The organism is Acinetobacter sp. D009 (genome assembly GCF_038562025.1).
Taxonomy (GTDB): Bacteria; Pseudomonadota; Gammaproteobacteria; order Pseudomonadales; family Moraxellaceae; genus Acinetobacter; species Acinetobacter pittii.
In genome coordinates this window covers 459971-517641 of sequence record NZ_CP151886.1, presented here as the reverse complement: position 1 = coordinate 517641, position 57671 = coordinate 459971, and the positions used below count along the sequence as shown (strand labels likewise).

The 57671-nt window shown below is 39.6% G+C and carries 52 protein-coding genes, 6 tRNA genes, 3 rRNA genes and 1 pseudogene (1 of these 62 cut by a window edge); 27 read left to right on the top strand and 35 right to left on the bottom strand.

Going from position 1 to position 57671, the window contains the following annotated elements:
- The first annotated feature begins 100 nt into the window (after positions 1–100).
- Positions 101–1726, top strand: coding sequence for a phospholipase D family protein (locus AAC388_RS02570; RefSeq protein WP_342371148.1), 1626 nt, complete (start codon positions 101–103; stop codon positions 1724–1726).
- Here AAC388_RS02570 and AAC388_RS02565 read toward each other — a convergent pair whose 3' ends face one another.
- Positions 1727–2536 (bottom strand): lysophospholipid acyltransferase family protein, encoded by an 810-nt coding sequence (locus AAC388_RS02565; protein WP_032006019.1) that lies wholly within the window; start codon positions 2534–2536, stop codon positions 1727–1729.
- A 218-nt stretch (positions 2537–2754) separates the two neighbouring features.
- Between AAC388_RS02565 and hflX the strand changes: the two genes are divergently transcribed.
- The 4 genes from hflX to AAC388_RS02545 all read left to right on the top strand — a co-directional run bounded on the left by hflX (position 2755) and on the right by AAC388_RS02545 (position 5714).
- Positions 2755–4098, top strand: coding sequence for a ribosome rescue GTPase HflX (hflX, locus tag AAC388_RS02560; RefSeq protein ID WP_202745597.1), 1344 nt, complete (start codon positions 2755–2757; stop codon positions 4096–4098).
- 33 nt (positions 4099–4131) lie between these two features.
- Positions 4132–4503: a hypothetical protein gene (locus AAC388_RS02555; RefSeq protein WP_075384180.1), complete on the top strand. Its 372-nt coding sequence runs from the start codon at positions 4132–4134 to the stop codon at positions 4501–4503.
- A gap of 10 nt (positions 4504–4513) precedes the next feature.
- The gene (locus AAC388_RS02550; RefSeq protein WP_199114312.1) at positions 4514–5188 is read left to right on the top strand and encodes an LrgB family protein; all 675 of its coding nucleotides are present in this window, start codon (positions 4514–4516) and stop codon (positions 5186–5188) included.
- A gap of 82 nt (positions 5189–5270) precedes the next feature.
- Complete coding sequence (locus AAC388_RS02545; RefSeq protein WP_057068146.1) at positions 5271–5714, top strand: DUF2147 domain-containing protein; 444 nt, start codon at positions 5271–5273, stop codon at positions 5712–5714.
- Positions 5715–5806: 92 nt separating this feature from the next.
- Here the strand turns inward: AAC388_RS02545 and AAC388_RS02540 are convergent, their stop codons facing one another.
- From AAC388_RS02540 to pdxA, 3 genes are read right to left on the bottom strand one after another with little or no spacing between them, the layout of a single operon-like run.
- Positions 5807–6649 (bottom strand): symmetrical bis(5'-nucleosyl)-tetraphosphatase, encoded by an 843-nt coding sequence (locus AAC388_RS02540; protein ID WP_087400129.1) that lies wholly within the window; start codon positions 6647–6649, stop codon positions 5807–5809.
- Positions 6650–7462 (bottom strand): 16S rRNA (adenine(1518)-N(6)/adenine(1519)-N(6))-dimethyltransferase RsmA, encoded by an 813-nt coding sequence (gene rsmA / locus AAC388_RS02535; RefSeq protein ID WP_342371147.1) that lies wholly within the window; start codon positions 7460–7462, stop codon positions 6650–6652.
- A gap of 23 nt (positions 7463–7485) precedes the next feature.
- Complete coding sequence (gene pdxA / locus AAC388_RS02530; RefSeq protein ID WP_342371146.1) at positions 7486–8469, bottom strand: 4-hydroxythreonine-4-phosphate dehydrogenase PdxA; 984 nt, start codon at positions 8467–8469, stop codon at positions 7486–7488.
- Between the two features lie 173 nt (positions 8470–8642).
- Between pdxA and rplM the strand changes: the two genes are divergently transcribed.
- The 9 genes from rplM to AAC388_RS02485 all read left to right on the top strand — a co-directional run bounded on the left by rplM (position 8643) and on the right by AAC388_RS02485 (position 14143).
- Positions 8643–9071: a 50S ribosomal protein L13 gene (rplM, locus tag AAC388_RS02525; RefSeq protein WP_002117832.1), complete on the top strand. Its 429-nt coding sequence runs from the start codon at positions 8643–8645 to the stop codon at positions 9069–9071.
- A 12-nt stretch (positions 9072–9083) separates the two neighbouring features.
- Complete coding sequence (rpsI, locus tag AAC388_RS02520) at positions 9084–9470, top strand: 30S ribosomal protein S9 (protein WP_002048725.1); 387 nt, start codon at positions 9084–9086, stop codon at positions 9468–9470.
- Positions 9471–9644: 174 nt separating this feature from the next.
- On the top strand, positions 9645–10298 hold the full coding sequence (locus AAC388_RS02515; protein WP_005065247.1) for a glutathione S-transferase N-terminal domain-containing protein: 654 nt from the start codon (positions 9645–9647) through the stop codon (positions 10296–10298).
- Positions 10299–10304: 6 nt separating this feature from the next.
- Positions 10305–10739 carry a ClpXP protease specificity-enhancing factor gene (locus AAC388_RS02510; protein WP_087400133.1) on the top strand — a complete coding sequence of 145 codons (435 nt, stop codon included), beginning with the start codon at positions 10305–10307 and terminating at the stop codon, positions 10737–10739.
- Positions 10740–10756: 17 nt separating this feature from the next.
- Positions 10757–11413: a hypothetical protein gene (locus AAC388_RS02505; RefSeq protein WP_005065252.1), complete on the top strand. Its 657-nt coding sequence runs from the start codon at positions 10757–10759 to the stop codon at positions 11411–11413.
- Between the two features lie 340 nt (positions 11414–11753).
- A complete protein-coding gene (locus AAC388_RS02500) occupies positions 11754–12113 on the top strand; it encodes a hypothetical protein (RefSeq protein ID WP_003656109.1) in 360 nt (119 codons plus the stop codon).
- Between the two features lie 83 nt (positions 12114–12196).
- On the top strand, positions 12197–13162 hold the full coding sequence (locus tag AAC388_RS02495; RefSeq protein WP_342371145.1) for a hypothetical protein: 966 nt from the start codon (positions 12197–12199) through the stop codon (positions 13160–13162).
- An 8-nt stretch (positions 13163–13170) separates the two neighbouring features.
- Positions 13171–13731 (top strand): ATP/GTP-binding protein, encoded by a 561-nt coding sequence (locus AAC388_RS02490; protein ID WP_342371144.1) that lies wholly within the window; start codon positions 13171–13173, stop codon positions 13729–13731.
- Entirely contained in the window at positions 13724–14143 is a 420-nt protein-coding gene (locus AAC388_RS02485; RefSeq protein ID WP_002117819.1) for a roadblock/LC7 domain-containing protein, read from the top strand. Before AAC388_RS02490 ends, AAC388_RS02485 begins: the two co-directional genes overlap by 8 nt.
- Before the next feature lie 54 nt (positions 14144–14197).
- Here AAC388_RS02485 and AAC388_RS02480 read toward each other — a convergent pair whose 3' ends face one another.
- From AAC388_RS02480 to AAC388_RS02455, 6 genes are read right to left on the bottom strand one after another with little or no spacing between them, the layout of a single operon-like run.
- Positions 14198–16138, bottom strand: coding sequence for an acetyl/propionyl/methylcrotonyl-CoA carboxylase subunit alpha (locus AAC388_RS02480; protein ID WP_342371143.1), 1941 nt, complete (start codon positions 16136–16138; stop codon positions 14198–14200).
- An 18-nt stretch (positions 16139–16156) separates the two neighbouring features.
- Positions 16157–16993 carry an enoyl-CoA hydratase-related protein gene (locus AAC388_RS02475; RefSeq protein WP_342371142.1) on the bottom strand — a complete coding sequence of 279 codons (837 nt, stop codon included), beginning with the start codon at positions 16991–16993 and terminating at the stop codon, positions 16157–16159.
- Positions 16994–17009: 16 nt separating this feature from the next.
- On the bottom strand, positions 17010–18167 hold the full coding sequence (locus tag AAC388_RS02470; protein ID WP_304396944.1) for an acyl-CoA dehydrogenase family protein: 1158 nt from the start codon (positions 18165–18167) through the stop codon (positions 17010–17012).
- Positions 18168–18209: 42 nt separating this feature from the next.
- On the bottom strand, positions 18210–19823 hold the full coding sequence (locus AAC388_RS02465; protein ID WP_304396945.1) for a carboxyl transferase domain-containing protein: 1614 nt from the start codon (positions 19821–19823) through the stop codon (positions 18210–18212).
- Between the two features lie 2 nt (positions 19824–19825).
- On the bottom strand, positions 19826–20713 hold the full coding sequence (locus AAC388_RS02460) for an SDR family oxidoreductase (RefSeq protein WP_262463147.1): 888 nt from the start codon (positions 20711–20713) through the stop codon (positions 19826–19828).
- A gap of 20 nt (positions 20714–20733) precedes the next feature.
- Positions 20734–22539: an acyclic terpene utilization AtuA family protein gene (locus AAC388_RS02455; RefSeq protein WP_342371141.1), complete on the bottom strand. Its 1806-nt coding sequence runs from the start codon at positions 22537–22539 to the stop codon at positions 20734–20736.
- Between the two features lie 186 nt (positions 22540–22725).
- On the opposite strand from AAC388_RS02455, the gene AAC388_RS02450 reads away from it, so the two are divergent.
- Positions 22726–23325 carry a TetR/AcrR family transcriptional regulator gene (locus AAC388_RS02450; RefSeq protein ID WP_262463145.1) on the top strand — a complete coding sequence of 200 codons (600 nt, stop codon included), beginning with the start codon at positions 22726–22728 and terminating at the stop codon, positions 23323–23325.
- A gap of 30 nt (positions 23326–23355) precedes the next feature.
- Here the strand turns inward: AAC388_RS02450 and AAC388_RS02445 are convergent, their stop codons facing one another.
- The 11 genes and pseudogenes from AAC388_RS02445 to rlmJ all read right to left on the bottom strand — a co-directional run bounded on the left by AAC388_RS02445 (position 23356) and on the right by rlmJ (position 34561).
- Positions 23356–24519 (bottom strand): acyl-CoA dehydrogenase family protein, encoded by a 1164-nt coding sequence (locus AAC388_RS02445; protein ID WP_075384171.1) that lies wholly within the window; start codon positions 24517–24519, stop codon positions 23356–23358.
- Between the two features lie 141 nt (positions 24520–24660).
- Positions 24661–25224: a DUF4256 domain-containing protein gene (locus tag AAC388_RS02440; protein ID WP_060466657.1), complete on the bottom strand. Its 564-nt coding sequence runs from the start codon at positions 25222–25224 to the stop codon at positions 24661–24663.
- Between the two features lie 167 nt (positions 25225–25391).
- Positions 25392–25787, bottom strand: coding sequence for a DUF2007 domain-containing protein (locus tag AAC388_RS02435; protein ID WP_262463144.1), 396 nt, complete (start codon positions 25785–25787; stop codon positions 25392–25394).
- A 145-nt stretch (positions 25788–25932) separates the two neighbouring features.
- Positions 25933–26047: ribosomal RNA gene (rrf, locus tag AAC388_RS02430) — 5S ribosomal RNA — on the bottom strand.
- Positions 26048–26233: 186 nt separating this feature from the next.
- Positions 26234–29124, bottom strand: a 23S ribosomal RNA gene (locus AAC388_RS02425).
- A 352-nt stretch (positions 29125–29476) separates the two neighbouring features.
- Positions 29477–29552, bottom strand: a tRNA-Ala gene (locus AAC388_RS02420).
- Positions 29553–29607: 55 nt separating this feature from the next.
- Positions 29608–29684, bottom strand: a tRNA-Ile gene (locus AAC388_RS02415).
- Positions 29685–29743: 59 nt separating this feature from the next.
- Positions 29744–31281 (bottom strand): 16S ribosomal RNA (locus AAC388_RS02410).
- The 16S, 23S and 5S rRNA genes sit together here with 2 tRNA genes alongside, the layout of an rRNA operon.
- 443 nt (positions 31282–31724) lie before the next feature.
- Positions 31725–32811 (bottom strand): annotated as a pseudogene (locus AAC388_RS02405) (DUF6670 family protein).
- Positions 32812–32828: 17 nt separating this feature from the next.
- Complete coding sequence (gene pssA / locus AAC388_RS02400) at positions 32829–33662, bottom strand: CDP-diacylglycerol--serine O-phosphatidyltransferase (RefSeq protein ID WP_002119541.1); 834 nt, start codon at positions 33660–33662, stop codon at positions 32829–32831.
- 41 nt (positions 33663–33703) lie between these two features.
- Entirely contained in the window at positions 33704–34561 is an 858-nt protein-coding gene (gene rlmJ / locus AAC388_RS02395; RefSeq protein ID WP_032064011.1) for a 23S rRNA (adenine(2030)-N(6))-methyltransferase RlmJ, read from the bottom strand.
- A gap of 117 nt (positions 34562–34678) precedes the next feature.
- On the opposite strand from rlmJ, the gene AAC388_RS02390 reads away from it, so the two are divergent.
- Both AAC388_RS02390 and AAC388_RS02385 read left to right on the top strand, forming a co-directional pair.
- On the top strand, positions 34679–35284 hold the full coding sequence (locus tag AAC388_RS02390; RefSeq protein WP_017386964.1) for a 2OG-Fe(II) oxygenase: 606 nt from the start codon (positions 34679–34681) through the stop codon (positions 35282–35284).
- 67 nt (positions 35285–35351) lie between these two features.
- A complete protein-coding gene (locus AAC388_RS02385) occupies positions 35352–35879 on the top strand; it encodes a hypothetical protein (protein ID WP_005804635.1) in 528 nt (175 codons plus the stop codon).
- Positions 35880–35942: 63 nt separating this feature from the next.
- Here AAC388_RS02385 and AAC388_RS02380 read toward each other — a convergent pair whose 3' ends face one another.
- The 4 genes from AAC388_RS02380 to AAC388_RS02365 all read right to left on the bottom strand — a co-directional run bounded on the left by AAC388_RS02380 (position 35943) and on the right by AAC388_RS02365 (position 40222).
- Positions 35943–36188, bottom strand: coding sequence for a DUF2789 family protein (locus AAC388_RS02380; protein ID WP_013196798.1), 246 nt, complete (start codon positions 36186–36188; stop codon positions 35943–35945).
- A gap of 172 nt (positions 36189–36360) precedes the next feature.
- Positions 36361–37347 carry a malate dehydrogenase gene (locus AAC388_RS02375; RefSeq protein WP_002119517.1) on the bottom strand — a complete coding sequence of 329 codons (987 nt, stop codon included), beginning with the start codon at positions 37345–37347 and terminating at the stop codon, positions 36361–36363.
- Positions 37348–37558: 211 nt separating this feature from the next.
- Positions 37559–38221, bottom strand: a complete 663-nt coding sequence (locus tag AAC388_RS02370; RefSeq protein ID WP_005804634.1) for a hypothetical protein — start codon at positions 38219–38221, stop codon at positions 37559–37561.
- 57 nt (positions 38222–38278) lie between these two features.
- A complete protein-coding gene (locus tag AAC388_RS02365; protein ID WP_005067327.1) occupies positions 38279–40222 on the bottom strand; it encodes a lytic transglycosylase domain-containing protein in 1944 nt (647 codons plus the stop codon).
- 287 nt (positions 40223–40509) lie between these two features.
- On the opposite strand from AAC388_RS02365, the gene miaB reads away from it, so the two are divergent.
- From miaB to ybeY, 3 genes are read left to right on the top strand one after another with little or no spacing between them, the layout of a single operon-like run.
- Positions 40510–41961, top strand: a complete 1452-nt coding sequence (gene miaB / locus AAC388_RS02360; RefSeq protein ID WP_199113583.1) for a tRNA (N6-isopentenyl adenosine(37)-C2)-methylthiotransferase MiaB — start codon at positions 40510–40512, stop codon at positions 41959–41961.
- A gap of 37 nt (positions 41962–41998) precedes the next feature.
- The gene (locus AAC388_RS02355) at positions 41999–43087 is read left to right on the top strand and encodes a PhoH family protein (protein ID WP_002119513.1); all 1089 of its coding nucleotides are present in this window, start codon (positions 41999–42001) and stop codon (positions 43085–43087) included.
- A gap of 9 nt (positions 43088–43096) precedes the next feature.
- Entirely contained in the window at positions 43097–43573 is a 477-nt protein-coding gene (ybeY, locus tag AAC388_RS02350; protein WP_002119528.1) for an rRNA maturation RNase YbeY, read from the top strand.
- A 52-nt stretch (positions 43574–43625) separates the two neighbouring features.
- On the opposite strand, the gene AAC388_RS02345 is transcribed toward ybeY, so the two are convergent.
- Positions 43626–44510 carry an energy transducer TonB gene (locus tag AAC388_RS02345; RefSeq protein WP_199113581.1) on the bottom strand — a complete coding sequence of 295 codons (885 nt, stop codon included), beginning with the start codon at positions 44508–44510 and terminating at the stop codon, positions 43626–43628.
- 232 nt (positions 44511–44742) lie between these two features.
- On the opposite strand from AAC388_RS02345, the gene AAC388_RS02340 reads away from it, so the two are divergent.
- The 3 genes from AAC388_RS02340 (at position 44743) to AAC388_RS02330 (ending at position 46933) form a co-directional block, all read left to right on the top strand.
- Complete coding sequence (locus AAC388_RS02340; protein WP_002119526.1) at positions 44743–45414, top strand: hypothetical protein; 672 nt, start codon at positions 44743–44745, stop codon at positions 45412–45414.
- A 158-nt stretch (positions 45415–45572) separates the two neighbouring features.
- Entirely contained in the window at positions 45573–46286 is a 714-nt protein-coding gene (locus tag AAC388_RS02335) for a DUF3108 domain-containing protein (protein ID WP_002119525.1), read from the top strand.
- Positions 46287–46357: 71 nt separating this feature from the next.
- Positions 46358–46933, top strand: coding sequence for a xanthine phosphoribosyltransferase (locus tag AAC388_RS02330; protein WP_002119547.1), 576 nt, complete (start codon positions 46358–46360; stop codon positions 46931–46933).
- 51 nt (positions 46934–46984) lie between these two features.
- On the opposite strand, the gene wrbA is transcribed toward AAC388_RS02330, so the two are convergent.
- Positions 46985–47587, bottom strand: coding sequence for an NAD(P)H:quinone oxidoreductase (gene wrbA / locus AAC388_RS02325; RefSeq protein ID WP_342371140.1), 603 nt, complete (start codon positions 47585–47587; stop codon positions 46985–46987).
- Positions 47588–47948: 361 nt separating this feature from the next.
- On the opposite strand from wrbA, the gene AAC388_RS02320 reads away from it, so the two are divergent.
- The gene (locus AAC388_RS02320) at positions 47949–49196 is read left to right on the top strand and encodes a YihY family inner membrane protein (protein WP_002119535.1); all 1248 of its coding nucleotides are present in this window, start codon (positions 47949–47951) and stop codon (positions 49194–49196) included.
- Between the two features lie 103 nt (positions 49197–49299).
- On the opposite strand, the gene AAC388_RS02315 is transcribed toward AAC388_RS02320, so the two are convergent.
- Positions 49300–49941, bottom strand: a complete 642-nt coding sequence (locus AAC388_RS02315) for a fumarylacetoacetate hydrolase family protein (protein WP_342371139.1) — start codon at positions 49939–49941, stop codon at positions 49300–49302.
- 39 nt (positions 49942–49980) lie between these two features.
- A complete protein-coding gene (locus AAC388_RS02310; RefSeq protein ID WP_017400426.1) occupies positions 49981–50478 on the bottom strand; it encodes a YcxB family protein in 498 nt (165 codons plus the stop codon).
- A 223-nt stretch (positions 50479–50701) separates the two neighbouring features.
- Between AAC388_RS02310 and AAC388_RS02305 the strand changes: the two genes are divergently transcribed.
- Positions 50702–51394, top strand: coding sequence for a nitroreductase family protein (locus AAC388_RS02305; protein WP_342371138.1), 693 nt, complete (start codon positions 50702–50704; stop codon positions 51392–51394).
- 115 nt (positions 51395–51509) lie between these two features.
- Here the strand turns inward: AAC388_RS02305 and AAC388_RS02300 are convergent.
- Positions 51510–51586: transfer RNA gene (locus AAC388_RS02300), tRNA-Arg, on the bottom strand.
- Positions 51587–51674: 88 nt separating this feature from the next.
- Positions 51675–51794 carry a hypothetical protein gene (locus AAC388_RS02295; RefSeq protein WP_228130857.1) on the bottom strand — a complete coding sequence of 40 codons (120 nt, stop codon included), beginning with the start codon at positions 51792–51794 and terminating at the stop codon, positions 51675–51677.
- Between the two features lie 372 nt (positions 51795–52166).
- Here AAC388_RS02295 and AAC388_RS02290 point away from each other — a divergent pair, with 372 nt between their 5' ends.
- Complete coding sequence (locus AAC388_RS02290) at positions 52167–54284, top strand: hypothetical protein (RefSeq protein WP_342371137.1); 2118 nt, start codon at positions 52167–52169, stop codon at positions 54282–54284.
- A 64-nt stretch (positions 54285–54348) separates the two neighbouring features.
- On the opposite strand, the gene AAC388_RS02285 is transcribed toward AAC388_RS02290, so the two are convergent.
- From AAC388_RS02285 to AAC388_RS02270, 4 genes are all read right to left on the bottom strand, one after another.
- Positions 54349–54942: an HAD-IB family hydrolase gene (locus AAC388_RS02285; RefSeq protein WP_342371136.1), complete on the bottom strand. Its 594-nt coding sequence runs from the start codon at positions 54940–54942 to the stop codon at positions 54349–54351.
- A gap of 105 nt (positions 54943–55047) precedes the next feature.
- A tRNA-Arg gene (locus AAC388_RS02280) sits at positions 55048–55124 on the bottom strand.
- Positions 55125–55163: 39 nt separating this feature from the next.
- Positions 55164–55240: transfer RNA gene (locus tag AAC388_RS02275), tRNA-Arg, on the bottom strand.
- Positions 55241–55250: 10 nt separating this feature from the next.
- Positions 55251–55341, bottom strand: a tRNA-Ser gene (locus AAC388_RS02270).
- A gap of 261 nt (positions 55342–55602) precedes the next feature.
- On the opposite strand from AAC388_RS02270, the gene rnr reads away from it, so the two are divergent.
- Positions 55603–57671, top strand: the 5' portion of a protein-coding gene (rnr, locus tag AAC388_RS02265; protein ID WP_005078314.1) for a ribonuclease R. It continues 349 nt past the right edge of the window; the window shows 2069 of its 2418 coding nt (coding positions 1–2069); the start codon lies at positions 55603–55605; the stop codon falls past the right edge of the window.

Genomic DNA, 57671 nt, shown 5'->3' with positions numbered 1-57671 from the left:
TCTCGACTTATCTTATATTGATTGCTAGTAATCAAATTCAATATTTATCTTTCAATATGCACGAATTATACTCTAGCTCACCTTATCGTATGTACTGATTATGGCACAATCCTTTCCTTCCAAACAGCTTCAAACGGATCAACAAGCTAAAGGCTTTTTGATAAAAGCCTCTATAGTCCTATGTTCAAGTTTTGCTGTGGGTTTGACAGGATGTAGTACTCTGCCAAAACATGGTGTTGAGCCAGTACAATATGCAAAAGATATTGATACCTCTGAGACTTCACTTGCCAAAATTATTACACCTTTACGCCAGCAAAATCCAAAGTTAACGGGCTTCCATGTTCTAAATGATCCGCTGGAGGCTCTAGCGGCTCGACTTAGATTGATTGATAAAGCCGAAAAGACTTTAGATTTACAATATTACATTTGGGATAATGACAAAGTTGGTGCTTTAGCCTTACACGCGATTATTCGTGCAGCTGATCGAGGTGTAAAAGTCCGACTTCTTATTGATGACAATAATGCAAAAAAAATGGAAGGGATTTTACTGGCCCTTTCTCAGCATAAAAATATTGAAGTTAAGCTTTTTAATCCCTACCGTTTCCGCAAATATCGTGCGATGGATATGGTGCTTGATTTAAAACGTATCAATCGTCGTATGCACAATAAAAGTTTTATTGCCGACAATGAGGTTGCTCTTATTGGCGGGCGTAACATGACCAATCAATATTACAATGTAAGCGATAGCTATCAGTTTTCTGATGTCGATGTAATGTTGGTAGGCGCTGCTGTTGATGATATCGTAAATTCGTTTGATGATTACTGGAATCATGAATATGCATATTCGGTTCAAAGTATCGTAAGTCCTGAGCAGCACCGTTTACGCTATGAAGGCTTAAAAGAACAACTCGAAGCACACTATCAACAAGCTACCGTCCAAAACTTTTTAAACTTAACTTCAAAATCTCATGCATTTGATCAATGGCTAAATCACAATATTCAATTTGATTGGGTCAAGGCAGAAGTCGTAAAAGACTCACCTGATAAAATCAAATCGAAAGCTAAGAAAGAAGAACACCTCAATTTCCAGTTAATTAATCATTTGGAAAAACCAGAAAGTAACGTTGACTTAATCTCTGCTTATTTTATTCCTGAAAAACAAGGTGCCAAGATTTTAAGCACGCTTGCCAAAGAAGGTGTTGAGGTTCGAGTTTTAACGAATTCTTTTAAAGCAAATGACGTTGCTGTTGTACATGCATTTTATGGAAAGTACCGTAAAGAACTGCTTAAAAACGGCGTACAACTTTATGAATTTTTACCAACACCCGATAAAAGAGATTTAAATAAAAATACAGATGAGCTTGCTACTAAAGCTAAAGTAAATATGAAAGGGCTAAGCCGATCAAGTTTGCATACTAAACTTATGGCATTAGATGAACAGGTTTTTATTGGCTCATTTAATTTTGATCCGCGCTCAGCTTACTTAAATACTGAAATTGGTGTGATTTTAGATAGCCCATCACTGGCTAAGACGATTCACCATACAATGGATGAAAATTTAAATAAGTATGCTTATAAATTAAAGCTCGACACTAACAACCATATTTATTGGCAGCAAGAAACTTCAAATGGTCCTGTAATTTATAGACAGGAACCTGAGATGAAATGGTGGCAAAAAGCAGGCATGAAGTTTCTTTCATGGCTGCCACTTGAAGGATTTATGTAATTAGTTTCTTGGCTTAAGTACTTTCTGATGTAGTTGGGCCAAACCTTCCACCATTTTTTCTTGAACTTCGCGCGTTAAACTTTTGACGTCATGCCCTTCCACTGAAATAGGAGGCAAAGTTAACAGATGAGCTGTTACTTTAGGCATTTCAAGTACGCGTTGAATATGTTCGGCAAATGTCATGTCACCAATGAATGGCGCAACTGTATCTAATTGTCCATCGCGATTTACATAACAAATCAAACAAACCTGTACTGGACGCTGTGCTTCAATCGCTGCTCCTAGTAATCGTCCATGTACTTTTTTAACAGAATGCCCATCTGTAGTTGTGGCTTCAGGGAAAAATAATACTGGAATATTCTGTTTTAAAAATTCAGCAATTTGCTCACGAATTCTGACGGAATCGCCAGATCCACGCTTAATAAATAACGTTCCACCACTTTTGGCTAAATTTCCAAGAATAGGCCAATTTTCAATTTCAGCTTTAGCCAGAAAGAAAACTCGCGCACCTGAACCTAGAACTGCAACATCTAACCAAGAAATATGATTACTTACCCATAAAGCTGGTTCTCTAGGAATTGTGCCATGCACTTCTATATCTAAATTGAAAACCTGACATAAACGGCGGCAAAAGTATTGGACATAACGTGTATTAACAGGATTATTAGGATCTTTATAAAGCCCATGTCGATAAACTAGATAAAAACCTTCACTAATTGCGGCCGTGGCAGAAGTGACCTTTTTTCCGTATAAACCTATTTTTGATAATTTCTTTAACGTTGAATTAACTATACTTTGCGTTTGAGCCATAAAATTTCACTAACGATTAATCATTGTTATACCCATCTCAAGTCATTCTATACGTTTCGTAATAAACTTGCATTGACGTTAGAGAACGGCAAATAAAATAAATCTAAACACTAGACTAATCTCATATAACTAATCTAAAGGATAAGAACAAACGCTTTCCCCTTTTGCTTAAGTTTCCTCTAGAATAAAGTTTTCCCATTTTCAGGATTTATAGCCACGTGGAATATGTTGATCGGCATCAAGGCGGTGAACGCACAATCTTAGTGAGTGTTTCTGTACAATTATTAGATGATCTGGATGCCGAAGAGTTTGCTCTACTTGCACAGTCTGCTGGTGCAAATATCCTTGAACATATTAAGGTTCAGCGTAATAAGCCTAATCCTAAATTTTTTATTGGCTCCGGAAAAGTCGAAGAAATTGCAGAGCAAGTTCAGGAGCTAGAAGCGAGTCTGGTTATCTTTGACCATGCCTTATCACCTGCTCAAGAACGAAATTTAGAAAGAATATTAAAATGCCGAGTTATTGACCGCACAGGCTTAATTTTAGATATTTTTGCGCTGCGTGCCCGTACGCATGAAGGTAAGTTACAAGTCGAACTTGCCCAGCTTAAACATTTATCTACTCGTCTTATTCGTGGTTGGTCTGCCGACTTTGAACAACAAAAAGGTGGTATCGGCTTACGCGGTCCCGGTGAAACACAACTAGAGACAGATCGCCGTCTCATTCGTGTTCGTATTACCCAATTAAAAGATAAATTAGACAAAGTACAACAGACTCGTATGCAAGGGCGTGCTGCAAGACAAAAAGCAGCTATTCCAACGGTTTCATTAGTAGGTTATACCAACGCTGGTAAATCGACTTTATTTAATATTTTAGCTAATAGTGATGTCTACGCAGCTGATCAACTGTTTGCAACACTCGATCCAACCCTACGCCGTTTAGACTGGGATGGTATCGGTACTGTTGTGCTAGCAGACACAGTAGGTTTTGTACGAAACTTACAGCATGATTTGGTTGAATCATTTAAAGCAACACTTGAAGAAACACTAGAAGCGACCCTTTTACTGCATGTTATTGATAGTAGTAGCCACGACATGCTTGACCAAATTGAAGCGGTTGAAGGCGTATTAAAAGACATTGGTGCTGATGCTCCCGTACTTCGGGTATACAACAAAATTGATCTAAGTCGTGAAGAGGCCAAAATTATTTATGCTGAGCCACACGTCCCAGATCGAGTTTATGTTTCAGCTCATTCTGGTCAAGGTCTAGAGTTGCTCCAAAAAGCAGTACAAGAATGCTTAATGGGCCAAATTCAAAAGTTTTCACTCGTGCTTAAGCCTGCTTATGGCAAATTACGTACTCAACTTTATGCCTTAAATGTTATTGAGTCTGAACATTATGATGATGCAGGCTTATTACATATTGACGTGAAGATTGCACCACATAAGTTAGAAAAGCTGATTCGCCAAGCAAAACTTCCATTGGATGAAATCTTGGGAGAACACGCGAGTCAATTTAAGCGCCCCTTGGAAGAGTTTGAAATCAAGGGCGATATCAGTTAAAACTTGATAAGTAAACTTTTAGAGATAAAAAATATGGATAAGATCAAAAGTATAGACTGGACAGCATGGGTAATTACATTACTACTCATTATTGGTTTTCGTGAAGGCTCTGTCGTTGTCATGCGTGCTTTTGATCATCCAGAATTAGGTAATCTGGTCGGTTTAATCAGCTTACTTATTATTTTACTGATTTGGAGAAAGTTTAAAAAAATTCCACTTCGAATAGTAGATACCAATAATAAAATTATGAAAGAAAGTGGATTCGCGTTTTTACCTATCTGTGCAGGTTCATTAATTATGCTCGTACATATGGGTAAAGAAATTCCATTATTTCTTTTTGTTTTAGTGGTCAGTACCCTTATACCTTTGTGGGTCTATGCAAAAATGGCAAAACGTTGGTTATAAGGAGAATAAAATGTTTACGATTTTCTACGGATTTTTGATCACACTCATTGGTTATCTGTGTGCAAAGCCTTTAAACCGACATTTCCCGCAAGTTCCACTTTTAGTTTTCGGCATGTTCATTGTGATTGGCTTACTTTCAGTTCTACATGTGCCATATGAACAGTATCGTCTTTATGTGAATGACTTATTTGGCCATCTATTAGGTTATGTCACCGTAGCATTAGCCATCCCTTTAGCTGCAATGCGTTACGATGATCTTCCAATTAAATCGGTCATTGGTATTTTACTTTTTGCAAGTATTAGCGCAGTTGCCCTACCTATGGGGCTGGCTTATTTGTTACATATGTCTGAACCCACCATTCTTGCATTTGCTACCCGTGCAGTAACTACTCCAATTGCTCTGAACATCGCAACTTTATTACATGCTCCTGAAACACTCGTAACTCTTATTGTTATTTTGTCTGGGGTAATTGGCGCAGCATTCTCACCATTCTTACTTAAACATATTCATGATGAGAGAGCATCAGGTTTAGCCTTAGGTTTAGCTGCACACGCCATCGGAACAGCTCAAGCTTGGCAACGTGGGCCTGTTGCAGGTCGTTACGCTGCATTTGGTATGGCATTGAACGGTGTATTTACTGCAATTTGGCTACCAACATTAATGTTATCTTTTGGAACACCATAATTAAGAAGTTGATTAAATAAACATTGAACGGTCTATCAATTCCAAATAAGATGACCTTTCAAAGTTAAAAGGATTTTTAATTATGGGGAAAATTTTTATTGGAGCTCTGCTCTTATTGGGGATTAATACTGCTACATTCGCAGCAGATATTACAGGTCTCTGGCAAACAATTGATGATAAGACAGGTGCTCCTAAAGCACAGGTAGAAATACGAAAAGAATCGAACGGGACATATGCTGGGAAAATTATCAAAGTAACGCCACGCCCAGGTTATACGCCTAAAGAAATTTGTGATAATTGCCCTGCGCCATATACCAATAAACCGATTTTAGGTCTGGATATCGCCACTGGTTTAAAACAGGTAGATGGACTGAACTATACTGGCGGTAAAATTTTAGATCCAAATACTGGCAAAGTTTACGGACTTAAAGCAAAACTTAGTTCAACTGGCAAACGCTTACATATGCGCGGTTATCTCGGAGTTTCAGCTTTAGGGCGTAATCAAATCTGGATTCGAGTAGAATAATAGTTCCTAATAAAAAAGCCGCTTCTGCGGCTTTTTTATTTTTAGCTCAGCTACAAGCTTCATCTTGCACTCATAGAGAAACATTGCTTTTCTTATATTTGCACAGGATTTTCAACAGAAAAAATTTCTTTGTCTTCAAGTCGATAAGCCATTAATTTTCTGCCCCAAACACAGCCACCATCAACATTCTGGATCTGCTCATTAATAGTTCGGCCCTCGAGCGCAGCCCAATGACCAAAAATAATCTGATGAGTTTGTGCGGCTTTGCTCGGAAATTCAAACCAAGGTAAATAACCATCCGGCATTGGTGCATCCAAAGAATCTTTAAAACTAAACTCTAAAGCCCCTTCGGCATTCGTTAAACGCATGCGAGTCAAATAATTGGTAATACAACGTAAACGCGCAGAACCAGTTAGGTTATCTTCCCACAAATCTGGTTTAGAACCATACATGTCTGCTAAAAAAGCATCCAATACAGATAAATCTTCGTTTGCGAGTACAGCCTCAACCTCTTTTGCCAACGTTACAGTTTTTTGCGCATCCCAAATACAAGGTATGCCAGCATGAGTAAGGATCGTATGCTCGTTTGGCAATAAACATAATGGCTGTTTACGTAACCAATCGATTAACTCATCACCATCAATAGCATCAATAACATCTTGGGTACGATCTTTTGCTTTAATCTCTTTTAAACCACGCGCACCCGCAATTAAAGTCAGGTCATGATTTCCAAGTACAGTTGCAGCAGCTCCACGATCAGCAAGCTTTTTAATAAAACGTAATGCCCCTACCGAGTTTTCACCACGTGCGACTAAATCACCAGCAAACCATAAAAAGTCTTGATCTGGATCAAAACGTATTTCTTTAAGCAAGGCTTTTAGAGCTTCAAAACACCCCTGCACATCGCCAATAACATAGTTAAAACGCTTAGTCATTTACGCCACCATTTGATCGGCCAAAGCAACAAATTGGGCAAGTGTTAAGGTCTCTGGACGAGCCATCGGATCAACACCAGCTTTTTCAAAGCCATCTTCTGCAATCGTACCTTTAAGACTGTTTCTTAATGTTTTGCGGCGCTGAGTAAATACATGGGCAACCAGTCGAGCTAAAGCTTTTTCATCTTTTGCTGTAATTGGCTTTTGATCATAAGGAACAAGGCGGAAAACCGCACTCGTTACTTTAGGGGGTGGGTTAAATGCACCAGCCGGCACTTCAAATAAAAATGTTGGTTGACAGTAATATTGAATCATTACCGACAAGCGTCCATATTCTTTTGTATTCGGTTCAGCAGTAATACGGTCAACCACCTCTTTTTGCAGCATAAAGTGCATATCTTTAACTTTGCTGCCAAATTCCAAGAGATGAAAGAGTAATGGGGTTGAAATGTTATAAGGTAAGTTACCGACTACACGTAATGGTCGGCCATCTTTTACCAGTTCGCTAAAGTCATATTTTAATGCGTCAGCTTCTATAATCGTCAAACGTTCAGGATGTGGAACACGTTCTGGTAACCCAGCAGCTAAGTCACGATCTAGCTCCACTACTGTTAATGCATCACATTCCCCAATTAAAGGAGATGTTAAGGCAGCTAACCCAGGTCCAATCTCGACAATATTGTCGCCTGTACGCGGACTTACAGAGCGCACAATTTTGGCAATGACTCGTTGATCATGTAAGAAGTTTTGACCAAAACGTTTACGAGCTTTATGCCCTTCATCTTTCGGGTTTAGGGCATTAATTTGATACATAGAACATTTCCAACATGAAAAATTTAGCTCGCTGCTAAAGATAAAGCTAAATCAACAGCGACATTTAAACTTGAGCTTTTTGCCAAACCAGTCCCAGCCAAAGACAACGCTGTGCCATGGTCAACCGAAGTTCGAATGAAAGGCAAACCCAATGTAATATTGATGGCTTCACCAAACCCTTGTGATTTTAACACAGGTAAACCTTGATCATGGTACATGGCAAGTACAGCATCTGCATTTTTAAGATGTTCTGGAGTAAACAAGGTATCTGCCGGCAAACTTAAACTCATTTTAAGCCCTTGCGCTCGATAACTTTCGAGTACCGGATTAATGGTCTCAATCTCTTCACGACCCAAATAACCATCTTCACCTGCATGAGGATTTAAACCACACACCAATACACGTGGATCTATTATCTTAAATTTAGTTTTTAAATCATGCAGTAAAATATCAATAACCTGATGCAATCGTTCTTTAGTAATTGCATCTGCTACATCTCTTAAGGGTAAATGTGTAGTTGCTAAGGCGACACGCAAGGTTTTAGTTGCAAGCATCATTACGACACGCTCTACACCTGCAAACTCTTGATAGTATTCAGTGTGACCACTAAACAAAATTCCAGCATCATTAATAACCGATTTTTGCACGGGTGCCGTGGCTACTCCCACACTTTTACCAGACATTGCATAATCTGCTGAACGACGCAGTTGTTCTAATACGTAGGCTGCATTAGCTGGGTTTAATTGACCATCAATGACAGTTGCTTCTAAAGGCACATGTTCTATATAGAGTTCATTCAGAGATGATGACTCAGGCTGTCCGGTATATTCTATAAATTGAATATCGACCCCAATTTTTTGGGCACGTTGCTCTAATAAGTCTCGGTCACCCAAGATAACAACAGGGCGTTCATCAACCCGCTTAGCCAAGCTCAAACAGATATCTGGACCAATACCAGCCGGCTCACCGGAAGTGACATATAATGGCAGCACAATCACTCCAGACACATAACAAGAATTTGTTTGATTTTAACATATCTGACATTCATCAGTTTATGGATTAAATTATATGGCTTAAACTGGATTTTTCTTGTGAGTTTGGACAAACTCGTTTAGAATGCTCGCTCCTTTTGTTTGGACAGATTCCATAGTCCAAACCAACTATAATAGGTAGTGGTTTAATGAAAACTCTCAGCGCTAAGCCAGCTGAAGTTCAACATGACTGGTATGTTGTTGATGCTTCTGGCAAAACTTTAGGTCGCCTTGCGACTGAAATCGCTCGTCGTTTACGCGGTAAGCACAAAACTTCTTATACTCCTCACGTTGACACTGGCGATTACATCGTTGTGATTAATGCTGAACAAGTTCAAGTGACTGGTAAAAAATCACTTGATAAGAAATATTATCGCCATACTGGTTTCCCTGGTGGTATCCGTGAGACTAACTTCGAGAAGTTAATTGCTCACAAACCTGAAGCTGTTCTTGAAAAAGCGGTTAAAGGCATGTTACCAAAAGGTCCTCTTGGTTATGCAATGATCAAAAAAATGAAAGTGTACGCTGGTACTGAGCATCCGCATGCTGCTCAACAGCCACAAGTTTTGGACATCTAAGGGATACAGCACATGGCTACTAATTATGGTACAGGTCGCCGTAAGACCGCAACTGCACGTGTTTTCTTGTCAGCTGGTACAGGTAAACTCGTTATTAACAACCGTACTTTAGAGCAATATTTCGGTCGTGAAACTGCTCGTATGGTTGTTCGTCAACCTTTAGAACTTTTAGAAGTTACTGAAAAGTTTGACCTTTACATCACTGTTAAAGGTGGTGGTATCGGTGGTCAAGCTGGCGCGATCCGTCACGGTATTACTCGTGCGCTTATCGCTGCTGACGAAACTTTAAAACCTGTTCTACGTCAAGCTGGTTTCGTTACTCGTGATGCTCGTGAAGTTGAACGTAAGAAACTTGGTTTACGTAAAGCTCGTAAACGTCCTCAATTCTCTAAACGTTAATTCGTTTATCGAGTTGGACAAAAAGCCTTGGATTTTTCCAAGGCTTTTTTATTATGAAAATAGAGCCACAAAATGCAAACTTATAAATATAAACAAACTATCTCTTTAGAACCGTGATTTCCTACAGCATTTTTAGTATCCTAATCGATTCACTCAACCACGTCGTCTTGTGATATGTCGGTCGAAAACACCTCTATTCAGGGGATTACCCTTTACAGTCATGCTGATGATTTCCGTTCTCATTGGATTCGTTTCTTATTAGCAGAAAAACAAATCAAATATCAATTAATCATAACTGACCATGAAGACGAAGATTTAGCCAGCTTAAATCCTTACAACCAATTACCGATGCTGGTCGAACAAAATCTTAAATTATTTTCAGCACCTATCATCGCTGAATATTTAGATGATCGTTATCGTCAAAGTAAGCTTTATGCCGATGCACCTATGATGCGTGCAGAACAGCGTCAGTATATCTGGAGACTTGAAAACGACTGGTTTAAGTTAGCAGATCACATGTTAAAACATGCGGACTCTCTAAATGTCGAACAAAAGCAAAAAGCTCAAAAAGAACTACGTGAAACATTAATTTCACTTACTCCCCTATTTCAGCATTTTCCGTATTTCATGTCTGAGAATTTTACAATCTTAGACTGCATGCTTGCGCCTATCTTTTTAAGATTAAATAGCATGGGAATTGATTTACCCAAACAGCACTGTCGACCTATATTTTTGTACTGTAAACGTATCTTTGAACGGCCTTCTTTTGCTAAATCAATGACGCCTCAAGAGAAAAACCGTTACAATGAACTATTAAATATGGAATAGCGTGATATGTCTGAGCAAACTATTGATTTAACCCCTACACGTCCTTATCTTGCTCGTGCAATCTATGAATGGATTTGTGATAACCAACTTACTCCTTATCTATTAGTTGATGCGACACAACCGCATACCGACGTTCCGCAACAATTTGTTAAAGATGGGCAAATTGTTCTAAATATTGTGCCCCATGCAGTTCATCAATTGCTTATTACCAATGAAGCTATTACTTTTTCAGCTCGTTTTGGCGGAGTATCAAAAGACATTTATGTTCCTATTCAAGCGGTTTTAGGGATTTACGCACGAGAAAATGGACAAGGTTTATTCTTTGATCCTGAAGAATATGCCAATGTAACACCTGTAGAAAATACAGTAGAGTCAGAAGTACAAGAAGCAACTGAAACAACATCGACTAAGAAAAAACCATCGTTAAGAATTTTAGATTAAATTTAGAGGAAGAAAGCATGGCATTTGATTTAGTCCAATACTTTGCTGAGCAGATAAAAATTCAAAAGCCTCAGCTTTTAAATCAATATCCAGTTAATGAAAAAAATAAACTGATTGATGAGGTGAATATTCTTACGCTTGGAAAACTGATTAGTTTATGGCGTCAGAATGACAATAAGATTTATCAAGAAATCAAAACCTCAGATCCACTTTATATTCAAGAAGTTGCTCGTCATTTAACGACTTCTAAACATAATCAGTCGACTTTAAAAAATTCAGAACTAGAACAGAGTATTTCTGAAATTTTAACTTTGCAGTTAGCAGAACTTAATCAGCTCGATGAAACAGGTGGTTTTGGGCATAATGGCTTAAAAGAATTAATTTTAGGTCAGATTGAACACTTATCAGGTCAAGCTGAAGATTGGGTTTGGTCAACAAACCACCTAAATGAATTAATTGGTTCTAAACCTGTGGAACAAGAAGAGCTATCATTGGATACAACAATGAAGGAGTTCAACCAAATGGTTCACCAAGCCCAACCTCATCATGATGACGTGCATATTGAAGAACAAGCTGCCGAAATTTCTGTACCTACATGGTCAAAGATTGTTGCCCCTGTAGTTGCTTTAGCAATTTTGGGCTATCTCTACTGTATTTATACACAGCTCGTTTAATTTGATTTTTATATAAAAAAAGGGGAATTCATTATTCCCCTTTTTATGATTAAAATTAGAATATTTTATTTTTCAATATTTTATTAACATTCTATTACAATTGTTTTATTCAGATTTTAAAATATATAATGTAAAACTCAGCACAATATTAAAAGTATAATGTAAAAATAATCTTATAATATTTTTTATAATCTGACATTTTCTGTCACTTATTTCCCAAAACAACAATTTCTCTATTTCTTTGATTTATTGACTTCAAATTGAGCAGAAATATAATTAATTTCAACTACTTTTAGGAAAAAGTAGTAAATATAATTTTAGAATCCTGAGAGATAAAAACATGGCTAAACTTTCTTTAGATAGCTTAACTGAAATTGATGGTTTTATTGCATCTGCACTTGTTGATTCAGAAAGTGGTTTATCACTTGCAACTCAAGGTGGTGGGGAAATTGATTTAGAATTGGCAGCTGCCGGCAATACAGAAGTAATCCGCGCAAAACGAAACATCGCCAATGCTTTGAAATTAAATGACAATATTGAAGACATTTTAATTACATTAGGTAAGGCTTACCATTTAATTAGACCTCTAGAAAGTAATAATAATTTATTCCTTTACTTAGTCCTTGACCGGAGTAAGTCAAATTTAGCAATGGCTCGCCACGAGTTAAAGTCATTTGAAAAAGAGTTAGACTTTAGCTAATTAATCTGAAATGTGCTTTTTATACCTATTATAAAGAGCACATTAAAACCCCTCTCTTATTCAATAAAATTTAATGTGATACTATGGATAGGCATTGCATAAATATTGCAACCTCTGGTTTAAGCTTAAAAGTTTCGGATGAATTAAAAACTTTAATCAGAAATTTAATATCTAATCAGTATGATATTAATTGGATTAATATTTCTAATATTCATATTGATCTATTATTAATTAACGAAAACTTTTTTGATTCAGATAATATTCAAAATATTCTTCAAAAGAAAAAATGTCCTTATTTAAAAATTAGTAAGACTCCTTCAAAAAGTGGATATCAAATTGATGAACACACCCTGCATCTGCCACTAGAAAAAGTAGAATCTCTACTAAGCTGGATAGAAATAAACTTATTATCGTATCTAAACGAAAAAAATACTGCTGTAGTTTCAGATTTATCAAATGAGCCACTGGTGATTGATGATAAGTTTATAAGGAATTTACACAGTCCAGAAAATGCTAGACTACATATTTTTGATGATAAAGGCACTTTAGCCATTATTGATAATAGAACTCAAATTGCTTGGTTAGAGCCATCACGCCAACATACGCAAACTAATCAAAGCTTTGATTTTACTTTTGCTAGTACTTCAGACTTCACTAAGGTTTCGCGTAAAAAAGATTATTATTTACAGGACTGGCTATGGAATCTGATTTGGAATTCAAATAGTTTTGAAAATCTAGCCTCGCAGGATAGCTATTTTAAAATTGATCATTGGCCACAGCCCTATCAAAAAGAATATAGAAAAGTGAGCCTACAACTCTCTGCATGCTTTATACAGGGAGCAAAAATTACTGATGTGGCTAACCAGCTTAACTTATCAATTGATGATGTCTTACGGTTCGTTACAGCTTGCTTAATGGCAAATAATGGAAAATTTGTTTCTGCAAGCAAATGCACTTACACGCCAAATTTGTACTTAGAGAATTCAAATACAGAGAATCATTTTTTTAAAAATTTTATAGGGAAAATTAGACGGCGATTTGGTCTTTAAGGGAAGTTATGATTATACAGCAATATAAAATTGTCTTTGCAGGTAGCATGGGGGCAGGAAAAACAGAAGCGATTAAATCGCTATCTGAAATTCCAATTCTAGAAACAGAAGCATTCAATACAGATGTTCAAAGCCATCATAAAACCCAGACCACAGTAGGCATTGATTATGGTAAAATTACTTTAGATGATGGAATCAAAATCGGACTCTATGGAACTCCAGGACAAAGCCGTTTTGATTTTATATGGTCGGTCATTTGTGAAGGTGCAATCGGTGTTATTTTATTATTAGATCATAATAGCTCTAATCCAATTACCGAGTTAGAAAGCTATTTAGAAACCTTTAAAAATTATAACGACAATATTGCGATTGGTATTACTCATGTTGACGAAAATAAAGAGTCATCACTTCAACAATATCGTCATTGGATAAAAGCAAATGCACTGCCATACCCTCTTTTTTTTATTGATGCACGTGAGCAAGAACAAATTTTAATGATGGTTGAATCATTAATTGCATCACTTGAAGTCAAGGTAGGCTTAACATCTCAAGGGGATGATCATGCTTAGTATCCCAACTCAAAAGCGAACCGCTCCAACACAGTTACTACAACTTGCAAAAGCCGAAGCTCATAATATTTTGATGAATACGCGTGGTGTAGATTTTGTCATGATTTGCTCTTCTGATGGTTTTGAATTAGCAACAGTGAGCCACAAGAACCACCATAACACTACTAAGTTAGCAGCCGTAAGTAGCTCAATTTTGGCAATGGTCACTGCATTTTTAAAAGAGATTCAACTCACGGGCTGTAACAACATTACTTTAGATGCAGATAATGGCAAGGCCATTTTAACTGCTATTCCTGCTGTTCATCACCCAATGGTCATGGTTACGCTAAGTAATAAAGAAGTCCTTTTAGGTCAACTACTATATAGCCTAAAAAAAGCAAGTCAGACAATTGCAGAGGCCGATGGAGAATAAATCAGGACTCCTGATTTAAAGTAAAATACCGCTCATATAGAGCGGTATTTTTTACTAGATTTGAATAGTAAATAACATCTGCCGTTTTTTTACTTGCTGCCCTTGCTGACCTAAAACATCATCAACCACTCCATCCACATCAGATTTAATCTGCTGTTGGATTTTCATGGCTTCAAGCACTAATAAAGTTTGGCCTTTTATGACTTGATCACCTTTATTGACCAATATATTTACTACCGCACCATCCATTGGCGCACGAATTTTGCCATCACCAGCCACATCAGCTATCTCTTGGGCGGCATAAGTTACGTTGCGAATTGCGACATTGCCATTATCTCGATCTAAATAAAGCTGATCATCATTTAATACATATTGGACACGGCGGCGTACACCATCAATTAAATAAACTAATTGCTCTGGCATTCTCTCAAGCACTTCAATACAAACTGATTGATCACAGAGCTCTACCGTAAACCTGTTATTTACAGATAAAAGCTGCAATTGAACTTGCTGATCATCATATTTAAGCTTTAATGGTAATGGCACACCTAGACCAGTTTGCCACACTGCCGTACCGTTACTTTGGCTAAATAATGCCGCAGCAATTGCTAAGGTTTCTAAAGATAGAACCTGCTTATGTAGACTGCTGTCGTTTTGAAAATGCTGTTGAATGAATGCAGTATTCGTATCTCCTGCAACAACAATTGGATGACGCAGTAAATTGACCAAAAACTGTTTATTGCTATTTACACCTAGCAAAACACAATCATCCACAGCACGAGCGAGTAAGCGAATCGCATCCTCACGGGTTTTCCCATATGCGATCACCTTTGCTACCATCGGGTCATAGAAGGGGCTAACCTCATCAGTTGCCAACATCCCATGATCAATCCGTACATTTGGCAAAGTTGCTGGCTGCCAACGCAGAACTTGTCCTGTTTGTGGTAAGAAATCTTGCCGTGGATCTTCTGCATACAAGCGCACTTCAATTGCATGCCCAGTTAAGGTCAACTCATTTTGTTGCAAGGGTAACTGCTCGCCATTGGCAACACGCAACTGCCACTCAACTAAATCTAAACCTGTAATGAGTTCAGTCACCGGATGCTCTACCTGCAAACGGGTATTCATTTCTAAAAAATAAAATGTACCTGATGCATCAAGTAAAAACTCAACAGTTCCAGCACCTACATAAGCACATGCTTTAGCGGCTGCTACAGCTGCCTCACCCATTTGTTGACGCAGTTCAGAAGTCATGGCTGGACATGGTGCTTCTTCAACAACCTTTTGGTGACGTCGCTGGATTGAACAATCCCGCTCAAATAAATAGACATAATTGCCGTGTGTATCACCAAAAACCTGAATTTCGACATGGCGTGGTGCAATGACAGCTTTTTCTAAAATAAGCTCACCTGAACCAAAAGCATTTTCAGCTTCTGAACGTGCTGTTTGTAATGCCTCAATCAATTCAGTTGCTTGTTGTACCAAACGCATTCCGCGGCCACCACCACCTGCTGAGGCTTTAACCATAATTGGAAAGCCAATCTGCTCAGCTTGTGCTGCTAAATATTCGAGATCTTGTCGGTCACCTTCATAGCCCGGTACACAAGGGACGCCTGCTTCAATCATGGCAATTTTTGAGAGCCGTTTACTCCCCATTAGCTCAATTGCAGAAGCTGTTGGCCCAATAAAGGTAATCTGATTGTCGATACACGCCTGAGCAAATTCAGTATTTTCCGACAAAAAACCATAACCAGGGTGAACAGCATCTGCCCCAGTTTTTTTGCAGGCTTCGATAATTTTAGTAATAGAAAGATAAGACTCCGATACTTTAGATGCCCCAATGTAAACAGCTTCATCGGCTTCTTGTACATGCCGAGCGTTACGGTCTGCATCAGAATAAACTGCCACAGTTTGATAGCCCATTGCTTTGGCTGTTTGCATGACTCGAACTGCAATTTCACCACGATTGGCAATCAGCACTTTTGAAAATTTCATTATTTTTATCCTTATCTCTTATGACTCATCGGCCCAATTTGGCAAACGTTTCTGGATAAAAGCCATCGTTCCCTCTTGTCCTTCAGCCCCACCAACCGCTTGGGCAAACTGCTGAGCTGCGTCATTGAGCAATTCATTTAAAGGTTCATTGAGCGTTCGATGTAACAGCGTTTTAGTCACACGCGAAGCTTGAGGAGCTGCTCGTTTAATGTGTTGAATGGTTTCTTGTAAAGCTTGCTCAAGTTCAATTTCATTATGTGCAATTTGATGAACCACACCGACATTCAGTGCCGTATGCCCTTCAAAGCGCATACCTAATAAGGCTAATCGACGAGCTTGAGTTAGACCAATACGTTTCACTACAAAAGGAGCAATTTGCGCAGGAATCACACCAAGCCCAGTTTCAGGTAAACCAAACTGAGCATTGTCACGACTAATTGCAACATCGGAAACACATGCCAGCCCAAAACCTCCACCTAACACCGCACCTTCTAAAATGACCACAACAGTTTGCGGTGCAGCTTCAACTTGCTCAAGCATGGCACCAAAACGGCGGTTAAAGTCAGCATAAGGTTGTAGACTACCGACATGAGTTGCTTCAACTCGTAAAGCTGCCATGTCTTTAATGTCACCACCTGCGCAGAAAGACCCACCTTCACCACGGATAATAACCGCACGAATTGAAAGGTCATCGCGAATGGCAGCAAAAACTTGCTGAATTGCATTGACCATATTCAGGTTCATCGCATTGCGACTCTCTGGTCGATTTAACCAAAGGTATAAAATACCGCCGTCTTGTTCTAATTGAATACTGTCATCTATATCTAAAACTTGTAGAGATGCTGAAAGTGTCATGGTGTACTCCTTATTTTTATTTCTGTTTTTTAGGTAGGATGTCCATCAACTTACAGATAATCCCTAGCATAATCTCATCTGCCCCGCCACCAATTGAACCTAAACGACCATCGCGATATAGCTGAGATGCAGGGTTATCCCACATAAAGCCATTACCACCCCAGTATTGCAGACAACTATCGGCAACTTCACGAGTTAAACGTCCAGCTTTGAGCTTTGCCATAGATGCCAGCTTGGTCACATCTTCACCCGCAATATGCTGTTCACACGCTTGGTAGGTTAAGGCTTTAAGCGCTTCCACTTCGGTCATGAGTTCGGCAAAACGAAAATGGATATATTGGTTATTAATGAGGGGTTGTCCAAACGTCATACGCTCTTTGGTATAGTCGATGGTCTTTTGGATTAAATTTTCCAACCCACCAATGGCATTGGCACAAGCCCATAGGCGCTCTTCCTGAAATTGCATCATTTGCATCATGAAGCCCATGCCTTCAACACCCACCAAATTACGCTGTGGTACACGTACATTGTCTAAATAAACTTGTGCTGTGGTTGTTGAGCGCATCCCTAATTTATTTAATGGTTCTGAAAAACTAATCCCCTTAGTCTTTGCCGGCACAATAATCATCGACTTATTAACGTGTGGTTTATCATCAGATGTATTGGCTAAAAGACAGAAAAAATCGGCCTGCAAGGAGTTGGTAATCCACATTTTGCTGCCGTTAATGACATAGTCATCACCATCTTTTTTTGCTGTGGTTTTAATGGCAGCAACATCCGAACCGGCATGCACTTCCGATACTGCAATCGATGCGACATATTCCCCAGCAATCGCTGGTGTTAAAAACTCATCACGTAATTCTTTACTACCAAAACGGGCCAAGGCTGGTGTTGCCATATCGGTTTGCACACCAATCGCCAAAGGCACTCCACCACAGGCTGCATAGCCAATTTCTTCAGCAACCACAAGGTTATAAGAATAGTCTAGAGCTAAACCGCCATTTTCTTCTGGCTTACAAATTCCTAATAAACCAAGATCACCCATCTTCTTAAATACTTCATGGATTGGGAAACGTCCCGCAGCCTCCCATTCTGGAATATGTGGATTCAACTCATTTTGAACAAATTGACGAGCTGTACGGCGCAATGCTTCATGTTCGGCAGTAAATTTCATGGTGTTATTCCTATTAATTTTTTTAATTGCGGTAAAGGTTGATTAAAAACGTGACACACCAAAACGGCTTAGATTCAACTCGCGCTGCTGTGCTTCATAAATAGTTTGTAAAAGGAAAATTAATAATTTTCGAGTATCTCGCGGATCGATAATACCGTCGTCATGTAGCATGGCCGTATTGAAAAGTGCGGTAGATTGTTGTTCCAATTTCATCGCAGTGCTTTGCTCAAGAAAATCGAGCATTTGCGGATTCGGCTCCTGCCCTGAAGCTTTTTGCTTTCCTTCAGCCACAATGCGTAGTACCTTTCCAGCCTGTGCAGAACCCATTACAGCAACATGCGAATTCGGCCAAGCAAAAATAAAATCTGGCGATAAACTCCGACCGCACATCGCGTAGTTACCAGCACCATATGACCCTGCCACAACGATTGAAATTTTAGGTACAGTACAATTGGCAACCGCTTGAATCAGTTTCGAGCCGTGTTTGATAATACCGTTTTGCTCTGCGTCAGTTCCTACCATAAAACCTGTGGTGTTATGCAAAAACAATAACGGACGCTTAGTCTGTTCACACAGATGTATAAACTGAGCCGCCTTCGCTGCCCCTTGAGGTGTAATCGGACCATTATTAGTAATAATACCGATATGTAAGCCACCAATTTTTGCCCAACCACATACCGTTAAATCATCATATTCCTGTTTAAATTCTAGAAAATCTGAATCATCAATAATGCGGGCAACCACTTCTTTCATATTGAATGGGTGTTTAGGGTCACTTGGAATAACACCCAACAGTTCCTCATTATCGTAACGAGGTTCTTTATAAGTTGTTTCAACTGGCTTGATTTGCTCTTTCCAGTTAAGGTGTTCAAAAATTTCACGTGCCAACCGAATCCCATCAGCATCATTTTCAGCTAGATATTCTGCTGTTCCAGCAATCTGTGCATGCATTTCTGCCCCACCTAACTCCTCAGCTGTTGCCACTTCGCCCGTGGCAGCCAAGAGTAAAGGAGGACCTGCAAGCAACATCTCGGTTTGCTTACGTACAGCAATTACGTAGTCTGAAAGACCGGGTTGATAAGCCCCTCCTGCCGTTGCATTCCCATGCACCACAGCAAGCTGAGGAATACCCGCCGCAGAAAGACGTGCCTGATTGGCAAAGGTCATACCGCCATAGGTAAATACTTCCGCAGCATAATTAAGATTTGCACCACCACTTTCGGTCAGCGTAATCAGTGGGAGTTTTTGTTCTAAAGCAATTTTTTGCAAGCGCAAGGTTTTCTGTACACCCATGGGTGACATGGTCCCGCCTTTAATCGCACTGTTACTTGCAGAGACCAGACAACGCACACCACTGACAAAACCAATGCCGGCAATCACGCCGCCACCCGCTTCAGAGCCATCTTTATCATCATGCATGTTATAGCCAACCAAACCACAAAGCTCAACGAAAGGTGAATCAGCATCAAGTAATAATCGTACACGCTCATGCGGCAGAATCTTGCCCTTTTTATCGAATTTCGGTTTAGCAGCATACGATTTATCAATACTTTTTTGCTGAATTGCACGAACTTCACTCAGCTGAGCAAGCAGTGCCTCTTTATTTTTTTGATACTGTTCACTACCAACAGCAATTTCGGATTGGAGAATAGTCACTGTTATTCCTCCTCAGCCTCAATCTTTTTCTGAAAAATTTCAGGAATAAACGCGCGATGGAAACCATTATAAGACTGACTATTTGTCGCGTCAGCTAGTGGATACATTCTTGTCCCTTGCGATGCAGCACCATCAATACGCAAAGTTACACCTGACACAAAAGCCGCAGCATCAGACAGTAAATAACAAATCGCCGATGACACTTCTGACTCAGTTCCCATACGTTTTAACGGTACATTACCAGCAAGACTTGGAATAATTACTTTGGCAAAATCACCGCTATAATTATCCATACCAGATGAAACGATCCAACCTGGTGCAACTGCATTTACACGAACACCAGATTTCCCCCACTCAACTGATGCTGTTTTAGTTAAGTTATCAACCCCCGAACGCGCAGCACCAGAATGTCCCATTCCCGGCATCCCACCCCACATATCAGCAGTCATGTTGACAATACTGCCACCATGTTTTGCCATCCATTGGTTATAAGCTTCACGCATTAAATAGAAAGTTGCATGCAAGTTATTACGCACGACTGCATCAAAACCATTCGCCGAGATATTCTCTAAAGCTGAGGGGAACTGGCCACCCGCATTATTTACCAGACCATCGAGTTTGCCGAATTTCTCAATCACTTCGGCAATCATATTTTTCACTTGTTCTTCTTCACGGTTATCACAAACAATGAAATGAACCCGACCACCATCTTCTATAATTTCTTGGCTTACTTTCTCTAATTTCTCAATTTTGCGCCCTGTAATCACCACTTGAGCGCCAAGAGCTGCAAGCTCATGGGCCGTACAACGGCCAATTCCTGAGCCGCCACCTGTCACAATAATGACTTTATTAGCGAAAGCATCTGGTCTAAAAATTGATTGATAACTCATCTTTGTTTCATCCATTCATTTTATTTTTCTAAAAGATGTGCCGGAACTTTTACAGGCATATCCAATAATTGTTGTGCAAAGGCCTTCCCTTGCGGATCTATACGTAGGCTTGCAACACCACCGCCACCCAAGGCATTTTCCAACATAAAATTTAGTGCATTCAAACCCGGTAACTCATAACGGATTACTCGCCCTTTCTCTGCATCCAAGACATGTTGCATATAGCTTGCAACAGCCTCTTCCGTCAGTGCTGCACGGATCCATGGCAAATAGTCTGCTTTACGCGCAATCACACCGATGTTGCTATGATTGCCTTTATCACCACTGCGGGCATGCGCAATTTCAATCAAAGGAACTTCAATTTCATCTCCTTGATAAATTGCATTTTCACCTGCCTTTAAAGTAGGCAATTGCTCTGTAGAAACTCCTTGTGGAATCTCAACTGGGTAGCGTTTTCCTTCAAAATCGATTTCGACACTTACTTGATTTTTATCTATTAAAAATGAAAATAGTTTAATCACTGGCGATGCTTTTGGACGCCCTCCCACAATCCCTGCCAAAGCTGGAGCCATACCTGTTGAAGCCTGCGCAATTTCAGATGCAAAGAACATACATGCTTCTTTGAACATGTGTTTTACAGCTATTTTGACCACAACTTCACGACTATTTAATGTTTGGGCATGTTCGCCATAGGTACTTTCAATACCTAAAATTTCAACAGACTTTTCACTAAATGACGGCACTGAGCGCATTGCTAAAACACGTTCGCACTTAGCCAAAATCGCATCGGCAATGACTTGTGCTTTTTGTGGTGCCTCACGTCCTGCAATTAAAAAACTCACTAAAACCCGATATCCATCTGGATAGGTCGCACTGACTTTATACTGCGCAGTCGGTGCTTGTCCTTTTGCCCCTGTCACACGAACTCGGTGCTCCCCAACTTGTTCTAAATGCACCTGATTAAAATCAGCAATTACATCGGGTAGTAAATATGCTTGAGGATTGCCTATTTCATAAACAATTTGCTCTGCAACTGTAGCAGTAGAAACCAGACCTCCTGTACCTTGAGGCTTAGTTGCAACAAATGAGCCATCTTCACTCACTTCAACCACTGGAAAGCCCATGTTGTCGAAGCCTTGCACCAATTGCCAATCGGTAAAATTACCACCCGTACATTGGGCGCCACATTCAATCACATGACCTGCCAACGAACCTTGCGCCAATTTGTCATAGTCATCTAAAGACCATTGATATTCATGAAGTAAAGGAGCAAGTACCACAGCAGAGTCAACAACACGACCAGTAATCACAATATCGGCGCCTAAGTCTAAGGCATCACGAATAGCCACCGCCCCTAAATAAGCATTACTACTCGCCACCTGTTCTGGCAAAGCTTCCCCACTAAACATTTCCTGAATATTCTGTGATTTTAGCTGCTCATGTTTTGGCAAAAGATCATCACCTAACACTACGGCAACTTTCAGGTCTAGACCATATTCTTTAATTATTTTTTGCAAGGCATCTCGACACGCCAGTGGATTAACACCACCAGCATTACTAATCACCTTAATCTTTTTCTCTGCAATTTTTTTAATTAGAGGCGCCATGACACGACTGACAAAATCTAAAGCATAGCCATGTTTCGGCTCTACCATTTTCGCTTTGGCCATAATCGACATGGTGATTTCTGACAAGTAATCAAAAACCAAATAATTAATATCGGTTAGATGTACCAATTGAAAAGCAGCAGTATTGGTATCTCCCCAAAAACCTGAGGCACACCCTATTTTTACGACACGCTCATCATCCTGTTGATTACTTGCCATCTTGTTTCTCATTATTTTGTTTAAAAATTACACTCAACATTACCAAGCAAGCGCTTGGTTTGTAAAGAGCAAAATGTTATTGTGAAGTTGACTAAAACTGCCAAACTCGACAACTAGCCTAAAACATGGTGAGATTTAGCAAAATTTTTTCCGTAAATATTTTTATATAAAGGATCCAGCTTTCGTATGATTGCTACTTCAATTGAACAGATTCCAAATATTTCTTGCTTTGACGATAGCCCGCGTGGTCGTTTATTACAGGGAGCAGCCTATCTATTTCACAAACAAGGTTATGATAAAACCACTGTCCGCGAACTTGCTCAATTTATTGGAATTCAATCAGGTAGCTTATTTCATCACTTCAAGAGTAAAGATGACATCCTCGCTCACGTGATGGAGCAAACTATCATTTACAATCTTGCTCGTTTAGAAGAGGCAGCAGCTCAATCTAACGATCCAGAACAACAATTACGCGCCCTTATTAAAGCTGAACTCATTTCAATTACCGGAGATACTGGTGCAGCCATGGCTGTTTTAGTTTATGAGTGGTTTGCACTGTCAAAAGAAAAACAAGATTATCTTTTAGAAATGCGTAATGAATATGAACAAATCTGGTTAGATGTCATTGAAAAGTTACGCATTCAAGGCAAGATAAAACATGATGCCTTTATTTGGCGAAGATTAGTTGGTGGTGCAATTTCATGGACTGTCACTTGGTATAAATCTGAAGGTAAAGTCAAAATTGATGAGTTAACAGAAATGGTGTGGGAAATGGCTTTGAAATAAAAAGGTGGCTCAATGACCACCCTGCAAGAATTAATAACCGAGCTGCTTACTAATCAAATCTTTCATAATTTCTTCAGCACCACCGCCAATCATATTGACCTTTACTTCACGGTAAATACGTTCAGACTTAGTACCTCGCATAAAACCCATACCTCCCAACGTTTGTACAGCCGCATCAGCACAAAATTGCATAGTGCGAGTCGCAACATTTTTAAGCATTGAAATTTGTGCCACCAACTCAGGCCCTTGTAACTTCTGCTGAGTCATTTTCCATGCAGTTTCTTCAAGTAATGCCCGTGTTGAGGTCAATTGTGTTGCCATATCTACCAATTTATGACGAACGACTTGATGGTCTATTAATCTCTTACCAAAAGTTTTCCGTTGCTGTGCCCAATCTAAAGCTTCTTCATAACAGACTAAAGCATAGCCATACGCCACTACACCCAAGAAAAAGCGCTCCATATTAAAATTATTCATAATAACTTTAAAACCAGCATTTTCTTTACCGAGCAGATTTGATGCAGGTACTCTCACTTGATCAAAATGCAAATGAGCTGTATCAGAAGCCCACCATCCCATTTTCTTTAAAGGTGTTTTAGTAATTCCCTCACTGTGCGCATCAACGAGCAACATTGAAATGCCTTCAGCACCTGTTTTGGTTGGATCTGTACGCACTGCAACAGTATAGTAATCTGCACGAATTCCCGATGTGATAAATGTTTTCTCACCCGAGACAACATAATAGTCACCATCACGAGCAGCTTTAGTCTGTAATGCAGCAACATCTGAACCACCACCCGGTTCTGTAATCGCCAATGCTGAAATCTTTTCTCCAGAAATAATCCCTGGTAAAACTCTTGACTTTAGTTCTTCACTTCCAAAATGCTGAATCGGTGGTGCTCCAATTGTATGTACCATGAGTGAAATATGTACTCCACCCGAACCAGCTTTTGCCATTTCTACACCAGCCAGTAATGAATAAAATGGATCTGCGTCAGAAATACCGCCATATTCCTCAGAAAAACCTAAACCTAATAGACCAATTTCAGCAGCCTTCTTATATAGCTCTCTTGGGAATGTCTCAGCCTCATCCCATTCATTAACGAAAGGAGCTATTTCTTTTTGTACAAATCGACGAACATTATCAGCAAAAGCAATATGTTGTTCATTATAGTAAATTGGGTTTGGTTGCATTTCTACAGATGTCCTGATGTTTTTATTTAATTCCAGAACATATCTTGTCATGTTTGCCATCAATCAAAAGTTGCAAGAATCTCCATTTTCTTGGCATAAAACATCAAAGCCTCTTCTTTTTATTCAAATACAATGCAATGCCTATACTCTTAAGCAACAACGGAAACCACGGGCAGCATAATAAGACTGCGCTCCATTATGATAAATAAAGACACGACCATATCGACGATCAGCAAAAAGTGCTCCATCTAGTTTACGAATCTCATTTGGGGTTTTGAGCCAACTTGATGTTTTAAGATCAAACTCTTCAATTTCTTGTAGTTGGTAATATTGCTCTTCTGTTAAAAGTTCAACTCCCATTTCCTTAGCTACATCTATTGCGCTATTTTTAGGAGGATGATCTTTTCTAGATTCTAGAGCCTCACGATCATAGCAAAGGCTTCTACGACCTTTAGGTGTCTCAAGAGAGCAATCTACAAATAAATATTCGTCTTTCTGCTGATCATAAGCAATAACATCAGGCTCCCCTCCTGTATTTTCCATTTCCAGCAATGACCAAAGTTTATCAGGAACCTTAATTAGTTTATTTTGCACATCCGACCACTTTATTTCTGTATGACGATGTGTATTTTTTTCAAATCTATTCTTTAATAATTCAAGGAGTAACTCTATTTGCTTTTGAGCTAGCTGTTTTTTATCTACCATTAAATAAGTCCTTATATTTATTAAATTGAACGGCCATCAAAATAATTTATTTTATTTAATATCAATGGCTTCTCCGCCTAGTACATTAATTACAGAGATAGAACTAAATCCAATACCTCTACATTAGGTTCCATAATTAAGATAATCAATAATCGTTTACTATATATTTAATTCCAAAAGTGTCCACAACGCTTACATCTATTATCATTTCTAAAAGAAAATAAAGGTAGGCCCAAAAACATAAACGCTAAAAAGGCAGATTTTTTTTCTTTAGTATTAACTTCTATATCCAAACTTCCACACTCAGGGCAACATTCTTTACTCTCCCCAAACTTTTGTTCAAGCTCATCACTAAAGTCTTTTTCAAGAAATGACTTCGCTTCATCAACATAGTTTTCTGGAACTAATAAACGAACCCCACCTAAAGCATTAGAATAAAACCAATCCATATTAATTGTATGCTCATTTTCAATATAAACAGGAATTCCAAATGCTTCTAGTTGAGTCTTGGCAATTTGTGCCTCATAAGGAAACGAGAAAGTTTTAATTACGATCCATTGCATATTAAATTTCTAATTAGGTAAATAATTTTAGAGTAGCTTTATTTCTTTATAATTTGAATAAATTTTAATATCTAAAGGATTGAGAATACAAATTGCACATAAAGAAACACCCCCATTCATTAGAATGGGGGTGTTTAGAATAATGAGCTGGCGATGACTTACTCTCACATGGGTAACCCCACACTACCATCAGCGCTAAGAGGTTTCACTTCTGAGTTCGGGAAGGGATCAGGTGGTTCACTCTTGCTATGGTCGCCAGCACAACTGGTATGGATACTTGCTTCGTTTTATTCACTGTGTGATACGTTGCGTTTTCCAAATCTTTACAGATGGGCTGATTGGTCTGATTTTTCGTTGTTCATTTTAGCTAAGTGTTTAACTAAATCAAGTTGCTTTGCATGTTTATGAATCGATTGATGCTTCATATACAACTGCTTGGGTGTTGTATAGTCAAGCCTCACGAGCAATTAGTATTGGTCAGCTTCACATATCACTATGCTTCCACATCCAACCTATCAACGTCCTAGTCTCGAACGGCTCTTTAGAGGAATAAATTCCTAGGGAAATCTTATCTTGAGGTAGGCTTCCCGCTTAGATGCTTTCAGCGGTTATCCCTTCCGAACATAGCTACCCGGCGATGCGACTGGCGTCACAACCGGTACACCAGAGGTTCGTCCACTCTGGTCCTCTCGTACTAGGAGCAGATCCTCTCAAATTTCCAGCGCCCACGGTAGATAGGGACCGAACTGTCTCACGACGTTCTAAACCCAGCTCGCGTACCTCTTTAAATGGCGAACAGCCATACCCTTGGGACCTGCTTCAGCCCCAGGATGAGATGAGCCGACATCGAGGTGCCAAACACCGCCGTCGATATGAACTCTTGGGCGGTATCAGCCTGTTATCCCCAGAGTACCTTTTATCCGTTGAGCGATGGCCCTTCCATACAGAACCACCGGATCACTAAGACCTACTTTCGTACCTGCTCGACTTGTGGGTCTCGCAGTTAAGCGCGCTTTTGCCTTTATACTCTACGCGTGATTTCCGACCACGCTGAGCGCACCTTCGTACTCCTCCGTTACTCTTTAGGAGGAGACCGCCCCAGTCAAACTACCCACCAGACACGGTCCTCGTCCCGGATAACGGGACAGAGTTAGAACCTCAACATTACCAGGGTGGTATTTCAAGGACGGCTCCATTGGAACTAGCGTTCCAACTTCAAAGCCTCCCACCTATCCTACACAAGTAAGGTCAAAGTTCAGTGTCAAGCTGCAGTAAAGGTTCACGGGGTCTTTCCGTCTAGCCGCGGGTACACTGCATCTTCACAGCGATTTCGATTTCACTGAGCCTCTGCTGGAGACAGCGCCGCCATCATTATGCCATTCGTGCAGGTCGGAACTTACCCGACAAGGAATTTCGCTACCTTAGGACCGTTATAGTTACGGCCGCCGTTTACTGGGGCTTCGATCAAGAGCTTCGCTTACGCTAACCCCATCAATTAACCTTCCAGCACCGGGCAGGCATCACACCCTATACGTCCACTTTCGTGTTTGCAGAGTGCTATGTTTTTAATAAACAGTTGCAGCGGCCTGGTTTCTGCGGCTGTCGTCAGCTCAGGAAGCAAGTTCCATCACCAACAACAGCGTACCTTCTCCCGAAGTTACGGTACCATTTTGCCTAGTTCCTTCAGCAGAGTTCTCTCAAGCGCCTTGGTCTACTCGACCTGACCACCTGTGTCGGTTTCGGGTACGATTCCTGTGTAACTGAAGCTTAGAGACTTTTCCTGGAAGCATGGTATCAGCCACTTCACTGTACAAGTACAGCTTGCTATCGGATCTCAGTATAGAGTACCCCGGATTTGCCTAAGATACATACCTACATCCTTCCACCTGGACAACCAACGCCAGGCTGACTTAACCTTCTCCGTCCTCTCATCGCATTACACAGAAGTATTGGAATATTAACCAATTTCCCATCGACTACGCCTTTCGGCCTCGCCTTAGGGGTCGACTCACCCAGCCCCGATTAACGTTGGACTGGAACCCTTGGTCTTTCGGCGAACGGGTTTTTCACCCGTTTTGTCGTTACTCACGTCAGCATTCGCACTTCTGATACCTCCAGCATACTTCTCAATACACCTTCATCGGCTTACAGAACGCTCCCCTACCACTTGACTAATGTCAAATCCGCAGCTTCGGCACATAGTTTTAGCCCCGTTACATCTTCCGCGCAGGCCGACTCGACTAGTGAGCTATTACGCTTTCTTTAAAGGGTGGCTGCTTCTAAGCCAACCTCCTAGCTGTCTATGCCTTCCCACATCGTTTCCCACTTAACTATGATTTTGGGGCCTTAGCTGGCGGTCTGGATTGTTTTCCTCTTGACTACGGACGTTAGCACCCGCAGTCTGTCTCCCGGATAGTACTCATAGGTATTCGGAGTTTGCATCGGTTTGGTAAGTCGGGATGACCCCCTAGCCGAAACAGTGCTCTACCCCCTATGGTATTCGTCCGAGGCGCTACCTAAATAGCTTTCGGGGAGAACCAGCTATCACCAGGCTTGATTAGCCTTTCACCCCTATCCACAAGTCATCCCCTGGCTTTTCAACGACAGTGGGTTCGGTCCTCCAGTTAGTGTTACCCAACCTTCAACCTGCTCATGGATAGATCGCCTGGTTTCGGGTCTATACCCAGCAACTAAACGCCCTATTAAGACTCGATTTCTCTACGGCTCCCCTATACGGTTAACCTCGCTACTGAATATAAGTCGCTGACCCATTATACAAAAGGTACGCAGTCACACCACGAAGGTGCTCCCACTGCTTGTATGCATGCGGTTTCAGGATCTATTTCACTCCCCTCACAGGGGTTCTTTTCGCCTTTCCCTCACGGTACTGGTTCACTATCGGTCAGTCAGGAGTATTTAGCCTTGGAGGATGGTCCCCCCATATTCAGACAAGGTTTCACGTGCCTCGCCCTACTCGTCATCATTATGTGTGCCCTTTCGTGTACGGGAATATCACCCTCTACGTTCGCACTTCCCAGAGCGTTCCACTAAAACACACATAACTTAATGGGCTGATCCCCGTTCGCTCGCCGCTACTGAGGGAATCTCAATTGATTTCTTTTCCTAAGGGTACTGAGATGTTTCACTTCCCCTCGTTCGCCTTGCAACACTATGTATTCATGTTGCAATACCTACCTTAAAGTAGGTGGGTTCCCCCATTCAGAAATCTCCGGATCAAAGGATATTTGCCGCCTCCCCGGAGCTTTTCGCAGGCTATCACGTCTTTCATCGCCTCTGACTGCCAAGGCATCCACCACATGCACTTAATTACTTGACTATACAACCCCAAACAGTCGTCAACACCTACAAGTGAGTGTTGTCCGTGCGATTCTTCATCGCTACTATCTGTTGTCTGTGTACTTAAACACTGTACAGCTTCAATCTAAATTCATATACCAAAACGCTTGATTCAGTTAATTTGCTAGTTCTCAATTCATCTAGATTAATTGCTTAATCTAAACTCTTGAGTGAACAATTTATTTCAGACTCAATTTTGCCAATCTGTTAATGAATAAACACGCCTTCGTCAGGTCATGCTTAATACCGTGATACTTAAATCACAGAAGTTAATAAACCAAGACCGAAATCTCTATTTACTAATTTCTGTAATCCGAACTTCTCTTAAGTTCTGGTGGAGACTAGGAGAGTCGAACTCCTGACCTCCTGCGTGCAAAGCAGGCGCTCTACCAACTAAGCTAAGTCCCCAGCTTACATCATCAGTCATGTATCTTTTATCTATAACTTCAACCAGTCAAAGTCATGGTGGGTCTGACAAGACTTGAACTTGTGACCCCACGCTTATCAAGCGTGTGCTCTAACCAACTGAGCTACAGACCCTCAGATACATCTATGAAGAACAACTTGTTGTGGATTCTTACCAATCGTCAATCTTTCGTTAAGGAGGTGATCCAGCCGCAGGTTCCCCTACGGCTACCTTGTTACGACTTCACCCCAGTCATCGGCCACACCGTGGTAACCGCCCTCTTTGCAGTTAGGCTAGCTACTTCTGGTGCAACAAACTCCCATGGTGTGACGGGCGGTGTGTACAAGGCCCGGGAACGTATTCACCGCGGCATTCTGATCCGCGATTACTAGCGATTCCGACTTCATGGAGTCGAGTTGCAGACTCCAATCCGGACTACGATCGGCTTTTTGAGATTAGCATCCTATCGCTAGGTAGCAACCCTTTGTACCGACCATTGTAGCACGTGTGTAGCCCTGGCCGTAAGGGCCATGATGACTTGACGTCGTCCCCGCCTTCCTCCAGTTTGTCACTGGCAGTATCCTTAAAGTTCCCGACATTACTCGCTGGCAAATAAGGAAAAGGGTTGCGCTCGTTGCGGGACTTAACCCAACATCTCACGACACGAGCTGACGACAGCCATGCAGCACCTGTATGTAAGTTCCCGAAGGCACCAATCCATCTCTGGAAAGTTCTTACTATGTCAAGGCCAGGTAAGGTTCTTCGCGTTGCATCGAATTAAACCACATGCTCCACCGCTTGTGCGGGCCCCCGTCAATTCATTTGAGTTTTAGTCTTGCGACCGTACTCCCCAGGCGGTCTACTTATCGCGTTAGCTGCGCCACTAAAGCCTCAAAGGCCCCAACGGCTAGTAGACATCGTTTACGGCATGGACTACCAGGGTATCTAATCCTGTTTGCTCCCCATGCTTTCGCACCTCAGCGTCAGTGTTAGGCCAGATGGCTGCCTTCGCCATCGGTATTCCTCCAGATCTCTACGCATTTCACCGCTACACCTGGAATTCTACCATCCTCTCCCACACTCTAGCTAACCAGTATCGAATGCAATTCCCAAGTTAAGCTCGGGGATTTCACATTTGACTTAATTAGCCGCCTACGCGCGCTTTACGCCCAGTAAATCCGATTAACGCTTGCACCCTCTGTATTACCGCGGCTGCTGGCACAGAGTTAGCCGGTGCTTATTCTGCGAGTAACGTCCACTATCTCTAGGTATTAACTAAAGTAGCCTCCTCCTCGCTTAAAGTGCTTTACAACCATAAGGCCTTCTTCACACACGCGGCATGGCTGGATCAGGCTTGCGCCCATTGTCCAATATTCCCCACTGCTGCCTCCCGTAGGAGTCTGGGCCGTGTCTCAGTCCCAGTGTGGCGGATCATCCTCTCAGACCCGCTACAGATCGTCGCCTTGGTAGGCCTTTACCCCACCAACTAGCTAATCCGACTTAGGCTCATCTATTAGCGCAAGGTCCGAAGATCCCCTGCTTTCTCCCGTAGGACGTATGCGGTATTAGCATTCCTTTCGAAATGTTGTCCCCCACTAATAGGCAGATTCCTAAGCATTACTCACCCGTCCGCCGCTAAGATCAGTAGCAAGCTACCTCTCTCCGCTCGACTTGCATGTGTTAAGCCTGCCGCCAGCGTTCAATCTGAGCCATGATCAAACTCTTCAGTTAAAATCATTTTGTACCTTATTTAAAGACAAGGTACCAATTCTGGCTCATCAATTACTGACTTAAATTTCGCTCAAATAAACTTCGAGTAATTTAAACCAATCAATCAATGAAAATTATTTCGATTAATCAACCAGTAAAAATCCACACAAGTTGTTCTTCAATTCTCTTAATGATCTTCTTCCTGGTTCGTCACCAGCAAGCTAGGTCGGCTATATTACTCTTAATCTCTTAAAAGTCAACAGGTAATTTCGATATTTTTAAAACTCATTCTCAAAACCAACTTACCATCAAATTCATCACTTAAAGCAATCAACTTAATCACAAGTAACTGTTTTTCAACAAGTTTCTATCTGCATCACCGCCGATGGATGTGCATTATAGATGATTAAGATCCCTTTGCAATACCTTTTTTAATATTAGCGCAACAACAGTTCGCTTTTTAATCAAAAATGATAAAAATAGTCATTTTTTATATAAACATGGTTGTAAAAGCATCAATTTATCTAAAATTTTCTCGTCTTGATTCTTTTCTTGCCATCTAAGTGGACGACAATCAATATATTCACAGTATCCCCCCTCTCCTTGCAGACACTGTTCATTCCAGCTTAATTGATATTGAAAGCTTCCCACATATCCAGCCGCTAAACCAAACTTATAGTCACCACGGCTTTGTGCATAAAGCTCAAAAATTATTTTCCCATTTTTCTCACATTGCCAAGAAAACTCCCTTGGCAAGTACATCTCTTTACCATTCGGTGTTTTAACCTTTGGATAAACTCGGTGGATATGTAAATTTACGTCTTCTGTAAAACTTTCAACAGGCTTCCCAAATTCTTGAATATCTAATCTTGAACATAGGATGATATTCCACTGATTTCTTATTTGTAAGAATGTAAGCTGCGTCGTTTCATTTAAGTTAATAATTTGGCATGTATAGAAACATAAAGATAAGAACGGCAAGTGCAAAGCTCGCGCGTGTTTAAATCGTCCCAACCCTTCAATTTCATATTTCTGTCCTTTATAAAAAATTTCACCTTCACATATACATAGTGTTGACCAATAGTCAGAAACACCCCACTGCAAAGCAGAGGCATTAAATATATTTTCTGGAATCTGAATTGTAAGATCACATCCCATTTCTGGATCTAATCGCTGAAGGCGAATCATGGGAATTTGCCATTGAATCAGGTCGGTTTTATCAAATTGATATAGCGTCGAATCAAACTGGCATTGGCGTCGAATAGAATATGTTTTTAAATGTCCCACACTATGTTGGCTATTACTTACAAGCACTGTTGCAGTGTCGATAGCTGAAGTTGTAATGCTGTGAGTGTTATAACACAGAGGAATACGTGGCTGTCCCACTAAACTAATATAATTAAAATAACGAAGTGGGGTTGGTAAATTTGGAAGGATCAAGCCTTGATAAACAATTTTAAAAAAGCCACGAGAAGGTTGATAAACAACCCCCTCTTTAGCATTAGGGCCCAGCTGCTGTAATTGATTAATTTCACTTATCAACTTAGGCATACTGAACCTCTTCTATTTTATGTTTTTAGTGTTTCATTACTCTTGCGTGCAAATAAAGTCGTAACAAAACCAGATAGAGCATAGATAATTGAAACTGTCAAAATGCCCATTGGAATATTATAAGTGATTGCCGCAAAAATCAGTACTACTGGCAACATAACTACAAAAGGAACGCGTTTACGATCCATCTGCTTGAAAGAATAATATTTAATATTGGAAATCATGAGTAATCCCACAATTACCATAAGAACAGCATTAATAGTTTGAATCGCAATATCACGTAAATCAAAAATGAAAGGATAATCGCGAGCAACCCAGACGAGTGAAATAATGATAATAGCAGCGAGTGGACTTGCAATGCCGATAAAATAACGCTTATCAACAACGCCAATTTGCACATTAAAACGCGCTAGTCGGAAGGCTGCGCAGGCTGTATAAACAAAACAACAAGCCAAACCAATACGGCCTAAATCATGCAAACTCCAGCTATACATCAGCATTGCTGGAGCCACACCAAAAGCTAACAAGTCTGAGAGAGAATCATATTGTTCGCCAAAAGCGCTTTGTGCGCCAATTGCTCGAGCAACTCGACCATCTAAGCCATCTAATAGCGCGGCAATAAAAATGGCATAGATCGCTTGGTTAAAATCCCCATTCATACTTGCAATGATGGAATAGAAACCGGACAACAGAGCAGCGGTTGTAATTAAGTTAGGCCAAAGATAAATACCTCGGCGCTTCACTTTTTGTCCTTCCGGATTATCTTCTTCTTCAACCACTTCAAATGTAATCCCATCAAATGAATGTTCATTATGAGTTAAATCTTGCTCTGGTTTAGGCGCATTTGTCATTATTTTCTATTCCAAACATGTGCATTGATTTAAGTTAACTGTTACTCACCTACCAACCAGCGAACAGCAGCATGACCACCAGTTTCTTGCATGCGAAGATGTGGGAATAACCATTGTAGTGCTTGGTCTGCTTGTTCTGAGAACTGCCAAGGTGGGTTAATCACTAATAGACCACAACCATTTAGACCTACAGGGGTGTCATCTGGCCACACACAAATTTCACAAACTAACTGACGGCGAATACCCGTTTTAAACATTTTCTTTTCAAAACGTTCAATCATCGCTCGATCTTTGATTGGATACCAAACTGCAAAAACGCCTGTTGGCCATTTTTTATGAGCTTGTTGTAAAAGTTCAACTAATTGCGGAAAGTCTTTACGTTCTAATTCGTAAGGAGGGTCAATCATAACAAGACCGCGCTTTTCTTTTGGCGGAATTACGCCAAGCAAGCCTTCATATGCATCACGCTCATGTAAACCTGCACGTTTATCACGAATGTTATGACGTAATTGCTGAAATACATCACGCTGCATTTCAAATATAGTTGCCTTGTCGATTTCACGCATGCCTTGCAGAGCGAACCAAGGAGAACCTGGATAGCTTCCCTTACCTTCTTCAGAACGCAATTGTTCGACTAACTTCAAATATTGCTGGATTGCTTCAGGTGCCTGACGCTTTTCCATATCAGATAGTTGAACTAGACGATGAATGCCTGTGAGAAACTCTCCAGACTTTTGTGCAGGTGCCAGAGATAAATCATATTTGCCTGCCCCTCCATGCGTATCGATATAACGATAAGGTTTATCTTTAGCATTTAAACGGTTGAGAAGCTGTAGCAAAAGCACATGCTTCATAACATCTGCAAAGTTGCCCGCATGGAAATGGTGACGGTAATTCATGTTGACTTTAATTCCTCAATTCAACAAATAGTTTAACATGAAAAAAATATTCTTTCGTAAGGTTGTGATCATCTAAAATAGAGCTGCTTGATATTTTTACGATCTACCCGAGGTTATATGCACTCTCACTCACTTCCTGATTCATGGAATTTGGATCAAATTTTAGATGATTTAAATGCGCATGGCTTTGCCATTATAAATCAAGCATATCCAGATCAATATCGCGCACAGGTTTCTCAAGAATGTAGCCATCATATGGATGAATTTAGAGAAGCAGGCATTCAAAACGGCGTTGTAAGCAATATTCGTAGCGACCATATTCTCTGGATTAATGATCAGCTCCCTATTGCTCAGCAACATATTGAAACCTTAACTTTATTTTCACAAAGTCTAAATCAAGCATTCTATTTAGGGATTAAAGAGGTTGAAGCTCATTTTGCTCGTTATAATTTGGGTGAATTTTATGCTTTACACCGAGACAATCCTCAACAAAAAAATGATCGTATTATCTCAACTGTCTATTATCTACATCCAGAATGGCAAGAGGATTGGGGTGGGCAATTGCGACTACAAGATAAAAACGAGAAATGGCATATTGTTAATCCCGAACCCAATCGACTGGTAATATTTCAAAGTGATTTACTACATGAAGTATTAATTTCAAAACAGCAAAGACTCTCTATTACAGCTTGGCTTCGTAGCGGAAATTCTATTTGGGTTTAAAGGTTACTCTTTAAATTTGATAAATGAACCCGATATAAGAGCTATTGATTAAAAAAGGTGATGGCGTATGTCTATTGAAAGTAAAACAATTGTGAGCCGAATTGGTGAAACAGACCAACTTTATTTGACTGAAAATACGCCTGAGCTTGCTTTAGAGCGTGCCGAGTTACGCATGCAACTTGTAGTATTAAGTCGTGTTCGCCAAGAACAACTTCATTTCTTACAAGAAGCTATTGTCTTGCTTGAACAAGCTCGTATGGAATATGAAGAAATGCCATTGAGCTTATACCTTAATTTGTCTCTACACTTAGCCAAAGCCTATATGCTTTATTTTGAACTCAATAAAGAAAAACGTTTTGCGCTGATTACTCAACAAATTTTGAAGCCATTAGCACATCATGAACATGCAGATATCTATTTCTTTCTGGCATATGCGTCAGCAGCACGACAAGAGTCAGCATTAACCCGACATTGGTTAACTAAATATTTATCAACGTCTACATGTGATCTTGAATTGCTTCATGGCCAACCTGTATTTGACCTTGTACGTCATGAGCCATGGTATAAAGATAAATTAAAAGTAAAAACACATTAAACTCTTAATGCAATAAAGCCTGTTTTACGTATTACTTGTAAAACAGGCTTTATTTTTTTGAAATTATTTTTTCACGCTGTCTTCATGCAGTTGTTCATTAAGCTCATCAATAACCACAATCCACTCATCATCTTTTTCCCAATGACTTTTCAAAAAATCGCTTTGGCCTTTTGACCAAAAAGACGCTTCATGTAATTTTTGCTCGGCTGGCAATTGATGTGTTTTGATAAAGTTTTCAATACTTGCTTCATCAGAAGCTAAACCCAACTGATCAAATAAAAGCTCTAAAGTCGGTTGCTGTTCAAACATTGTTATTCTCCTATAACTTCTTTTAAATCATCTATTAACTAATCTAACAATAAAACGTTTTTACTTGCATGATAGTGTCTATATTTTCTTGTTGCTTTTTGTGTTTGCTTTTTCAGGATTCAATAAAAAAGCACTCTAAAGAGTGCTTTTTTTAACTCATCAAGCTGATGAATTATTTTACCATATCAGCAATTGCTGCACGTTCTTCTTCAAGCTCGTTTAGAGTGAAGTTGATACGCTCACGGCTGAATTCATCGATTTCTAAACCTTGAACGATTTTGTATTCACCGTTTTCAGTTGTAACAGGGAAACCGAACATAACGCCTTCAGGAATACCATAAGAACCATCAGATGGAATACCCATAGTTACCCATTTGCCGTTTGTACCAAGCGCCCAGTCACGCATATGGTCAATTGCAGCGTTAGCAGCAGAAGCAGCAGAAGACAAACCACGTGCCTCGATGATCGCAGCACCACGTTTACCAACAGTTGGAAGGAATACGTCTTTGTTCCAAGCTGGATCGTTGATTTTGTCTTTTAAGCTTTCGCCATTTGCAGTTGCAAAACGGTAGTCAGCATACATTGTTGGAGAGTGGTTGCCCCAAACTGTTAAGTTTTCGATGTCAGCAACTGCAACACCAGCTTTTTGAGCAACTTGAGTCAACGCACGGTTGTGGTCAAGACGCAACATAGCTGTGAAGTTTTTCGCTGGAAGATCTGGAGCAGATTTCATTGCGATGTAAGCGTTAGTGTTTGCAGGGTTACCTACAACTAATACTTTAACGTTACGGCTAGCAACTTCGTTTAATGCTTGACCTTGGCCGATGAAAATTTCACCGTTAACTTTTAACAAGTCAGCACGTTCCATACCAGGACCACGTGGACGAGAACCTACCAATAATGCGTAGTCAGCATCTTTAAATGCAACTTTCGGATCATCAGTCCCGATCATGCCAGCCAATAAAGGGAAAGCACAGTCATCAAGTTCCATCATTACGCCTTTAAGCGCTTGTTGTGCTTTTTCAACTGGAACTTCAAGCAATTGTAAAATAACAGGTTGATCTTTACCTAACATTTCACCGCTTGCGATACGGAATAATAAGCTGTAACCAATTTGACCTGCAGCGCCAGTCACGGCAACACGAACGGGTTGCTTCATGTAATTGTCTCCAATGAGTGTCCTTAATCGGGCTAAATAGGAATTCCATCTAACCAAATCATCATAAACGGCAAAGATTGTACTCTAAAGATTTGGCAGATGCATGTAAAAGCGACTCGTTTTCACCAAAAGTCTGATAGAAAATACAAATTAATCTTTACAAATAGATTCAATGTATGGTCAGCATTTCCTTACGAAATGTTGGTAAGCTTTAATAACTACCTTTAATCATGATTTCACCAGGGCAATTCGATACCACATGATTTGCACACTGTTTATATTGGCCCTTTACCGTGTAACAAACTTTCACTTCCGTTAAGACCACATCCGAACGCGATAATTGACAACTAAAACGGATACCATTTTGAGGTAAGCTCGGATTAAGACGTACAAACTGCTGTCTTAAAGCGGATTGCTGCATTTCAACATTTGTTGAACTTGTGAGACTAGCCGGAATTTTTAAACGTTCAGCAAAATTAATAACCGTACGGAAATATTGGCTTGCATTCATAGGAACGCATCCGCCTACACTTTTCCATAGCTGTACACGAGCATTATTATCAGGCATAACCCGAGCTACGACTTTGGCTTGCAATGGAGACAAGGTTGCAGAACTGTCTGTTGAGCAATTACTTTGGTTTGTTTCTGGCATGAGGCCTGTAATTGTCAGTGAATATCCTTCAAGACATTTACGTTGTTTTTGTTTAGAGGGATCTAATGCACATGCGGCAGGTGTCATTTGCACATGCATAACATACCCCTGTAAATTAACAGGTTCGGCATGTAAAACGGAACTCATCAACCCTACTCCCGCACAGATGAGCCACCATGCAAGTTGCAAAATTGAACGAAGTTCCAAATATCTATATTTCATTTAATTAAAACTTGAATATGCCAATTAAAAGAAGATCCATCATCAACCACCTTAAAGTTAAGGCGACGTACGCATTGGAATGACTTTCATACGCTGCGATAACGACTGGGCGCCTTGCCCCAATATTACGCCGTAATGTGTTGCATTCGTCATAACGTGCTTGACGTAGTCTCTGGTTTCTAACAATGGAATTGTCTCAGTATATTGGTCAGCCGAAATTGATTGATAGTCCGGCTGCCAACGTCTAGCCCGATTAGGCCCCGCATTATAACCTGCTGTCGCCAAAACAGGGTTATTGCTTAATTGTCCCTGAATCATCGACAAATAAAATGTTCCATATCGAATATTGGTATTCATTTCATTTAATGCAGCCGGATTATAAGTTTCACCCATTTGACGTGCAATCAACTTCGCCGTATCAGGCATAATTTGCATAAGACCGCCCGCCCCAACGTGAGAACGCGCAGAAGTAACAAACCGACTTTCTTGACGCATTAAACCATAAGCCCATGCAGGATCAATTCCTGCATTGTAACTATGACTTACGACATTAGTCTTATGAGGAGTCACATAGCGATAAGTATCATTATGCTTATTTGTTGTACGATCTGCTGCATAAATTGCACGGTCATACCAGCCCATGTCATGAGCACGCTTTGCCGCAGCTAAAAGTAAACCATCATCGTGCTGAAGATATGCTTGACGAACTGCCCAGTTCCACTCTCGATTCGTATAAGTTGGATTTGCATTAATACGTCTTAAAGTAAAAGCACGATTAAAGTGAATGTTCTGATCTAAACGTCTTAAATCACTTGCTGTCGGCTGATCATCATAAGGTTGGTGGTTATAACGCTCACCTAAGCGATCTTTTGCTAAAAGGTTATGATAGTCATCACCCGCCTGAGCCAGTTTTCTATAAATTTGTTGTGCTGTTGCTTTAGAAGCACTATCACCACGCTGCTCTGACGCACGAGCAAGCCAATATTGCCAACGGTCTTCTTGTTTTTGGGTTACCGTCATACTATCAATAGCGCGAATTAAACTTTCCCACGCCCCAAAACGAATCGCCTGACGCGCATAAATTTCGGCTTCTTCTGGACTTAATGGATAACCATAACTTGCATCAAAATATTGAAGAACTTCACGATTAAAATTATTTTTCATTACCGTGGTGCCACCAATATAGGCTACCGTACGATATAAATATTTTTGTACATTTTGTGGCGTACCTTGGGCAACACGCTGCACATTTGAAAAAGCATTACTTAAGTCATTATTAGCTAAACGCCCTAACGCGAAAATCAAATAAGCATAATCTGCATCATTTGTTTTAGGCGCACTCCATAAATAATTGAGTGGGTTGGCCTGAATTTGGTTAAGCTGGGCCAAAGAAAGATTCAAGCCCAAAGTTTGTGCTGTCGCGAGCGCCTGTCCCGACAAACCTGCACGCAATTGTACCCATAGACGCTGTTGTTTATCTTGTGCGCTCATTAAAGGGCTAGATAACATCATGCGCCCTAAACCTAAGCAAGATTCTGGTTGTGACTCAGTTGCTAACCAAACATCTTTATATTCAGCAAAAACTAATGCATCACCACTTCTCGCCCGCACTTGTGCTAAAGCACAATTTTCGGCTTGGTCAGGGTTGGTGACATAAGATAAGACGGGTTGTGCAGATGCAAAGTCAGCTTGTTTAACTTTTTCTTCAACATAATCGGCTGCTAATTTTTCAGCCATTGCTGATTGTGGATAGCGTTGAGCAAAGCTTACGATAGAGGCAGTAGGTTGAAAGCCAAGGTTTGTATTAAGTTTCCAATATTCTGGATAGTATCCCAACACATCATTTTGCATAGCAAGCTGATATTGGTCTAATAACGCTGTATTACCACTATTTGCAGCATTTAGTGCATCATTAAACTGCTCTTCGGCAGCATAGGTAAATGAACAACCAAGTAAACACATAGCTCCTAACCAGCTACGATGCATATATTTATTTTTCATTACACGACTATGGATTGATGAGCTCTTTCTACTTGGTCTCATATATATGCTAAACCCTGACTATTCACCTTCAACGCATAGTTTAATTATTCTTCGTGCTTTCTTTTGTTGTGTTATGTAACTCTATGATTCAACATCATTAAAATTCACCTAATTTACTTCACAAAAACTGTGTCATGTTCTGAAAGTTTACTGTTATCGGTTCAGCTCAAATACTGCTATAATAGATGGTTTGACCCATTTTGGGCCAATTTATTCTTTTTTAGATCGATCTGTTAGGAGCCTGCATGACGGTTCAAACCTTCATTCCCAATGGTGCCAAAGCTGCCTCAGAAAACACTGTTACCCAGCCAACGCACACCACTGATGTTTCAATAAAAAAACTTTATATTGAAACTCAAGGGTGTCAAATGAATGAGTATGACAGTCACCGTATGGCAGACCTTTTAGGGGATTCTCACGGTTACGTTTTGACGACCAACCCTAATGAAGCAGACATTCTGCTCATGAATACGTGTTCTATTCGCGAAAAAGCGCAAGAAAAAGTATTTAGTGAATTAGGTCGCTGGCGCAAACTAAAAGACAAAAACCCTGATCTTGTGATTGGTGTGGGTGGGTGTGTTGCGTCTCAAGAAGGTGACAACATTCAAAAACGTGCGCCTTATGTAGACATGATTTTTGGCCCACAAACATTACACCGTTTACCGCAGATGCTTGATCAACATAATGCTCAAGTAGAAAAACCTAAAAAAGATAAAATCAAACTGGTTGATATTTCTTTCCCAGATATTGAAAAATTCGACTTCTTGCCCGAACCACGTGTAGAAGGCTTTAAAGCATTCGTTTCTATTATGGAAGGCTGCTCTAAATACTGTTCTTTCTGTGTAGTTCCTTACACACGAGGTGAAGAAGTTTCTCGTCCATTAGATGATGTACTTGCAGAAATTGCAGGTCTTGCGGAAAAAGGTGTCCGTGAAATTTCACTTCTGGGCCAGAATGTAAATGGATATCGCGGAGAAACCTTTGAAGGTGGCATCTGTACCTTCCCTGAATTGTTACGACTCGTTGCAGAAATTCCGGGTATCGGCCGTTTACGTTATACAACATCGCATCCGCTTGAGTTCTCTGACGAGCTAATTCAGTGTTATGAAGATTTGCCTCAAATGGTGTCACATTTACACTTGCCTGTTCAAAGTGGATCTAATGATGTTTTACAGGCAATGAAACGAAATCATACGATTGATGTTTATATCGACAAGATTGCCAAATTAAGAAAAATACGCCCTGATATGCACTTATCGAGTGACTTTATTATTGGTTTCCCTGGTGAAACTGATGAAAACTTTGCCGAAACACTTCAATTTATCAAAGACTTAGACTTTGATCACTCATATAGTTTTGTCTATTCAAAACGTCCGGGTACACCTGCATCAGACTTAACTGATACTACGCCTGAGCACGTTAAGAAAGAGCGTTTAGCTCAAGTTCAGAAAGTGATTAAACAGTCTAGCATTGAAAAAACTGATGCAATGCTTGGCAAAATTGAACGTGTTCTTATTGAAAAAGTTTCGGACCAAGACCCTAATATTTTACTAGGTACAGCCGATAATACACGTCTAGTCACTTTTGTAGGTGATGCTTCTTGGGTAGGTCGTTTTGCAGAGATCGAGATTACTGAAATTAAAACTTTAAATTTAGTTTACGGTGAGCTCTTGAATCTTGAGCCTGACGTGGCGTAATGTAGAGGTATTCTAAAGTCTACTGAAAGGTTTTCTCTTGACTGCAGCGATTCGACGTACCGTAACATTTCCTGAAATTTCAATGGAACGTTTAAAGAGCATCTTGGGTGCCTATAATGGGCACCTTAAGCAAATTGAACAACGTTTAGATGTCAAAATTACTCATCGTGGAGATGTTTTTCATATCGATGGTGAGATAGATGCTGTTGGGAGAGCCGAAGCATTATTGCAACGACTCTACGAAGAGTCTGAGGTATCCCAGCAAATCAGTGCTGATCTGTTGCATCTGTTAATTCAATCTTCTCAAACCGAACGTAATTTCGAGTTAGTTGGAGAAGAAATGGATGAGCATGATGCACCAATGGATGTCTATTTCCAAACTCGAAAAGGTCGTATTAACCCACGTGGCGCCAATCAAAAACGCTACGTACAGCGTATTTTGCAAAGCGATATTTCTTTTGGTGTTGGCCCTGCGGGTACAGGTAAAACCTATTTGGCAGTTGCCGCCGCAGTAGATATGCTCGAACGAAATGAAATCCAACGGATTTTACTTGTACGTCCTGCTGTAGAAGCTGGAGAAAAGCTAGGTTTCTTACCGGGTGATTTAACTCAGAAAATCGACCCATACCTACGCCCTCTTTACGATGCTCTTTACGAAATGCTTGGCTTTGAAAAAGTTGCCAAGTTAATCGAGCGTCAAGTGATTGAAGTTGCACCTCTTGCATATATGCGTGGTCGCACACTTAACCATTCATTTGTAATTTTGGATGAAGCTCAAAACACAACGCCTGAACAAATGAAAATGTTCTTGACCCGTTTAGGTTTTGGTTCTCGTGCAGTGATTACAGGTGATATTACCCAAGTAGATTTACCTCGAGGCCAACAATCTGGTTTGGCACATGCACTACGTGTACTCGAGAACATTAAAGAAATTCATATTACCCGTTTCCATTCCCGTGACGTTGTACGTCATCAACTTGTTCAAAAAATTGTTGAAGCGTATGAAGGTTGGGATGGTGAACAACAGCGTCTTAATGCTGAAGCACGTGCTGAACGTAAAGCACGTCAAGAAGCATTAGTTGCTGAAAACGATACAGCAGCAGACTTGCAACATCAGGATGCTTAAGGATTCATTTTGAAAATCAGTTTAAGTTTACAACAAGACTTTCAATCACCTGAGTTAGAGCTCAAACGAGCTCAACTCAAAAAAATTATTGAGACCACTTTACGCCACGTTGGTTATAAAGAAGATTGTGAAATTGGAGTTGCTTGCGTTGATCTGGATGAAAGCCAGCAACTCAATTTGCAATACCGAGAAAAAGATAAACCAACTAATGTTTTATCTTTCCCAAGTGATATTCCAGAAGAAGTTCTACCAATGCTAGATGCCTTACCATTAGGTGATTTAGTTATTTGCATTCCAGTGGTATTACAAGAGGCTTTGGAACAAAAGAAAACTGCACAAAATCATTTTGCACATCTGTTAGTACATGGTGTTTTACATTTACTTGGTTATGACCATGAAACCAGTGATGAAGATGCAGAAGAGATGGAAGGCTTAGAAATTGAAATTTTAGCAAAACTCAATATTGCTAACCCTTATCAGGAATAATCTGATCATTAGTAAAATGTGGATATCCTAAAAGTTATCCACATTTTTTTAATTAGTGAACCTCAAATTCAGCTTCAGCTGGGTCAAAACGCCAAGTACGTACAATACGCAACTCCGAAATATCTTTCATATTGGCATCAAAATGCCCAAATGGTGCGCCGCGGCGTACTGAAGACTTCGCTGCTTCATCTAGAACTGGATGACCTGAGCTTTCAAGCAAGCGAATTGCACGAATTCCCCCTTGAGCATTCAAAATTACCATTAAACGCACTTCACCTCTTAGCTGTTGCTGTTTGGCTTCTTCAGGGTAATAGCGGTTGCCATAAAGCTCTACTTTTTCACGGAACTTATCCAAATAAGCAGCCGAAGCATCTTTCTTTGCTTGAATACCATCTACTGTTTTAATTTTTTGCTGACGGCTGAAATCTTGTTGGCGTTGCAAATATTGTGCTTCAAGGCTTGCAACCATCGCAGCTTTTGCTTGAAATTGACTTTGTAATTGTTCTAGTTCTTTTTTTCTTTGGCTTGCATCCGCTTGTTTCTGCCAACTCAAAACCGTCATTAAAACTTTTTCTTCAAATTTAAGTTCTCTTTGCTGCTGAATCTTTTGCAAACTTTCTAACTCAGTATCTCCAGTTGAAGCATCATTGAGCATCGGATTTGGAGTATCACTAGAAGTCCGATGAGCTTCACGAAATGCGCCCGAGCCTTGCTGATCTGCTTGCGCTAAAAAATCTGCCTGAACAACTGGCTCATTGCTTGGCCGAATTGAAATCGCAATTTCTTTAGTAGATTGCTCTGAGGGGCTAGGCATGGCAAAGTGAATGAGCAATACAAAAATATGCAGTAAGATTGCCAATATTGTTGCAGCAATAAAGACTCGGTCTTGCCACCAATAATGAAAAGGCTCTATGGATAAACTTCTTTTGTTCAACATAATCTTAAAAGCATATAAATGCCTTTTCCCCACGGTTTAATACCGAATAAAATACAAACTGATATTCAAATATGGATAAAAGTGTGATTCACTTCAAATATAGGGTTTTATCCATTTTCATTTTGTCAAAATGTATCAAGTAAATTTGCTACACTGCAATATCAAAACCCGTTTTTTATCATAATAAAGATTGTGTGGGCTCTTTAGTAAATTATCTTCTGGAAGTTCTTTTATGCAAACGCTATTTTCCTCATTAGTCAGACGCCTTCAAAAAGTCTATAAAAAAGCAGAAGCATTCATTGAGGAAGAAAGAGATTTTACATTATCGCAAACCTTTCTGAATGCTACTTTGCAACGTTACGTGACCAATAATGTTGAGTTTTTAGATGACCTACATGCAGATCTTTATCATGACTGGTTAAGATTATATGCAACCATGCATGTGAAAGGTTTAGAAACCACACTATCGGTTGATTTAAAACTGATCCAGATGGAATTTAATAAAGAACAACAACTTTTAGTTTTTGAACAAATTAGTAATACACAAATTATTGAAGCGAAATATAAAAACTTTTGGCAAAAAATCGCCGTAAAAGCCGCAGTTTTTTATTACCATAAAATTTTGAAAAAAGACCCTTTGGGGATGATTCTTGAACGTTTTAATGTAGCAGAAGAACGCGATGAACTTATATTTCTTGATCTCAACCGTTGGTTTGGCAAAAAAGCCAGCATCATCGAAACATTAGGCAAAGTACATATAAATTACGCACGAGTTCGTGAAGCTGAGTTAGTTGTATTTGGAAATGTGAATTTAGCAGCCTTACTTTCTCGTGATCAGGACGACGATTTTGAAGAGGAATTCGCAGATTCTGAAATAACGCCAATTCAGCAAAAAGATGAATAAACGGTTTATAAATGAAGATGAATTAACTGCCAAAAAACACAAATAGATTACACATTTAGCATAAATCCTGATTTTTTCTCCATGATCAACAGGCATAATATGTTTAAGTTATAGATGCATCAGCACTGACTTTTTAGTCTGTACAAGGATATTTACTTATGGCAACAAAATTTCTGAAATCGTTTGGCATCGCAACAGGTATTTCAACAACTTTGCTTTTTGCAGGCTTCTCAAGCCATGCACTTGCCATGAGCCCATTTCAGGCAAATTATCAGTTTACTTATAATAATAAAGGCATGGGGTCGGCTACACGTGCTTTAAGCCAGCAAGGTAATAACTGGACTTATAAATTCACTGCAAAAGCAGGTGGAATTGCGTCCGCCAGTGAAACAAGTAAATTTAGTTTCACCAATGGTAAAATTGGGTCTCAAAGTTTTAGCCGTACCAGCAAAATTTTGATTCATAACAACACCATGAGTATTAACTTTAATCCAAATAGCAAAACTATCTCTACCAAGAAAGATGATAAAGCTCGTTCATTTGCTTGGCAGGCAGGCGTTCTTGATGAGTTAAACGCAGAGTTACAACTGCGTGAAGACTTAAAAAATGGTTCACTGAAGTCCTCTTATCCACTTGCGGATGCAAAAGAAGTTGAAAATCGTCGATTTGTAAAACAAGGTAATGAGAAAATTAAAACCTCTTATGGAACATTCGATACCATTAAAGTGGTTTTACAACACAACAAACCTGAACGCAGTACAATCTTTTGGTTAGCGCCGAAATTAGATTATTTACCAGTTAAAGTAAGTCATATTGATGGTAAAACTTCTTATGGATTGTTATTAACAAGTTATACAGGTAAGACGAATTAAAGCTTGCATTTTTTTGGATGCTTTTTAAAATACGCATTTGCTTTAAAAGCATCCGTCTAGAGGATTCTCCCGTGCACGCACTAGAACAGAAAATCTTAACAGAAGGTATCGTTCTATCTGATCAAGTCTTGAAAGTCGACGCTTTCTTAAACCACCAAATTGATCCTGTATTAATGCAGCAGATTGGTAAAGAATTTGCCGCTCGCTTTAAAGATGCAGGGATTACCAAGATTATTACCATTGAAGCATCAGGTATTGCACCTGCAATCATGGCAGGTTTGGAACTTGGTGTACCTGTAATTTTTGCTCGCAAATATCAGTCATTGACCTTAAAAGATGACTTATATCGCTCTAAAGTATTTAGTTTTACTAAACAAACTGAAAGCACGATTGCGATTTCAAATAAACATCTTCATTCAACTGATAAAGCATTAGTTATTGATGACTTCTTGGCAAATGGTCAAGCAGCATTAGGGCTTATTGATTTAATTCATCAAGCAAATGCAGAAGTTGTAGGTGTGGGTATTGTGATTGAGAAATCATTCCAGCCAGGTCGTGATTTATTGCTTGAAAAAGGCTACCGCGTTGAATCATTAGCACGTGTTCACTCTCTTACAGATGGCAAAGTAACTTTTGTAAAAGAATAAAATGTACATCTAAAAAAGAGCGGATATCCGCTCTTTTTTATTTGCTCAAAATTAATCTAAAAGCTTTTTAGCAATCTCTCCTAAACGTTTGCCTTGCGCTTCACACAAAATCTTTTCATCCTGACTTAAGTTCTGGTCATGACGCGGTCCACTTACATGGCTTGCACCATAAGGTGTTCCACCTGTTTTAGTATTAGACAACGCTGGAATTGCATTAGGTAATCCCAAAATCATCATCCCATGATGGAATAACGGCGGTAACATAGTGAGTAAAGTGCTTTCTTGCCCACCATGCATTGAACCAGAAGAAGTAAAAACGCAAGCAGGTTTATTATGTAATGCTCCATTGAGCCAAAGACTCGTTGTTTGATCCCAAAAATATTTCATTTCACTTGCCATGTTGCCAAAGCGAGTTGGGGAACCTAACGCTAAACCTGCACAATTCGCTAGATCATCTAACGTACAGTAGATATCCCCTTCTTCCGGAATGCTTGGTTCGGCTATTGTGACAACGGGAGCAATATTTGACACTGTCCGAATTTTCACTGACATACCCGCAGACTCAACACCGTTGGCAATTAAATGAGCCATTTCTTTAGTAGAACCATATTTACTGTAATAGAGTACAAGAATGTAAGGTTGCATCGGTTTCATAAATTTTGTTAAAAAGAACACTATACGGGATTTTTTAATTTTTTGGCGCAACCAATTTTATGAAATTCTAGAGGTGATTGATGGTGCAGCACAAAAGATAACACGAGCAAATTTCTCGGACTCATCGAGTAAAAAGTTTATCTACCTTTGGTAAACCCTTGCTTAGACAACAGAAAGCCTACTTTGTTGAAAAAAGTTTATGGCTACAATTCTTTCTATAGCACATAGTAAACTTACAGAACGACTTTAATTCTATAAGTTATTATTTTGCTTTAATCTACGATTTGAGTACTTAAGCTCATACTTTGATAAGCTATCAATCGCCCAACATGATGATTAAAAAAATCGGGATAGACGACGCATGTTACAACGTTTTTTAAGTAAGCTTCCTTTTTATAATAAAACTTGGTTTCAGTTCGTTTTATATGTATTTAAGCGTTTTGAAGCTGATCGGTGCCGTGAACAAGCTGGCTCTCTCACCTATACAACGCTATTCGCAGTTGTGCCGATGTTAACGGTTTTTTTAGTAATTATTTCTTCAATCAAAGCATTAGAACCAGCAAGACAACAACTGCAACATTTAATCTATAGTAACTTTTTACCAAAAAGCACGATCGCATTTGATAAAGCGCTAAATGCTTTTACAGAAAAATCTAGCAACTTAACCGTTATTGGTGTGCTGTTTTTATTCGTTACTACTGTCTTAATGCTGACCTCAATTGAAACCGTCTTTAACCGTATTTGGCGTGTAAAAGAAACACGCAGTGGCATTATGGGTTTTATGCGTTATTGGACGATCATCTCTTTAGGTCCGATTATTTTAGGAAGTGCATTTGTTATTTCATCAACAGTTGCATCGATGAACTTATTAAGTAATAACTTCACAGGTTATCAACTTGATGGCGCATTTCTACTCTGGCTAATTTCTTTTGTACTCACAATTTTGGGTTTCTTCATTTTATATTGGACCATTCCCAATCGTACAGTCCCAGTTTATGCGGCAGGAATAGCGGCGTGTTTAAGTGCTGTACTGTTCGAAATACTCAAAAATTTCTTTAGCTTTGTGATGTCAAATTTCACTAGTTATGAAATTATTTATGGTGCATTTGCAGCAGTGCCAATTTTCCTTCTATGGATCTTTCTTTCATGGAACATTATTTTACTTGGTGTAGAAGTAAGTTTTGCTCTAACTGCTTTTCACTCGGGTAAAGAGCAGAAACGTCATCCTGTTTTAATGCTATTAGATATTCTCGAGCTGTTTTATAAAAAACAGAAACTCGGTGAAAGTGTAAGTGACAAAGAAGCTTTAGAAATTTTAGGTCGCGGTGAAATTGGCCGCTGGCCAGCTTATGTACTTTTACTTGAAGAGCAAAATTTGGTTAAACGTACCGATAAAGATGAATATGTTCTCGCGCGCAATTTATCCCAAGTTGACTTCTGGAGTTTTTTCACTGCTCTCCCATACCCTTTACCATTACGTGAAGATGTTCTAAATGTACACGATGACGATGAATGGATGGAAAAAATAGGACCAGCCTTGGTCGAATCTAATGATTATTTAGCAGCAAAACTTTCTATTCCGCTCTCAACAATTTTTGAAGAGAAATAAGAAAGTAAAACTATTTAACAGTATAGGCACTCTTTCCTACCCAATAAAAAACCCTATTATTAAAAAAATAATAGGGTTAAAAATTGGCAATTTTAGGAATGGGTTATGCTTTTACAAAAGTTTCCCATGCAAAATCTTGCGTTGCACCTTTTAATGTCATTTTCAACTGATCACCTGCATGTAATGGTCCAACCCCAGCAGGTGAACCTGTCATAATCACATCACCTGGTTCTAGTGTAAAAACCTGATTAATATCAGTTAAAAGTTCGCCAATAGTAAACATTAACAGTGCAGTATTACCATCTTGACGCAATTCATCATTAATATGGAAAGTGAATTTGGTCTCTTGCCAATTGGTAATTTCTTTTGTATCAACCCAGTCTGCCAAAACACAAGCACCATCAAAAGCTTTAGCTCGCTCCCATGGGTGGCCTTTACTTTTCAGATCATTCTGTAAGTCACGCATTGTTAAATCAAGACCTAAAGTTACTGCCCCAATCGCTTTTAAAGCTTTTTCAGGGTCAATTTCACCTTTCAAAGGTTGATCAATACGTAACACTAACTCACACTCAAAATGGCAACTGCCCCATGCTGGATTCCAAGAAATACCGTCATTTAAACCAATCAAGCTACTCGGTGGTTTAATAAATAATATAGGGCTGTCAGGCATAGCATTATTTAATTCTTTGACATGATCGGCGTAACTTCTGCCCACGCAAACGATTTTTGAAGGACGTGTATTCATGAGGCTTCCTTTGTTGTTGCGGCTAATAATTCCAATAATTTATTTCTTAAATGTATTTTCAAATATGGTTTGATCTGAAACCTGTGCAAATGCACGCTTTGGTACAATAATTACAGTTTTATTCTTTAGCTCAAGCATGTAGGTCAATTTACCTTTAGCAAAAGTTTGTACATCTGCATATTGCATCACTTGCTTACGACCATTGGCATAAAGCTCAAAGTAATCTTGATATAAGTCGATTCCCTGCTCACTCTTTCCAAACTGGTAACGAACAAATTGACGCTTAAATAACATAGGTAAAAGCCAGTAACGCATCAGGCCTTGCATCACCAGAAAAAATACGCCTAACCCGACATAATATCGTCCAACCCCAGAGAGACCTAAATAAAATCCCCAAATAATAATTGCAATACTAATTGCAGGTGTAAGAAAACGGGTAAATTGCTTTTTCCCAAATGTCACTAATGAAAACCCATCTTGTGACTCTTCTAAATTCAAATAGTAACGTAAAGATAAAGCTGTTTTTTGCTCAGTCATTGCACTGCATCAATACTCAATAAATCGAAACTATTAGAGCATATTCATTTCAGCTTTAAAATGAATCAAAGGCTATTTTTTATTTTGTTTAAAAGTAGAGCTTATGATGAGATTCGAAAATCAACTACGTTGCATATATAGAACGTAGATTCATATTTTTTGAGCTTATTTCAGTTTTTAAAATTTCTACAATAAGAGCATTACCTTCTTAGTGGAATGTCTCATGTCTTTCTTTGCAAAATTATTTGGCTTAAATCAAAAAGCAACAGTCTCAAAAGATGTGGTTACTCAAGCCACTCAAGAGTCCCCTCTTTTCAATCAGCCAAGCTTTTTAGAATTAATTAAAAAACGTCGTTCTATTTATTCGATCGGGAAAAACTTACAACATACTCCTTCGGAGATTGAAGGGTTAATTCAAGAAGCGGTCAAACATAGCCCTTCAGCATTTAACTCTCAGTCATCTCGCGTTGTAATTTTATTTAATGAGTCTCATCAAAATTTCTGGAATATTGTTTTAGATGTATTAAAAACTATTGTTCCTGCCGAAGCACTAGCGGGAACTGAACAAAAAATTCAAAGTTTTGCAGCGGGTGCTGGTACAGTTTTATTTTTTGAAGACCAAGATGTGATTAAAGGTCTACAAGAGCAATTTGAATTATATGCTGATAATTTCCCAGTCTGGTCTGAACACTCAACAGCAATTGCACAATTTGCAGTGTGGAATGTATTGGCTGAACAAGGTATTGGAGCTTCTTTACAACATTACAATCCAATTATCGATGAGAAAATTAATGCTGCTTTTGAAATTCCTGCTCAATGGAAACTAAGAGCCCAATTAGTATTTGGTTCAATTGAAGGCGAAGCAGGTGAAAAAGCTTTTATTGAAGACGAAAGCCGCTTTAAAACATTTGGCTAATTTTTTTCAACTACAAATCATTTAAGAGCTGGTTGCCATGAGCACTAGCTTTTAAATCGAACTAATAAAAAATAGGTACAAAAAAACCGCTATATATAGCGGTTAATTCTTCAAGTGGTGCGCTCAGAGAGATTCGAACTCCCGACCCCTTAGTTCGTAGCCAAGTGCTCTATCCAGCTGAGCTATGAGCGCGTACTTGATGTTGCGCATTATACGCATTTTTTAAGGCTTAGGAAGCCTTTTTTCATCTTTCTGTCATCAAACGTCTAGTTCTTAGCCATCACTCTAGTTTACACAGCTTTGTAGCTAAAATTATTGAAACTTTGCTCACCAAAGATGTATCTGAAATATTTTTTTTCAAATAAGTTTTATAGAGTTTTTGAAGCTTTTTGCCATCTATCTAGAAGATAAAGCCTACTGTTTTAGTCAACATTATATAAATAATATATTTCTGGTTGAACCTAACTATTATAAGACTGTTTGAAATTTAACTATGATAATGCTTCAAATAAGTGAAAATATGATTAAAAAAATAATTAGTTAAAATTATATAATATAAAAATTATTATTATTTTTATGTCTAAATTAAATAAATTATTATTTCTTTAAATATTATTTAATAACAAAAAATGTGACTAAAAATACACATTGACAGCTTTTGAGATCTAACCAATACTAAATCGCAATTATTGAGATACACATCTCATTAATTATAAAGCGCAATAAATAATACTTACTTAAAAATACAAAATTATATAGGAAATAGACCAACATGTTCTTACTAACAAACCTCGTATCTTCGATATCAAAAATTACTCAAGATTTGGGTAATATTGTATCGGTGAACACTACTGTAACTGGTAGCTCTTCAATTGAAGGCCAGATATCAACTTCTGGTTTACTTTCAGATACTCTATCTACAGTAACAAATACCCTTACAACAACCACAACAGGCCTTGTTTCTGATGCCGTTGGTACTGTTACTGGCAGTATCGGTTCTACAAGTCCTGTAGACACAGTAACTAATATTATTGGCGGAGTAACTGGCGGTATTGATCTTGGAACCTCTCCAATTGCTCCAGTTATTGACGTTGTTCAAGGTGGTATCGACATTCTTCAGGGTGTTGAAAGCCTAAAAACTGAAATCATCAACACAGGTATCGACACTGTTGCTGATACTATCATTGGTGTTCTTCCTCAAACTGAACACCCTGTTTCTGAAATTGCTGATCTTGGCACTCTAACTTTCGAAACTTCTCGTGACACAGTAAATGGCACGCTTGAAGTCATTTCTGATCTAGTGGGAGGAGACATTCAAGGCGCAACTGAGTCTGCTACTGGTGTCGTTGAAACATTAATCACTAATGGTACAACTGCTACAGGTATTGTTACTGACGTTGTCGGAAGCATTACAGACGTCGTTGGTGGTGTAACTGGTGGCGTTGATGGCAACCCGCTTGAAGTAATTACCGATATTATCGGCGGCGTAACTGGCGGTATCGGTGATGGCACATCTCCAATCGCTCCAGTGATTGATGTCGTTCAAGGCGGTATTGATATTCTACAAGGTGTAGAGAGCCTAAAAACTGAGATCATCAATACTGGTATCGACACTGTTGCTGATACTATTATTGGTATTCTTCCACAAACTGAATATCCTGTTTCAGACCTAGCAGATCTTGGCACTTTAACTTTCGAAACTTCTCGTGACACAGTAAACGGTGCACTTGAAGTTGTTTCTGATTTAGTTGGTGGTGATATCCAAGGTGCTACTGAATCTGCTACCGGTATTCTCGATACGCTAATTACAAATGGCACAACTGCTACTGGAATTATTAATAACATTATCGGCGGCGCAACAAGTGGTGATAGCCCACTTGGCGTGGTAACCGACATTATTGGTGGTGTAACTGGCGGTGTTAGTGGTAATCCTCTTGAAATCGTGACTGACATTATCGGCGGTGTAACTGGTGGTGTTGACGGTAACCCGCTTGAAGTAATTACTGACATTATCGGTGGCGTAACTGGTGGTGTTGATGGTAATCCACTTGAAGTAATTACTGACATTATTGGCGGTGTAACAGGTGGTGTTGACGGCAACCCGCTTGAAGTAATTACTGACATTATCGGTGGTGTAACTGGTGGTATCGGTGGTGGAACTTCTCCAATCTCTCCAGTGATTGACGTTGTTCAAGGCGGTATTGATATCCTTCAGGGGGTAGAAAGCCTAAAAACTGAAATTATCAACACTGGCATTGATACAGTTGCAGATACAATTATCAGTATTCTTCCACAAGCAGAACATCCTGTTTCTGAACTTGCTGATCTTGGTACTCTAACTTTCGAAACTTCTCGTGACACAGTAAATGGTACGCTTGAAGTCATTTCTGATCTAGTGGGTGGAGACATTCAAGGTGCTACTGAATCTGCTACTGGTGTTCTCGATACGCTAATTACAAATGGCACAACTGCTACTGGTTTAGTAACAGAAATCATTGGCGGATTGACAGGAACTATTGGTGGGGTAACTGGTGGGGATAGCTCACTAGGCTTAGTCACTGATTTACTTGGCGGTTTAACTGGTAGCGTAGATGGTGATAACCCTCTTGGCTTAGTGACCGACCTTCTAGGCGGCTTAACTGGTGGCGTTACTGGCGGTACAGACAACCCTATCGGCATCGTAACAGATATCGTGGGTAGCTTAACGGGCGGTGTGACTGGTGAAGGTGGATTAGATGTTATTTCTAATTTACTAGGCGGATTAACTGGTGGTAGCTTACTCGGTGGTGTAACGTCGACAGTATCAAGCGTAACTAATACAACGCATACTATCGTACCTACATCATTACTTACCGATAACTTCTTAGAAAACTCTTTCAATACTGTTTAATATAAGTCGTTAAAATAAAGCCACTTATTACAAGTGGCTTTATTTATTAATATATTTTTAAATATTAATTTACTTCTTCCCATCTATAATATTTCTTGTGAGCCAGCTCTAACATTGCATAATCATTAGGTGTATCACCATAAGCATAAATTGTAGAATACTGAGTTAAATCATAATTGTTTTTTATTCTATTTACTTTTTCTAAATAACCGCAATCACCATTAATAAAATCACCTGTTAAAATACCATCACGTATTTCAAGTTGATTACATATAACCTCTAAATCTAAAGATTGGCACCAGCTTTCTAAATAAACACCTAATGATGCAGATACAACCACAACCTGATCACCTTGTTGTTTATGCCAAAGAATACGCTCCAAAGCATTTTGACGCACACAGGTAGGAAGGATATTTTTAGCAAACTCTTGCCCCATATATTTTAGGGAAGCCGCATCATAGCCCACGTATCCCACCTGACAGAGTTTAGTTCGAATGGTTTTATCGGTTACCCATCCAAGCTTATAACCCGCTATATAAGGTGCAAGTCGAATACCACCTAGTATTTGAGTTTTTTTATTTAAAGAAAATTTAAGGAATAGGCTGAATGTATCGCTGTGAGTGATCGTGCCGTCAAAGTCAAATAAAGCTAAGTTCATTTATGATTATCTCTAATATAATTAAAAAGTTATAAATTTAGATTTTTTAAAGTACTAAAAAATAGGCACAAAAAAACCGCTATAAAAGCGGTTAATTCTTCAAGTTGGTGCGCTCAGAGAGATTCGAACTCCCGACCCCTTAGTTCGTAGCCAAGTGCTCTATCCAGCTGAGCTATGAGCGCGTAACTTGTGTGCCTTTCAGCGATTCGTTCTATTTTACTTGGTGCGCTCAGAGAGATTCGAACTCCCGACCCCTTAGTTCGTAGCCAAGTGCTCTATCCAGCTGAGCTATGAGCGCATTAAGTAAATGGCGGTGAGAGAGGGATTCGAACCCTCGATACCAGTAATAGGTATGCTTCCTTAGCAGGGAAGTGATTTCAGCCACTCATCCACCTCACCGGAACGAGCCGCCATAATACAAACTAAAACCCTATTGTTCAAGTCATCATAGTGAAATTTTCTTGTTTTTTAGTTCAATGAATTATTTTTTAAGCAATTTTCTCATTATTTTCGTCTTTTTCGATCAAACGCTTGTTAAGATAGATATTATTTCTTCATCAAAATACTGTAGTGCATAACACATTATTGCAAACCTAAACGTGCAGTTCGGGTCTGCATGACTTATGCTAAACTTATCTGCCAAGCGTGAAACCAAACGACATGACAAAAAACTGGGCTGACCCCGAAGCGAAAGCTGAAGCTGAACGTTATGACAATCCTATTCCAAGCCGTACTCTTATTTTAGATACATTGGAACAATTGCAGACACCGCAATCTCATGCAGAACTTGTCGATCATTTTAATATTCATGACCAAAAAAGTATTGAAGCACTCAGTCATCGCTTAAGTGCTATGGTTCGTGACGGTCAAATCATGAAAGACGGGTTTAAATTTCAGTTGGTGGCAGATCAACCGACCTATGAAGCAACTGTTTATATCAATAGTAAAGGTTTAGGCACAGCGCATATTGATGGTCAAAGTGACCTTTTACTTCCTGAACGTGAATTACGTTTAGTCTTTAATGGTGACCGAGTTAGAGTGCGACAGACTTCAGTTGATCGTAAAGGCAAACCTTGGGGATTTATCACAGAAGTTTTACAACATCGTGTTAAACAATTAATTGGTAAATTGTCGGTTCACGATGGCGAATATTTTATTCAGCCCAACAATCCAAATCAGCACCAGCCTATTCCTTTAGAAAAAGAACTGGTAACACATGCTGAAGCAAATGTTGGCGATATGCTACGTGTCGCAATAGACAGCTATCCGACTCGTGAAGAATTTGCGACGGCGCATATTATTCAATCTATGGCCGACAAAGCTGATACAGAAATTATTATTCCGCAGACTATTCTTGAGTTTGGCTTACCTTACGAATTTCCAGATGAAGTTATAAAAGAAGCTGAAAGCTTTAAAGAACCATCTGCTCAAGACCGTGAAGGCCGCATTGATTTACGAGATTTAGCATTAGTTACGATCGATGGTGAAGATGCTCGAGATTTTGATGATGCGGTTTATGCAGAAAAACGTCCAGGTGGCGGTTATCGTGTAGTTGTCGCAATTGCTGATGTTAGCCATTATGTACGCTTAGACTCAGCCCTCAATGAAGAAGCTGAGGAACGTGGTACTTCGGTATACTTCCCACATTTCGTATTACCGATGCTACCAGAGGCATTGTCAAATGGCTTATGCTCTCTAAACCCTCATGTAGACCGTTTATGTATGGTCTGTGACTTGAAACTCTCTCGTACAGGCCGTGTAACTGGTTACGATTTTTATCCATCAGTGATGCATTCAAAAGCACGTTTGACCTATACACAGGTAGCACAATATTTTGACGGCGCAACAGATGCGATTCCAAAAGATCGTGATGTTCATAAATCGTTAAATACGCTTTTCCAGCTTTATCAGATTTTGAAAAATTTACGTGCTGATCGTCATGCAATGGAATTTGAAACCATTGAAACTTACATGACTTTTGATGAGCTAGGCGGGATTAAAGAAATTTTGCCACGTACACGTAATGAAGCACATAAACTTATTGAAGAGTGCATGTTACTTGCTAACGTTGCTGCGGCTGAATATGCATTAGAACATGATGTTCCAATGTTGTATCGCGTGCATGAAGCTCCAGAGTTTTCACGTATTCAGAAAGTAAAAGACTTTGTTAAATTACTGGGTCTACCCTTCCCTGACCAACCAACTCAAGCAGACTATCAAAGAGTAATTGAAGCAACTAAAGATCGTATTGATGCTCCTAGTATTCATGCCGTCTTATTACGCTCAATGATGCAAGCTTATTATGGCGCAAAAAATGCAGGGCACTATGGTTTGGCTTATGAAGCTTATACGCATTTCACTTCGCCAATTCGTCGTTACCCAGACCTATTATTACACCGTGCCATTAAAGCTCACTTGAAACAAAAGCCTTATCCACTCTCTGGTGCTGCACTAGATGATGCAGGTGAACATTTCTCTCAAACCGAGCGCCGTGCTGATGAAGCTTCTCGTAGCGTAACAACTTGGTTGAAATGTCACTACATGCAGCAGCATCTAGGTGATGAATTCATTGGTATTGTAAGTGCGGTGACCGAATTTGGTTTATTCGTGACACTGAAAGATTTATATGTCGATGGTATGATTCATATTAGCCAACTCGGCGATGACTTCTTTATTTATGACCAAGCGAGTCAAAATCTAGTAGGTCAAAATCGTGGTCAAGTCTTTGG

Excerpts from the sequence above, each read along its gene's own strand:
- AAC388_RS02385 (WP_005804635.1), top strand. The coding sequence starts at position 35,352 with ATGTCTATTGAAAGTAAAACAATTGTGAGCCGAATTGGTGAAACAGAC.
- AAC388_RS02485 (WP_002117819.1), top strand. The coding sequence starts at position 13,724 with ATGCTTAGTATCCCAACTCAAAAGCGAACCGCTCCAACACAGTTACTA.
- AAC388_RS02340 (WP_002119526.1), top strand. The coding sequence starts at position 44,743 with ATGCAAACGCTATTTTCCTCATTAGTCAGACGCCTTCAAAAAGTCTAT.
- AAC388_RS02475 (WP_342371142.1), bottom strand. The coding sequence starts at position 16,993 with ATGACACTTTCAGCATCTCTACAAGTTTTAGATATAGATGACAGTATT.
- AAC388_RS02445 (WP_075384171.1), bottom strand. The coding sequence starts at position 24,519 with ATGCAACCAAACCCAATTTACTATAATGAACAACATATTGCTTTTGCT.
- AAC388_RS02515 (WP_005065247.1), top strand. The coding sequence starts at position 9,645 with ATGTCGGTCGAAAACACCTCTATTCAGGGGATTACCCTTTACAGTCAT.
- AAC388_RS02315 (WP_342371139.1), bottom strand. The coding sequence starts at position 49,941 with ATGAATACACGTCCTTCAAAAATCGTTTGCGTGGGCAGAAGTTACGCC.
- AAC388_RS02305 (WP_342371138.1), top strand. The coding sequence starts at position 50,702 with ATGTCTTTCTTTGCAAAATTATTTGGCTTAAATCAAAAAGCAACAGTC.
- AAC388_RS02500 (WP_003656109.1), top strand. The coding sequence starts at position 11,754 with ATGGCTAAACTTTCTTTAGATAGCTTAACTGAAATTGATGGTTTTATT.
- AAC388_RS02365 (WP_005067327.1), bottom strand. The coding sequence starts at position 40,222 with ATGAAAAATAAATATATGCATCGTAGCTGGTTAGGAGCTATGTGTTTA.
- AAC388_RS02290 (WP_342371137.1), top strand. The coding sequence starts at position 52,167 with ATGTTCTTACTAACAAACCTCGTATCTTCGATATCAAAAATTACTCAA.
- AAC388_RS02550 (WP_199114312.1), top strand. The coding sequence starts at position 4,514 with ATGTTTACGATTTTCTACGGATTTTTGATCACACTCATTGGTTATCTG.
- AAC388_RS02545 (WP_057068146.1), top strand. The coding sequence starts at position 5,271 with ATGGGGAAAATTTTTATTGGAGCTCTGCTCTTATTGGGGATTAATACT.
- AAC388_RS02490 (WP_342371144.1), top strand. The coding sequence starts at position 13,171 with ATGATTATACAGCAATATAAAATTGTCTTTGCAGGTAGCATGGGGGCA.
- AAC388_RS02320 (WP_002119535.1), top strand. The coding sequence starts at position 47,949 with ATGTTACAACGTTTTTTAAGTAAGCTTCCTTTTTATAATAAAACTTGG.
- AAC388_RS02555 (WP_075384180.1), top strand. The coding sequence starts at position 4,132 with ATGGATAAGATCAAAAGTATAGACTGGACAGCATGGGTAATTACATTA.
- AAC388_RS02495 (WP_342371145.1), top strand. The coding sequence starts at position 12,197 with ATGGATAGGCATTGCATAAATATTGCAACCTCTGGTTTAAGCTTAAAA.
- AAC388_RS02460 (WP_262463147.1), bottom strand. The coding sequence starts at position 20,713 with ATGAGTTATCAATCAATTTTTAGACCAGATGCTTTCGCTAATAAAGTC.
- rplM (WP_002117832.1), top strand. The coding sequence starts at position 8,643 with ATGAAAACTCTCAGCGCTAAGCCAGCTGAAGTTCAACATGACTGGTAT.
- rpsI (WP_002048725.1), top strand. The coding sequence starts at position 9,084 with ATGGCTACTAATTATGGTACAGGTCGCCGTAAGACCGCAACTGCACGT.
- AAC388_RS02345 (WP_199113581.1), bottom strand. The coding sequence starts at position 44,510 with ATGTTGAACAAAAGAAGTTTATCCATAGAGCCTTTTCATTATTGGTGG.
- AAC388_RS02450 (WP_262463145.1), top strand. The coding sequence starts at position 22,726 with ATGATTGCTACTTCAATTGAACAGATTCCAAATATTTCTTGCTTTGAC.
- AAC388_RS02540 (WP_087400129.1), bottom strand. The coding sequence starts at position 6,649 with ATGACTAAGCGTTTTAACTATGTTATTGGCGATGTGCAGGGGTGTTTT.
- wrbA (WP_342371140.1), bottom strand. The coding sequence starts at position 47,587 with ATGAAACCGATGCAACCTTACATTCTTGTACTCTATTACAGTAAATAT.
- AAC388_RS02565 (WP_032006019.1), bottom strand. The coding sequence starts at position 2,536 with ATGGCTCAAACGCAAAGTATAGTTAATTCAACGTTAAAGAAATTATCA.
- rsmA (WP_342371147.1), bottom strand. The coding sequence starts at position 7,462 with ATGTATCAAATTAATGCCCTAAACCCGAAAGATGAAGGGCATAAAGCT.
- rlmJ (WP_032064011.1), bottom strand. The coding sequence starts at position 34,561 with ATGAATTACCGTCACCATTTCCATGCGGGCAACTTTGCAGATGTTATG.
- AAC388_RS02390 (WP_017386964.1), top strand. The coding sequence starts at position 34,679 with ATGCACTCTCACTCACTTCCTGATTCATGGAATTTGGATCAAATTTTA.
- AAC388_RS02470 (WP_304396944.1), bottom strand. The coding sequence starts at position 18,167 with ATGAAATTTACTGCCGAACATGAAGCATTGCGCCGTACAGCTCGTCAA.
- miaB (WP_199113583.1), top strand. The coding sequence starts at position 40,510 with ATGACGGTTCAAACCTTCATTCCCAATGGTGCCAAAGCTGCCTCAGAA.
- AAC388_RS02570 (WP_342371148.1), top strand. The coding sequence starts at position 101 with ATGGCACAATCCTTTCCTTCCAAACAGCTTCAAACGGATCAACAAGCT.
- AAC388_RS02375 (WP_002119517.1), bottom strand. The coding sequence starts at position 37,347 with ATGAAGCAACCCGTTCGTGTTGCCGTGACTGGCGCTGCAGGTCAAATT.
- AAC388_RS02335 (WP_002119525.1), top strand. The coding sequence starts at position 45,573 with ATGGCAACAAAATTTCTGAAATCGTTTGGCATCGCAACAGGTATTTCA.
- AAC388_RS02440 (WP_060466657.1), bottom strand. The coding sequence starts at position 25,224 with ATGGTAGATAAAAAACAGCTAGCTCAAAAGCAAATAGAGTTACTCCTT.
- AAC388_RS02285 (WP_342371136.1), bottom strand. The coding sequence starts at position 54,942 with ATGAACTTAGCTTTATTTGACTTTGACGGCACGATCACTCACAGCGAT.
- AAC388_RS02370 (WP_005804634.1), bottom strand. The coding sequence starts at position 38,221 with ATGAAATATAGATATTTGGAACTTCGTTCAATTTTGCAACTTGCATGG.
- AAC388_RS02310 (WP_017400426.1), bottom strand. The coding sequence starts at position 50,478 with ATGACTGAGCAAAAAACAGCTTTATCTTTACGTTACTATTTGAATTTA.
- AAC388_RS02505 (WP_005065252.1), top strand. The coding sequence starts at position 10,757 with ATGGCATTTGATTTAGTCCAATACTTTGCTGAGCAGATAAAAATTCAA.
- AAC388_RS02435 (WP_262463144.1), bottom strand. The coding sequence starts at position 25,787 with ATGCAATGGATCGTAATTAAAACTTTCTCGTTTCCTTATGAGGCACAA.
- AAC388_RS02380 (WP_013196798.1), bottom strand. The coding sequence starts at position 36,188 with ATGTTTGAACAGCAACCGACTTTAGAGCTTTTATTTGATCAGTTGGGT.
- AAC388_RS02455 (WP_342371141.1), bottom strand. The coding sequence starts at position 22,539 with ATGGCAAGTAATCAACAGGATGATGAGCGTGTCGTAAAAATAGGGTGT.
- AAC388_RS02480 (WP_342371143.1), bottom strand. The coding sequence starts at position 16,138 with ATGAAATTTTCAAAAGTGCTGATTGCCAATCGTGGTGAAATTGCAGTT.
- pssA (WP_002119541.1), bottom strand. The coding sequence starts at position 33,662 with ATGACAAATGCGCCTAAACCAGAGCAAGATTTAACTCATAATGAACAT.
- AAC388_RS02510 (WP_087400133.1), top strand. The coding sequence starts at position 10,305 with ATGTCTGAGCAAACTATTGATTTAACCCCTACACGTCCTTATCTTGCT.